At 47.8% G+C, this 57,671-nt stretch carries 51 protein-coding genes (1 of these 51 cut by a window edge); 34 read left to right on the top strand and 17 right to left on the bottom strand.

The window, feature by feature from the left end; genetic code table 11:
- Positions 1-60: 60 nt before the first annotated feature.
- Entirely contained in the window at positions 61-372 is a 312-nt protein-coding gene (locus tag JMX98_RS00750; protein ID WP_201583726.1) for a hypothetical protein, read from the top strand.
- Between the two features lie 200 nt (positions 373-572).
- The gene (locus JMX98_RS00745; RefSeq protein ID WP_192996055.1) at positions 573-884 is read left to right on the top strand and encodes a hypothetical protein; all 312 of its coding nucleotides are present in this window, start codon (positions 573-575) and stop codon (positions 882-884) included.
- A 177-nt stretch (positions 885-1,061) separates the two neighbouring features.
- Here the strand turns inward: JMX98_RS00745 and rpmG are convergent, their stop codons facing one another.
- Positions 1,062-1,217, bottom strand: coding sequence for a 50S ribosomal protein L33 (gene rpmG / locus JMX98_RS00740; RefSeq protein ID WP_075100487.1), 156 nt, complete (start codon positions 1,215-1,217; stop codon positions 1,062-1,064).
- Positions 1,218-1,255: 38 nt separating this feature from the next.
- Positions 1,256-1,492 (bottom strand): 50S ribosomal protein L28, encoded by a 237-nt coding sequence (gene rpmB / locus JMX98_RS00735; protein ID WP_075100488.1) that lies wholly within the window; start codon positions 1,490-1,492, stop codon positions 1,256-1,258.
- Between the two features lie 486 nt (positions 1,493-1,978).
- On the opposite strand from rpmB, the gene JMX98_RS00730 reads away from it, so the two are divergent.
- The gene (locus JMX98_RS00730; protein WP_201583724.1) at positions 1,979-4,030 is read left to right on the top strand and encodes a hypothetical protein; all 2,052 of its coding nucleotides are present in this window, start codon (positions 1,979-1,981) and stop codon (positions 4,028-4,030) included.
- A 197-nt stretch (positions 4,031-4,227) separates the two neighbouring features.
- Positions 4,228-5,157, top strand: coding sequence for a formyltetrahydrofolate deformylase (purU, locus tag JMX98_RS00725; protein WP_227679908.1), 930 nt, complete (start codon positions 4,228-4,230; stop codon positions 5,155-5,157).
- 108 nt (positions 5,158-5,265) lie between these two features.
- Here the strand turns inward: purU and JMX98_RS00720 are convergent, their stop codons facing one another.
- Positions 5,266-6,057 carry an inner membrane protein YpjD gene (locus JMX98_RS00720; protein ID WP_201583722.1) on the bottom strand — a complete coding sequence of 264 codons (792 nt, stop codon included), beginning with the start codon at positions 6,055-6,057 and terminating at the stop codon, positions 5,266-5,268.
- Between the two features lie 397 nt (positions 6,058-6,454).
- Between JMX98_RS00720 and ffh the strand changes: the two genes are divergently transcribed.
- The 7 genes from ffh to JMX98_RS00685 all read left to right on the top strand — a co-directional run bounded on the left by ffh (position 6,455) and on the right by JMX98_RS00685 (position 12,754).
- On the top strand, positions 6,455-7,993 hold the full coding sequence (ffh, locus tag JMX98_RS00715; protein WP_201583708.1) for a signal recognition particle protein: 1,539 nt from the start codon (positions 6,455-6,457) through the stop codon (positions 7,991-7,993).
- A 239-nt stretch (positions 7,994-8,232) separates the two neighbouring features.
- Entirely contained in the window at positions 8,233-8,931 is a 699-nt protein-coding gene (gene tsaB, locus JMX98_RS00710) for a tRNA (adenosine(37)-N6)-threonylcarbamoyltransferase complex dimerization subunit type 1 TsaB (RefSeq protein WP_201584087.1), read from the top strand.
- Between the two features lie 81 nt (positions 8,932-9,012).
- A complete protein-coding gene (locus JMX98_RS00705) occupies positions 9,013-9,855 on the top strand; it encodes an undecaprenyl-diphosphate phosphatase (protein ID WP_201583705.1) in 843 nt (280 codons plus the stop codon).
- 51 nt (positions 9,856-9,906) lie between these two features.
- Positions 9,907-10,800: a class I SAM-dependent methyltransferase gene (locus tag JMX98_RS00700; RefSeq protein WP_201583702.1), complete on the top strand. Its 894-nt coding sequence runs from the start codon at positions 9,907-9,909 to the stop codon at positions 10,798-10,800.
- Positions 10,801-10,877: 77 nt separating this feature from the next.
- Positions 10,878-11,117, top strand: coding sequence for a hypothetical protein (locus JMX98_RS00695; RefSeq protein ID WP_201583699.1), 240 nt, complete (start codon positions 10,878-10,880; stop codon positions 11,115-11,117).
- A gap of 58 nt (positions 11,118-11,175) precedes the next feature.
- Entirely contained in the window at positions 11,176-12,093 is a 918-nt protein-coding gene (gene ubiA, locus JMX98_RS00690) for a 4-hydroxybenzoate octaprenyltransferase (RefSeq protein WP_201583696.1), read from the top strand.
- Complete coding sequence (locus tag JMX98_RS00685) at positions 12,086-12,754, top strand: DUF4112 domain-containing protein (protein WP_201583694.1); 669 nt, start codon at positions 12,086-12,088, stop codon at positions 12,752-12,754. The genes ubiA and JMX98_RS00685 overlap by 8 nt, the downstream gene beginning before the upstream one ends.
- 119 nt (positions 12,755-12,873) lie before the next feature.
- Here the strand turns inward: JMX98_RS00685 and JMX98_RS00680 are convergent, their stop codons facing one another.
- From JMX98_RS00680 to JMX98_RS00670, 3 genes are all read right to left on the bottom strand, one after another.
- The gene (locus tag JMX98_RS00680) at positions 12,874-13,518 is read right to left on the bottom strand and encodes a hypothetical protein (protein WP_201583692.1); all 645 of its coding nucleotides are present in this window, start codon (positions 13,516-13,518) and stop codon (positions 12,874-12,876) included.
- An 82-nt stretch (positions 13,519-13,600) separates the two neighbouring features.
- Entirely contained in the window at positions 13,601-14,035 is a 435-nt protein-coding gene (locus tag JMX98_RS00675) for a secondary thiamine-phosphate synthase enzyme YjbQ (RefSeq protein WP_201583690.1), read from the bottom strand.
- 7 nt (positions 14,036-14,042) lie between these two features.
- The gene (locus JMX98_RS00670; protein ID WP_201583688.1) at positions 14,043-14,675 is read right to left on the bottom strand and encodes a hypothetical protein; all 633 of its coding nucleotides are present in this window, start codon (positions 14,673-14,675) and stop codon (positions 14,043-14,045) included.
- Between the two features lie 149 nt (positions 14,676-14,824).
- Between JMX98_RS00670 and yiaA the strand changes: the two genes are divergently transcribed.
- Complete coding sequence (yiaA, locus tag JMX98_RS00665) at positions 14,825-15,382, top strand: inner membrane protein YiaA (RefSeq protein ID WP_201583686.1); 558 nt, start codon at positions 14,825-14,827, stop codon at positions 15,380-15,382.
- A gap of 81 nt (positions 15,383-15,463) precedes the next feature.
- Here the strand turns inward: yiaA and mnmD are convergent, their stop codons facing one another.
- The 4 genes from mnmD to ispZ all read right to left on the bottom strand — a co-directional run bounded on the left by mnmD (position 15,464) and on the right by ispZ (position 19,126).
- The gene (gene mnmD, locus JMX98_RS00660) at positions 15,464-17,440 is read right to left on the bottom strand and encodes a tRNA (5-methylaminomethyl-2-thiouridine)(34)-methyltransferase MnmD (protein ID WP_227679950.1); all 1,977 of its coding nucleotides are present in this window, start codon (positions 17,438-17,440) and stop codon (positions 15,464-15,466) included.
- Between the two features lie 182 nt (positions 17,441-17,622).
- The gene (locus tag JMX98_RS00655) at positions 17,623-18,060 is read right to left on the bottom strand and encodes a hypothetical protein (RefSeq protein WP_201583680.1); all 438 of its coding nucleotides are present in this window, start codon (positions 18,058-18,060) and stop codon (positions 17,623-17,625) included.
- Complete coding sequence (locus tag JMX98_RS00650; RefSeq protein WP_201583677.1) at positions 18,057-18,383, bottom strand: YciI family protein; 327 nt, start codon at positions 18,381-18,383, stop codon at positions 18,057-18,059. Before JMX98_RS00650 ends, JMX98_RS00655 begins: the two co-directional genes overlap by 4 nt.
- A 191-nt stretch (positions 18,384-18,574) precedes the next feature.
- Positions 18,575-19,126 (bottom strand): septation protein IspZ, encoded by a 552-nt coding sequence (ispZ, locus tag JMX98_RS00645; RefSeq protein WP_105244028.1) that lies wholly within the window; start codon positions 19,124-19,126, stop codon positions 18,575-18,577.
- A 373-nt stretch (positions 19,127-19,499) separates the two neighbouring features.
- Between ispZ and JMX98_RS00640 the strand changes: the two genes are divergently transcribed.
- On the top strand, positions 19,500-20,381 hold the full coding sequence (locus JMX98_RS00640) for a PHP domain-containing protein (RefSeq protein WP_201583674.1): 882 nt from the start codon (positions 19,500-19,502) through the stop codon (positions 20,379-20,381).
- A 286-nt stretch (positions 20,382-20,667) separates the two neighbouring features.
- Positions 20,668-22,131, top strand: a complete 1,464-nt coding sequence (locus tag JMX98_RS00635) for a sensor domain-containing diguanylate cyclase (RefSeq protein WP_201583671.1) — start codon at positions 20,668-20,670, stop codon at positions 22,129-22,131.
- On the opposite strand, the gene truD is transcribed toward JMX98_RS00635, so the two are convergent.
- Positions 22,128-23,321: a tRNA pseudouridine(13) synthase TruD gene (truD, locus tag JMX98_RS00630; RefSeq protein WP_201583668.1), complete on the bottom strand. Its 1,194-nt coding sequence runs from the start codon at positions 23,319-23,321 to the stop codon at positions 22,128-22,130. The genes JMX98_RS00635 and truD overlap by 4 nt on opposite strands.
- A gap of 312 nt (positions 23,322-23,633) precedes the next feature.
- Between truD and JMX98_RS00625 the strand changes: the two genes are divergently transcribed.
- A complete protein-coding gene (locus JMX98_RS00625) occupies positions 23,634-25,235 on the top strand; it encodes an FAD-dependent oxidoreductase (RefSeq protein ID WP_201583665.1) in 1,602 nt (533 codons plus the stop codon).
- A 96-nt stretch (positions 25,236-25,331) separates the two neighbouring features.
- A complete protein-coding gene (locus JMX98_RS00620) occupies positions 25,332-25,973 on the top strand; it encodes a GNAT family N-acetyltransferase (RefSeq protein ID WP_201583662.1) in 642 nt (213 codons plus the stop codon).
- Between the two features lie 351 nt (positions 25,974-26,324).
- Here the strand turns inward: JMX98_RS00620 and gorA are convergent, their stop codons facing one another.
- From gorA to JMX98_RS00605, 3 genes are all read right to left on the bottom strand, one after another.
- Positions 26,325-27,680 carry a glutathione-disulfide reductase gene (gorA, locus tag JMX98_RS00615; RefSeq protein WP_201583660.1) on the bottom strand — a complete coding sequence of 452 codons (1,356 nt, stop codon included), beginning with the start codon at positions 27,678-27,680 and terminating at the stop codon, positions 26,325-26,327.
- 167 nt (positions 27,681-27,847) lie between these two features.
- Positions 27,848-28,300, bottom strand: a complete 453-nt coding sequence (locus JMX98_RS00610) for a threonine/serine exporter family protein (RefSeq protein ID WP_201557381.1) — start codon at positions 28,298-28,300, stop codon at positions 27,848-27,850.
- Positions 28,301-29,089: a threonine/serine ThrE exporter family protein gene (locus JMX98_RS00605; RefSeq protein ID WP_201584084.1), complete on the bottom strand. Its 789-nt coding sequence runs from the start codon at positions 29,087-29,089 to the stop codon at positions 28,301-28,303.
- 325 nt (positions 29,090-29,414) lie between these two features.
- Between JMX98_RS00605 and JMX98_RS00600 the strand changes: the two genes are divergently transcribed.
- A complete protein-coding gene (locus JMX98_RS00600; RefSeq protein WP_201583658.1) occupies positions 29,415-30,269 on the top strand; it encodes a M48 family metallopeptidase in 855 nt (284 codons plus the stop codon).
- A 118-nt stretch (positions 30,270-30,387) separates the two neighbouring features.
- Here the strand turns inward: JMX98_RS00600 and uvrA are convergent, their stop codons facing one another.
- The gene (gene uvrA / locus JMX98_RS00595) at positions 30,388-33,294 is read right to left on the bottom strand and encodes an excinuclease ABC subunit UvrA (RefSeq protein WP_201583649.1); all 2,907 of its coding nucleotides are present in this window, start codon (positions 33,292-33,294) and stop codon (positions 30,388-30,390) included.
- 823 nt (positions 33,295-34,117) lie between these two features.
- On the opposite strand from uvrA, the gene JMX98_RS00590 reads away from it, so the two are divergent.
- From JMX98_RS00590 to JMX98_RS00550, 9 genes are all read left to right on the top strand, one after another.
- On the top strand, positions 34,118-35,482 hold the full coding sequence (locus tag JMX98_RS00590; RefSeq protein WP_201583643.1) for an MFS transporter: 1,365 nt from the start codon (positions 34,118-34,120) through the stop codon (positions 35,480-35,482).
- Between the two features lie 138 nt (positions 35,483-35,620).
- Entirely contained in the window at positions 35,621-36,223 is a 603-nt protein-coding gene (gene ssb / locus JMX98_RS00585) for a single-stranded DNA-binding protein (protein WP_201583641.1), read from the top strand.
- A gap of 477 nt (positions 36,224-36,700) precedes the next feature.
- Positions 36,701-37,024, top strand: coding sequence for an H-NS family nucleoid-associated regulatory protein (locus JMX98_RS00580; RefSeq protein WP_105244013.1), 324 nt, complete (start codon positions 36,701-36,703; stop codon positions 37,022-37,024).
- A gap of 162 nt (positions 37,025-37,186) precedes the next feature.
- A complete protein-coding gene (gene gspN / locus JMX98_RS00575; protein WP_201583639.1) occupies positions 37,187-38,017 on the top strand; it encodes a type II secretion system protein N in 831 nt (276 codons plus the stop codon).
- A gap of 9 nt (positions 38,018-38,026) precedes the next feature.
- On the top strand, positions 38,027-38,920 hold the full coding sequence (locus tag JMX98_RS00570; RefSeq protein WP_227679906.1) for a type II secretion system protein N: 894 nt from the start codon (positions 38,027-38,029) through the stop codon (positions 38,918-38,920).
- Between the two features lie 205 nt (positions 38,921-39,125).
- Positions 39,126-41,369 (top strand): type II secretion system secretin GspD, encoded by a 2,244-nt coding sequence (gspD, locus tag JMX98_RS00565; protein ID WP_201583629.1) that lies wholly within the window; start codon positions 39,126-39,128, stop codon positions 41,367-41,369.
- Between the two features lie 501 nt (positions 41,370-41,870).
- On the top strand, positions 41,871-42,878 hold the full coding sequence (locus JMX98_RS00560) for a TatD family hydrolase (RefSeq protein ID WP_201583621.1): 1,008 nt from the start codon (positions 41,871-41,873) through the stop codon (positions 42,876-42,878).
- A 104-nt stretch (positions 42,879-42,982) separates the two neighbouring features.
- Positions 42,983-43,795 (top strand): ThiF family adenylyltransferase, encoded by an 813-nt coding sequence (locus tag JMX98_RS00555; RefSeq protein WP_227679904.1) that lies wholly within the window; start codon positions 42,983-42,985, stop codon positions 43,793-43,795.
- A gap of 35 nt (positions 43,796-43,830) precedes the next feature.
- A complete protein-coding gene (locus JMX98_RS00550) occupies positions 43,831-45,651 on the top strand; it encodes a GAF domain-containing hybrid sensor histidine kinase/response regulator (RefSeq protein WP_227679902.1) in 1,821 nt (606 codons plus the stop codon).
- 84 nt (positions 45,652-45,735) lie between these two features.
- On the opposite strand, the gene efp is transcribed toward JMX98_RS00550, so the two are convergent.
- Complete coding sequence (gene efp / locus JMX98_RS00545; protein WP_192996005.1) at positions 45,736-46,308, bottom strand: elongation factor P; 573 nt, start codon at positions 46,306-46,308, stop codon at positions 45,736-45,738.
- Between the two features lie 194 nt (positions 46,309-46,502).
- Between efp and epmB the strand changes: the two genes are divergently transcribed.
- From epmB to JMX98_RS00505, 8 genes are all read left to right on the top strand, one after another.
- Complete coding sequence (epmB, locus tag JMX98_RS00540; RefSeq protein WP_201583615.1) at positions 46,503-47,510, top strand: EF-P beta-lysylation protein EpmB; 1,008 nt, start codon at positions 46,503-46,505, stop codon at positions 47,508-47,510.
- 293 nt (positions 47,511-47,803) lie between these two features.
- Positions 47,804-49,597: a hypothetical protein gene (locus JMX98_RS00535; protein WP_201583606.1), complete on the top strand. Its 1,794-nt coding sequence runs from the start codon at positions 47,804-47,806 to the stop codon at positions 49,595-49,597.
- A 293-nt stretch (positions 49,598-49,890) separates the two neighbouring features.
- Positions 49,891-51,975 (top strand): EAL domain-containing protein, encoded by a 2,085-nt coding sequence (locus JMX98_RS00530; protein WP_201583603.1) that lies wholly within the window; start codon positions 49,891-49,893, stop codon positions 51,973-51,975.
- 56 nt (positions 51,976-52,031) lie between these two features.
- On the top strand, positions 52,032-52,490 hold the full coding sequence (locus JMX98_RS00525; protein WP_201583600.1) for a c-type cytochrome: 459 nt from the start codon (positions 52,032-52,034) through the stop codon (positions 52,488-52,490).
- 99 nt (positions 52,491-52,589) lie between these two features.
- Complete coding sequence (locus JMX98_RS00520) at positions 52,590-53,567, top strand: AAA family ATPase (protein ID WP_227679948.1); 978 nt, start codon at positions 52,590-52,592, stop codon at positions 53,565-53,567.
- Positions 53,568-53,651: 84 nt separating this feature from the next.
- A complete protein-coding gene (locus JMX98_RS00515) occupies positions 53,652-54,713 on the top strand; it encodes a hypothetical protein (protein WP_201583595.1) in 1,062 nt (353 codons plus the stop codon).
- Complete coding sequence (locus tag JMX98_RS00510) at positions 54,710-57,043, top strand: transglutaminaseTgpA domain-containing protein (protein ID WP_201583593.1); 2,334 nt, start codon at positions 54,710-54,712, stop codon at positions 57,041-57,043. The genes JMX98_RS00515 and JMX98_RS00510 overlap by 4 nt, the downstream gene beginning before the upstream one ends.
- Positions 57,044-57,111: 68 nt before the next feature.
- Complete coding sequence (locus JMX98_RS00505) at positions 57,112-57,402, top strand: DUF4031 domain-containing protein (RefSeq protein ID WP_201583591.1); 291 nt, start codon at positions 57,112-57,114, stop codon at positions 57,400-57,402.
- A 189-nt stretch (positions 57,403-57,591) separates the two neighbouring features.
- Here JMX98_RS00505 and JMX98_RS00500 read toward each other — a convergent pair whose 3' ends face one another.
- Positions 57,592-57,671, bottom strand: partial view of a LysR family transcriptional regulator gene (locus tag JMX98_RS00500; RefSeq protein ID WP_201583589.1) — the end only. Its footprint extends 835 nt past the window's final position; 80 of the gene's 915 nt are visible here — the last part of the coding sequence; the start codon falls outside the window, past its right edge; its stop codon occupies positions 57,592-57,594.

Raw genomic sequence — 57,671 nt, 5'->3', positions numbered from 1 at the left:
TGACTGCTTACTTTTCATTCATAAATACGTCACGCTGTTTGGGCGTGACTGGACGCTTGCATGTCAAAACCTTCTGATAAAATCTTCGATCTTATTTTTCCCAAAGACTTACCCAACAGTTTGTTTGTCATCCTGATAGTGGCTTGTCTGCTGCTTGGGCTGTCATCCTTACGTCATGGCACCGATTTGCAAAGCTGGCTCAATGTCATCGAAAACTGGCTACTGATGCTGCTGATATTTCCTACGGCGACAGCGACTGTTGCCTTGCCGTTTAAATACCGTGACCCATCGCTTGAGCTCAAGCTCATGTATTATCTGGGTATGTTTGTCGCTTTCTTATTTACCTTAGCAAAACTGCGCTACTGGCGCTGATCGGCGCATGTGCTGGCGCAAATACTTGACACAAAAGCGGACTCTAGAATAGAAGACTTACGTGACAGCCCTTGAATTTCAGGGCCAAAGCGTCCATTGTATGCATAAGACAGTTTTACCCGTATTAATTAGCGTAATCACGTGGCCAGACGCGACGTATTTTGCCAGTACTTCATCACGGGACAATAAGGAACACATGAATGCCATACGACATCGATAATGAGATAGAAGTAGATAACGAGAATAGCGATCAATTCGCAGGATTTGGAAGAGAAACCACGCTTGAGCTGGTAGAGGCCGATGATGGGCGACTGCTACTACGTGATGCTGAGCAAAATGAAGCACCGCTCATGACCATTGATTTTTCTGAAAAACTCAAAGACATTCTCGGCAGTGATACGCAGGCGATAGGTCAGCATATGATTCATGCTGCCATTCAGGTGATCATGCAAAAACAAATGAGCCAGTGGCACGCCCATGTCTATGACAAAGAGCCGGCGCACTATAGCTAGTTGGCTGGTGTACTGCACTAAGCTGGCCGATGTACTATAGACAGATAGTCAGCTGAAAACCTACGGCCAAAGCGCCATGCGAGTGACAGTAGAAAAAAGTAGCAGATAAAACAGATAAAAAAAGGGCTTATCAATCGATAAGCCCTTTTTTGTATTCAAATAATCAGCATTGCCGTATTATTTGATTTTTGCTTCTTTAAAGATCACGTGCTGGCGGACTTTAGGATCATATTTTTTGATCTCCATTTTGCCAGGCATCGTGCGCTTGTTTTTGGTCGTGGTGTAATAATAGCCAGTACCAGCAGTCGATACTAATTTGATTTTATCTCTCATGATAGCTTTCCTTTAGATGGTGGTGATAAGCGCGTGGCTTAAACTTTTTGACCTTGTGCGCGCAAATCTGCTAACACTTTATCAATACCAACTTTGTCGATGATGCGCATACCTTTGGTAGACACACGTAGACGTACAAAACGGTTTTCTGACTCTACCCAAAAACGATGGTTGTGAAGGTTTGGTAGAAAGCGACGACGGGTTTTGTTGTTTGCGTGCGAAACATTATTACCCACCATAGGGCGCTTTCCAGTCACTTGGCAAACTCGAGACATGGCGAACTCCTAATCTATGAGGCATGAGGGATTCTCATACCAGTCTGGGCAAGTTGCGCGTTTTTGCGGCATGGACACAGCAAGCGGCAGCTTTGCACCAAACAAAACTATATGAAGGTTGAGCTGATATGACTGTTACTAAAGGCAAATAACAGACCCACCAATTCAGAAAATTTTAAAGCCGACATTTATACCATAAAACAGATGAATACTCAAATATTTTTATGATTATCGTCGGTCTAAAGGGTAGCTATTATACCCTGAAATGAGCTGTCTATGTTGTTGATTATTTAATAGTAAAACTTCATTTTTTAGTTGTAAGTTATAACAAAAGTCAGTAAAGTTGCTGTTATATATTTAATACAATCTGTTAATACAACCAACCTTACTGTAATTCTATGTATCATTATCAGTCTGTCATGGTTCTAGACAATGATATTTTGCTTATTTGCGCGAATAAATTACTGCCGATGCGGAGTTCCAAATATGTCATATAGTTCACGTCCACTTTCTTCTAAGTTGTTTCAACTGACAGCGCTAACTTTAGCACTTACATTGGCTGGCTGTGGCGGCGGTGATGGTACAGATGTGGTTGCACCAACGCCTGATATTGGTGTTCAACCAGATGGTAGTGGCAACACAGATAATGCGATTCGAGCAGTAAATGTCTCGCCAATCACGTTGACAGACTCCAGCGGTAGTCCGACGCGTATTATAACGTCGACAGGTGCAACAGCTAGCGTGAAGATTACAGATGCAGAAAACAAACCTATTAGTAGTGCATTGGTTACCTTTAATACCGATGCGCCAATGTCCTCTGTTAAGTTCGCTAACACCAATGGCACAGTACTGACCAATGCTAATGGTATTGCTACAATGAAACTGTCAGCTATATCTGCTACGGATACTGGTAGTTATGTACTGACGGCAACAGCTAACTATAATGACACAGAGCGCCAAGGTGCATCGTATTTTTACTCACTACAAGAAGCCAATTTGATATTTGATAAAGTAAAAGTAGACGAAAACACCTTGCCTTATGGTGGTAGTACAGATATTACAGGGCTGGTAAAAGATTCAGCTAACCTAGAGTCACAACGTGGAATAGAGATTGGGTTTGAAGCGTCATGTGGATCAGTGAGTGATACGATGACTAATATCTTAGGCTTTAGAACCACTTATAATGCTGAAACATGTGAAGGGCCACAAACCGTCGTTGCAACCATAAAAGAAAATAATACCAGTATTCGCTTACCAATTACAGTTAACCAGAGCACTAATCTTGGCGCATTAAGTATTAAATGTATTTCAGGAGATACTTCTGAATTTCCAGACTCATCAGCAGATGGATCAGGAAGCGAAGAGTGTAAAAATCCAGTAGTGCTAGGTGCTATTGGAAAAAGCTCTCGACCATCACAGCGTACGATTGAGTTTGTAGTCAGTAAGGGTGACCAAGCCTTTGCCTATGAAAATGTCAAGGTTGAGCTATTGAACGCACCAAACGACTTTAGCTTTGGTAGTATGTCAAATCGCGCTCCAAAAACATACAAAACAGACAGTGCTGGTGTGATTAGAGTTCCTTTATATGCGGGTACTGAAACAACAAAAGTAGAAGGTACTATTAAAGATACTATTAAGGTTCGAGCTACTTTAATTAGTCGTCCAGATGTTACCGCAGAGTTTGGTAAAATATCAGTAGTCAGTGATGATGAATCAACAAGTAGCTTAAAAATAACTCCGGAAAAAAATGTATTAGCAGCTACATCAACTGATGATAAAGGTAAGATAACAGAGTTAGATGGCTCGACTAAGCTTACTGCAACACTGCCATCTGAGCCAGCCAATGATACTACTATACGCTTTATAGCTGAAGGTGGTACGTTATCTAATAATACATGCACAATAGAAAGAGGTAATAAAACTTGCGATGTAACTTTATCGACAAAAGGTGTGTTACCTAATGACCGCCGAGTAACGGTTTTAGCTTACTCAGGAGTAGGCAATGGGACTAGTGGCAAGTATGTATTCTTAGATGAAAACGAAAATGGTAAGCGTGACAATGGTGAGTTTGGTTTAGATGGAAGTGATGAGTATATTTATCAACAAACTATTATTGGTTTTGCTGATACTACGCCAACATTTAGTAAAACAATGGAAGGTGCGGTACTAGCATCTAGTGGTAATGGTACATCACAGTATCAATTCCAAATGTTTGGTACAAATAAGCAAAACAAAAATATTTCTATGCCATCAGGTACGACTATTAGTGTAAATGCTTTAGATGGTACGAATAACGGTAAGCGTTGTAAGGTTGAAGTCGCAAGTAGAGGCAAGGTTGATAATGAACTTACCGTACCTAATGATATTGATTTATATGCTCCCGAAGTACCAAAACCTACAAACCAAACACAGAATGATAGCGATAAAACCTATGTCATTCGTACTCAGCAATGTGCTAAGGGTGATAAGGTGAGCTTAATCGTTACCACACCAGCGCCAAACCGGAAAGTTACTACTAAAGAGCTCGAGTTTAAGTAGTAAATAACACTGCGTATAGAAACCCACTTATAGGCTATATTCCTTAAGTGGGTTTTTGCATTTATAATCTTAATAACCAAATACAAGCAACTCAATCAGCAAAGTTTTGCAAAATCTATTAAAATAGCCGATTTGCTATGCCATTAGAATACTTTTAACTGATGGCAGGCTACGTTTCATTTTTAATTGGGCGCACTATGTCAGACAATACCACGACAGCTACAGCAAGCATAAAGTCGAGCAAAACTTCTCAAAATGTACTATCTACTGATGTTATTGATACCGCGACGCTACTCATTAAGTGCCGCGACCAAGCGGGCATTGTCCAAGCGGTATCTGAATTTATTCATCGCTATGGCGCGAACATCATCACCTTGGATCAGTACTCCACCGCGCATGAGGGCGGGCAGTACTTTATGCGTTTAGAGTTTGCTTTGGCAGGCTTGAGCGAAATTATGGATAACTTTGAGGCCAGTTTTGCGCATACGGTTGCTAAGCGCCACAACATGACGTGGCGGCTACACAACAATGCCATCAAGACCAAGGTCGGTATCTTGGTGTCAAAGTTCGATCATGCATTATTGGACTTATTATGGCGTCATCAGCGCGGCTTGCTCGATTGTGATATTACGTGTGTGGTCAGCAACCATCCTGACCTGCGCCAAGCGGTAGAAAACTTTGGCATCACTTTTCATCATGTACCCGTGACCAAAGACAACAAAGCAGAGGCCGAAGAGCAGATTCATACGCTGATGGCAGGCAATGACTTATTGGTATTGGCGCGTTATATGCAGATATTGTCGTCCGATTTTGTCAAACGCTGGCCGATGCAGGTGATTAATATCCATCACTCATTTTTACCAGCGTTTGTCGGTGCCGATCCGTATCGTCAGGCTTATGACAAAGGTGTCAAATTGATTGGCGCAACAGCGCACTATGTCACCGCTGAGCTCGATCAAGGGCCTATCATTGAGCAAGACGTACATCGCGTCACCCATCGTCAGGGTGTGGCGGAGCTGCGCGCTATTGGCCGTGATATCGAGCGCAATGTCTTGGCACGTGCAGTCAACTGGCATGTACAAAACCGCGTGATTGTAGCGGGTAATAAAACCGTGGTGTTTAATTAAGGTATTTAATTAAATAGTGCTGAAATCACTGTAAGTCAGTAAAAAGGCCGCCAGTCATCTTCTATCATGACTGGCGGCCTTTTTATGTTTGCTGCTTGAAAATACCAACTATAGCAGCATCTCTAATACAAACTTGCTACCAACAAAGCCAATGGCCAGTAGGATAAAAGCATAAATGGTGATGTTGGCCGCACGTTTGCCGCGCCAGCCTGCGCGCCAATGACCGAATAATAAGCCACCAAACAACAACCAAGACAGCAGGCTAAACACGGTCTTGTGGACGATATGCTGCGCCATCAAGTCCTGTACGTAAATAAAGCCAATCCCCAGCGCGATACTCAGCAAGACAAAGCCAACTAAGAGCATATCAAACAATAAGCTCTCCATACTTTGTAGAGATGGCAGCTTATTGACCCAAAATCGGTGGATGGTTTTGTGCTTAAGCTCACGAATTTGTAGGCGTAAAAACAGTGCTTGCACCGCCGCCATCAAGAGCACACAATAGGCCGCCAGCGACAGTAAAATATGGGTCTCAAGCCCGAGGCTGATATCGGTAATGGGCTGATAGGGCGCGCGGCCGATATAGCCGATGGTCATGCCTGCCAGCGCGGTCGGCGCCGCCAAGATGCCGAGACTGACAATCGGACGATACAGGCTAAACAGCACATAAAAACACAAGAAAAATAAGCTGATCAGGCTGATGACGTTAAATAAATTAAAATTTAGGCCATACAACGTCACCACAGATGGATAAAGTAGCGCGGCATGCGCGGCCATCCCAAGCAGCAATAAGCCTAGACTGCGGCCTTTGTAGATAGGTTTATCAGCAATCAGCGCCCAACCGATGTAAACGCTGACCGCTATATAAGTCAGGCTAGCGAGTAAGAATGCAAAGTGCACAGATATAAAACCTCATCTCATACTGAGCGCAACATGACCGCTCAATGTATCACCAAAGTGGTATTATCGGAATGATTAGAATAATCCTCCAATTTATCATAAAATGGGTGGCAATTGAGCACCATCTTACTTATTCTTGATAAATGCTTGGTGGCCGCATTATCCGTAGCAAGAGGGTTTAAACCCCTGCAAAACGACCATAAGTACCGTGTCGTCTTAATGGTATAGTAAGGATTATCTGCTGTTTTTTGTGGCCATCTCATAAGGGCTTGTGCCAAAAGCATCCCTTAATATGTTCAGACACCCTGATATTATTGATAAATCGGTTAACTGGTTTACTAAGCGCTGATTTAACGAACAACTATTTTAACTGTATTATTTTAACTGAGAGTTATTTATGTTTGATACCTTAACAGAACGCTTATCGTCGAGCCTACGTAATATCGTAGGATCTGGACAACTGACTGAAGACAATATCAAAGACACGCTGCGCGAAGTGCGTATGGCATTACTAGAGGCTGACGTGGCGCTACCTGTCACCCGCGACTTTGTCAAACGTGTCAAAGAGCAGGCACTGGGTGCTGAGGTGCTAAAAGAGCTGGCACCGGGCCAAGCCTTTGTCAAAATCGTCCATGACGAGCTGACCGAAATGATGGGCAGTGCCAACCAGCAACTAGAGATGACAGGTAAGCCGCCAGTCGTTTACTTGCTCGCCGGTCTACAAGGCGCGGGTAAAACCACCACTGCCGGTAAACTTGCCAAATACCTACAAGAGCGACAAAAGAAAAAAGTCATGCTGGTCTCAGCCGACGTCTATCGTCCAGCCGCGATTAAGCAGCTTGAGCAAGTCGCTGGGCAAGTGAATGCTAAATTTGTCAATTCAAGTGTCGATGAAAATCCTATCGATATTGCCCGCCGCGCTATCGAAGAAGCCAAAATCCAATACCAAGATATCTTGATCATCGATACCGCGGGTCGTTTGCACATTGACGACACCATGATGGATGAGATCAAGGCATTAACGGCTGCGGTCAATCCATCTGAGACGCTGTTCGTCGTCGATGCGATGACAGGTCAAGATGCCGCCAACACTGCTAAAGCCTTTAATGATGCGTTACCGCTGACAGGCGTTATCCTCACCAAGACCGATGGTGATGCGCGCGGCGGTGCGGCGTTGTCTGTACGTGCCATCACAGGCAAGCCGATTAAGTTTTTGGGTCGCGGCGAAAAGCTGGACGCCTTAGAGCTCTTTCATCCTGAGCGTATCGCCCAGCGTATCCTCGGTATGGGTGATGTACTGAGTCTGGTCGAAGAAGTCGAACAAAAAATCGACCGTGATAAAGCCGAAAAAATGGCGAAAAAGATACAAAAGGGCGGTGACTTCGACCTTGAGGATCTGTTGACACAGTTTCAGCAAATGAAGAGCATGGGCGGCATGGCAGGCTTTTTGGACAAGATGCCAGGTATGGGCGGCTCAGACATACAAAAAGCGGTCGAGGACGCCAAGCCTGAAGAAAAAGTACGTGAAATGGAGGCGTTGATTAACTCTATGACGCCGTTTGAGCGTAAAAACCCAGATAAGATCAACCCAAGCCGCAAGCGCCGTATTGCCGCAGGCTCTGGGCGTGAAATTCAAGACGTCAACCGTTTGCTAAAGCAGCACAAACAAATGGCAAAAATGATGAAAATGATCTCAAAGCCAGAAGGCATCAGTAAAATGATGAAGTCGATGCAAGGCTTGATGGGCGGCGGCGGATCTGGCGGCGGTCCACTGTTTGGCGGTGGTCAGCAAGGCGGCGCTAAAGACGTGAATCCTGCACAGATGGCAAAGCAAATGGGGCTAGATCCAAACAATATGCCGAGCACCGAAGAGATGCAAAAGCAGATGCAAGAGCTACAAAACCAAGCGCCCAAAAAGTTCAAAACGCGCTTTTAAGCCTTAATTGGCAGGCATGGTCGTCAGTATTATAAATACGGCAAGTATAACGACCATCAAAGAGACCTCAAAGCTGTGACGGCTTTGGGGTCTTTTATGTTTGCCAAGCGTGGGTTGGTACTGATAAAGAAAGTATGAAAAACGTAGAAATTCATAAAACTTGCCTATCCTAAATGCTATGATAGGCGCTGATTTATTAGGGCATAAGTTTTGTGCCGAGCGACAAAATTGAGGTTGTGATGTTTTTAGCAATGGATACCGTGTTTGATCAGTGTTCGATCGCCGTTTTAGATGCCAGTGGACAGGTATTGTCCGCTCATACAGAGAGCGGCAAACGTCAGCAAACCCAGCAAATCTTGCCGATGATTGATGCCGCCTTGTTGGAGGCCAATCTAAAGCTTGCGGATATACAAGCATTAATATTTAACCGTGGCCCTGGCGCGTTTAGCGGCATACGTATCAATACCGCCGTGGTGCAAGCGTTGTCTGTGGCGTATGATTTGCCTTGCGTGGGTGTTTCAAGCCTGCAGGCCATTGCCCAGTGCGCGTATCAGCAGTATGGTGTGACAGAGGTTTATAGCGCTCTTGATGCGCGGATGCAGCAAGTATATTTTGGTCACTATAAGATAGAGCAGACCGAAGAGACAGCCGCCATTATGCAGCCAGTGTCGACGGCGAATGAAGACAGCACAGAGCAGCTGCTCGATTATGACAGTCAGACGACGCTGAATTTACCTATCGCTGGTAACGGCTCGGTATTACTCAAACCACAAGAGGAGCAGGTGTGTCATGATGACGTCTGGCCGAATGCCGTGGTGATAGGGCAGATTGGTATCGCCCAATTTATGCATACTGGCGGTACCGATGCGGCACATGCGCTACCAAAGTATCTGCGCAACCAAGCATGGAAAACCCTCAAAGAGCAAGGCAAGGCTTAAGTGCGGCTAGCCGTATAGACGATAACAACACCGCAAACATTATACTCAGTTACCTGTCAATCTGGGTTTAGGAATACCACCGTGGATATCATTTTATTAATTCAAGCTGTCATCATGGGTATCGTTGAAGGTATCACTGAGTTTTTGCCCATCTCTAGTACCGGCTATATGATTTTGTCAGCCGATGTCATGGGGTTTTGGAGCAAAGACAAAGTTGATTTGTTTGTGGTGGTGGTGCAGCTTGGTGCGATTTTGGCGGTCATTTATGACTACTGGGGAAGGCTCTGGCAAGCGTTTATGGGTCTGCTGACTGGCAAGGCCGCTGGCATGAGCAACCCACGGCAGCTGGGGCTGAGTCTGATTGTCGCCACCATTCCGGTGATGCTGGTGGGCTTTACCTTTGCCGATGAGATTAAGACTTATCTGTTTAATCCGATCACAGTCGCCATCATGCTTATCATCGGTGGTCTGCTGATTTTTTATGTCGAAAAACGCCCTAAGGCCGTCATTGCGTGTGAGGCCGAAGACGTCAGTCTAAAGACAGCACTGATGATAGGGTTGTTTCAATGTCTGGCTCTCATTCCAGGAACCTCTCGCTCAGGGGCGACCATCATTGGTGCGCTTTGGCTTGGCGTCTCGCGCAAGGCTTCGGCAGAGTTTTCTTTCTTTTTAGGTATCCCAGTGATTGTTGGTGCAGGCTTGCTTGATTTAGCGAAGCATCATGAGGTACTGGCTAGCAGTGAAGATTGGCTGGTATTAGCGATAGGCACGGTCGTGTCCTTTATCGTCGCGCTGCTTTGTATTCGCTGGCTGGTCGCTTGGGTCAGTCGCCGTGATTTTACGATTTTTGCATGGCTACGGATTATTACAGGAGTCATCGTACTGTTGGCGTCTTGGCTATTTGGCTATCAAATGGCAGGCTAAATGTGCGCGATGATTTGTGGTTATACAGGCAATAAATAGAGAGAAATAGTCATGAGCGCGCCGCGACCAGCAGTTAACCCTCCTAATGTGCAAAGTTACTGTCACCTGTTTTATATCAGCGATAGCCAGCAAGCACAGATTGAGCGCTTGCAAGCCTTGATAGTACAGCACCAGCTGCCCATTGTCTTAAATACTGAGCGATTGCACGATAAGCTCACTCAAAAACGTCGCCAGCAGTTAAGCCAAACTTCCAGCGTACCTATTTTAGTATTGGATAAAAAAGACAAGCTATCGTGGCTGAGCGATGGGCTAAGCGTGGCGCCAGAATGGGACAAATTGCAGCGCCGCGTGGTCAGTGCAGGACGCAAATCTGAGCTATTGCTGCAAGCAGCGAAGGTCACAGCGGACAGCCGCGTTATCGATGCCACGGCGGGTTTTGGTCATGACAGTTTGATATTGGCCAGCACCGGTGCTCAAGTCACCATGCTTGAGCAGCAGCCGTTGATGGCATTGCTATTGTTGGTAGAGCAGCAGCGGATGAGTGCACAGCCCAATTGGCAAAAGCTGATGAGCCGTCTACACATTATCAACACCGATGCGCTCAGCTACTTTGCCACCTTACCAGCTGATATGACAGGTGCGACTAAAGCCGTCGATGTGGTCTATCTAGATCCGATGTTTCCAGAAGACAGCTACCAAGACAGCAAGACCGGCAAAGGCGCAAAAGTCGGCAAGCACATGCAAGCCTTGCACCAGTTGGCAAGCCCGCCGACACTGGACGAAGAGCGCCAACTGCTACAACATGCGCAAGCTATCGTTGGAAATAGTGACAAACAAGGCCGCGTGGTGGTAAAACGGCCGCAGCTTGCACCGTCACTTGCCAATCAACAGCCCAATGAGAGTTGGCATAACGAAGCGGTGCGCTTTGATGGTTACTTTGTGTGATAGACGTTTTGTTATTAGGATGAATGGACTCAGTTAATCCGCTTGAGTGTTTAGAGTTAATGGATATAGGAGCCGGAATGTCAACGTTAGTCATATGGATCATGGGCGCGGGCCTACTGTTATACAACATCGTGCTACGCACACAGATACTGCAACTAAAAGCACGATTACGTGAGCAAACAGGCACACAAGCTTATTTGGCCTGCCTACGTCAGCATGCTGCCAAAGGTGACATCGCGGCTATAAAAGCCCTACGCGAAAAATATCCTGAGCTGTCGCTGATCGAAGCCAATAAATTATGGCAGCAGATCCAGTAAATTTATCCGAGCACACAAGCTGACTACCTAACTTTTTATTGATGATAATTAAAATACCATGACATTTTCAGACAAAATACATGCCTACCTGCAATTGACCCGTTTTGATAAACCAGTCGGTATAGAGCTGCTACTTTGGCCGACGCTGTGGGGCGTGATGCTGGCGGCGATGGGTGAGGCGCAGCAGCAAGGCATGGTGGCCGGCTTGCCCAGCCTAAAAGTATTTGTATTATTTGCGCTCGGGGCGATTTTTATGCGGGCGGCAGGCTGTGCGATTAATGACTTTGCCGATCGTAAGGTCGACGGTCATGTGTCTCGTACCAAAGGCCGACCATTAGCAGATGGCCGCTTGTCTGCCAAAGAAGCCATCGCAGCTTTTGTGATACTTGTCTTACTCAGTGCCAGTTTGCTATTTTTCTTACCCATTGCCGTTTTTTATTGGTCACTTGGTGCTGTCGTATTGGCGTTTATTTACCCCTTTATGAAGCGCTATACCCATTTGCCGCAAGTGTTTTTGGCCGCCGCGTTTGGCTGGGCGATACCGATGGCGTATGTCGCGATACAAGGTGCGCCTGACATCTGGTGTTGGCTGTTGTTTATCGCTTATATGTGCTGGACGGTAGCATACGATACCCAGTATGCCATGGCAGATCGTGAGGACGATTTAAAAATTGGGGTTAAATCCACAGCGATACTCTTTGGCCGCTATGATGTCGTTATCATCTCGCTGCTACAGATGCTATTTTTGCTCATTATGGGTGTGGTGATGTGGCATTATTTTGCACCGACGTCGCTTGGCATCACGCCAGTATTTGGCCTAGCGGTGGTGGCGATGATGTTTGCTAAGCAAAACAGCGCCTGTGCCACTCGCAATGCGCAGGCTTGCTTTCAAGCATTCTTAGCCAATATCTGGGTCGGGCGCTATGTCTTTGCACTTATCGCAATTGCGTGTCTATGGACGACTTTTAATGGATAAACTTAACAAGCTCTCAAAGTCAAAAGCGAGAAAAAGGGTAGAACCCAACGGCCCAAGCGTCGACTATCAAGCCAGATTGGCTGAGCAGGGACTGACGCGCGCGCAGGTCATCGCCACCGAGCGTAAACTGGCCAAATTTGCCAACACCATGGACGCATTGGTGCGGGTGCCATTTACCAAGCAAGGCATGGGCGCTGATGCCGCACTGTCAACCATTCCGCTGGCAGGGGATTTGGCGGGGCTGGCGTTGACCAGCTATGCCTTTATATTAGGTCGTCAGCTAGGCGTGCCGGCACATAAGATGACGCCTGCAGTGAGACTGGCGCTGATCGATATGGTGGTCGGTATCGTCCCTGGTATCGGCACATTGCTGGATATCTTTATACGTCCCAGCCGCAAGACCTTGGGCATCGTCCATGAGCATCTACACGATGAATATGGCATCACCGAAACCATGCATATGGATCGGCCGTTTTTGCATCAATCGTTAGAAGACAAGCAGCGGCAGAGTGCGATTTGGCGTAATCCTATTGTGGCTTGGGTGTATCTGCACATTCCTGATATTATCGGCCTTATCGTCATCGCGATGATCGCGTGGGGGCTGTGGGTGCTTATGAGTTGGTTGGTCGAGGTATTTGGCAAGACAACGGGTTTTGGCTAAAAATAAGCAATAAAAAAGGCGGCACACGTTATGGTCGTGTGCCGCCTTTTTTATTGCTTAAAATATTATTCTTAAGAGGCTTAAGGCATTTGACTTTTAATAAGTTGGCAGTTGATAATTCACTCAGTGACGACTTCAGCGTCAGCACTAATGGCTTCAAAGCTTTTGACTTTATCGTTTTTAATCAGGTCGATACTGCCGCCACCTGCATGACTCACTAATTGGATGCTACCATCGGCTGAGCGATACGTTGGGTTATTGCCTTGGCCTTCTGGGGCGCTGAGCGTCAACTTTGGCTGATTGGGGCGAGTGACAATGGCATTGAGTAGCCCAGAAGCTGATGTTTCAAAAACCACCGATAAGGTGTCGCCTGCTTCACTTTTGTAACGGACATCAGTGATTTGTGCGCCTTTGATGGCCTGTTCTGGATTGGGCGATGTAGCAGTATTACTTGGTGCAGCGACAGTGCCTCCAAGGTCTTGCTCTAGTTCAGTCAAGCTCACATCGTGCTCTGAATTAGCTTCAGTCTGTGATGGGTTCTGAGCATTCTCTATATTGTCATCCGCCGCTTCATTGACATTGATATTTGTCGTTACTGGCGTTGTCTGTGTTGACGTTTCAGATGATGTTTCGGCAGATTCTTCGGGTTCTGGCGTTTCTTGACAGGCAGTCAGCAAAAACACACTCAAAAAAATAGCAGGTGCACTGAGGCAGTAAGTGTTAGCGTTCAAAAAGCTGAGCCGTTTTGGTAAAGAGGTTTTCATAGTCAGGTTTATCCGTTAATAGCGCGCTATATCAATGTGGCAATTTGCAAGGGTCAACCTGCCATCTCATCACTATATAGTATTACGTATTGACTGTAATGACCAGCTTACGCTGTCCGCCATAACCCTTCATGTCTCTGTGCTCACATAAGTAAACTCCTTGCCACATCCCCAAACCCAAGACACCATCTATCAGAGGAATGGTTAAACTGACACCTATCATTATGCTTTTGAGATGCGCTGGTAGATCATCGGAGCCCTCCAAGGTATGACGGTACTCTGGCTGATCGGCTGGGGCGATTTTATTGAGCCAATCCTCTGTGTCCAATCTTACATCTGGGTCAGCATTTTCATTAATGGCGAGACTGGCTGACGTGTGTTGCAAAAACAAATGAACCAGCCCCGCTTTGGCGCTGGACGGTATGAGCTGAGCAATGGCTTTCTCGATGATAGGCGTGATGACATGGATGCCACGCGCGTAGGCAGGTAGCTTAAGGGTGGTTTGATGATAAGTCATGGGAGGCTCACTTGATTTGTAAACTGTCGGCTGCCATGCCACTTTCTTTATAAACGTCATCTAGATATCGGCGGCTGGCGAGTAGTTTGTCAACGACCCCACTTTGGCTTTGGGTGTTGAGCTTCTGCGAAAAATCCAAAATCGAGTTCAGTTGCTCAAGTACTGTGTCATAGCTGGTGTTTTGTTTGTCCGTATCAATAACGAAGGTTTTTGCATACTGCGGATCAAGGCTCAGATAATCAGTAATCAGCTCTGGAATACGGGTTGCAATGAGTTTGTTGAGGGTGAATAGCTGTGACTCAGTGATTTGATCATGATGCGTAGACTCGTACTGTTGTCCAATATCGTCCATAGTGGCTCGAAACGTATGAGGCACTTGCTCATTATAGAGCAGTTTGATAAACGGATGATGCGCGGAAAAATGAATCACATTGAGACGGTGATCTTTTTTGTCATCTATCTTTTCTATTACAGATATCTGCGTTTGATTCTGATCTATATTCGTCGCTGCCGCCGCCAGATACTCTTGATGACGGTGCACCGTATCGATTTGCGCTTGCTTAGATTTTTCTTTTATGACAAAGAAGATAGGCACAATAAGAATGAGGCTAAGCAAAATGAGTAAGGTAAAAAAGGACATGTCAGAACTCTGCCATTAAAAGCGCTATTTATTTGAAAAATAATTTTTAGCTTACAATATAGCATGGTTGTGTTATTTTAAGGCGAAACAAAGGTTGATAAAAAATCTCTTACCAATATAAATCTGCCTATTTTAAACTGAGGACCATAATGAATAATGACACGATTACCAAGAGTCAACTAGCTGCCTATAGACCAACCACTGCTTACGTCGGTACGTCTTGGGCGGTTATGCTGGTTGGTGTGCTTGCATATTTACTAGGGCTTTGGAATGCTCAAAGTATGTTGTTAAATGAAAAGGGTTATTATATTGCAGTACTGGCACTGGGTCTTTATGCAGCCATTAGTTTACAAAAAACGCTGCGTGATCGCAGTGAAGGCATTCCGACAACCAATATGTACTATCTTATCAGCTGGGCGGCGCTTGGACTGTCTATTGCGTTGATCGCACTTGGTCTTATGAATGCAGACAGTCTTAGCCTCAGTGAAAAAGGATTCTATATGATGGCATTTACCATGAGTTTGTTTGCTGCAGTCACCATCCAAAAGAACACCCGTGACGAAGCGCAGATTCGAACGCTGACGGCACCGATGGTCAGTACCCATAACGATGATAGCGCCAAAGTAACTCATCAAGCACCTCGCGAATCTGACAGTGGCAAATCATTGTTTGGGGCTGTTAAGTCTAAAATGGAGAGCGGTGACTAGTAGGGCGGCGAGTAAAGGGATCGCTCTTTTGCAGGTATACATTAACCATCATCTAACTTGTCAGCTTGTATGCAAGGCTCGCTAAGCCAGCGGCGTCTGCAAGCGCGTGCGGTTCGGTGATAGGCGTGCTTGCATCGCTTTTGATAGCGGTGCAAACGAGCCGAGCATCATATCTGCCAAGGTTTCAGCGCATATGGGGGCGAGTGCATAGCCTTTTGCGCCCATTGCACTCATTGTCCAAAGCCGCTTACTATCTACCAACAGCCCAACCATTGGATGATAATCAGGCGTTTGGGTGCGAATGCCTGCACGTCCCCGCCACAGAGTGGTATCTGTTGGAATCACGGCTGCCATCTCAGGAATGGCAGTGACGAGCTTGTCGCGGCTAGTCTGATGCTCTTCATCACGGATATCGGTGCCTGTGTCATTACGCACAAAACTCGCTCCTAACAATAAATGCGTTGCACCTTCTACCACATCGTTTAACTCGTTATCGCCAGCGTACGCGGTAAAGGGGGCACAGTAACCGCTGTATTTAAGTGGTACTTTCGGTAAGTTTGTAAGCTCGGCGGTGGTCGGCGTAAACCAAGAGAGCTGACCGCGTATTTTTCGGCAATCAAAAATGCGCCGATCTAGCTCATGACTCTCAAATGCGGCGCAAATCACCACGTTATCGGCGTCGATAGAGACGATATTATTATCCTGCTCATTACCTTTAATCGTAGCGGTTTGCGCCGTCTCGCTAATATCGTAAACGTCTATTTGCTGAAAGCGGATGAGCGGATGCGTCAGAACGACGTCTTTTAAGGCGTGCGGATTGACCAAGCCAGACTGTGGTAAATATAAGTTTTCTGTTAAGTCTTGCGCGGTTAGTCCGCTGATGTTTTGTGCCTGCGCATGTAGTAGCGTGGTGGCCATCTCATCTGGATAATCTGCAATCTGCTCGGTGCCGATATTGGCTTTTATCAGCAAATCGAGCGCGCCTGTCGGCTCAAGCACTGGCGCTAGCTGCTGCTGCGTAGCCTTGTCATTGAGCGTTCGATATAGCCTGCTACTATAGAGATAGCCGATAGTATGCAGATGCTCGTCGACATGATGGATGGGCGTCATTTTGGGCGCGAGTAGGGCGCGCGGATTGCCTGACGCCCCTGCCAATGGTGCCGTTTTATCCAGCAAGGTCACCTGAACACCGCGATTGGCCAGCGTCCACGCCATCATCAGCCCTGAGATACCAGCACCAATGACGATACTATGGCCATTATCTATAGCTTGGTGGTCAGCCGCTCGATTATCAGTGTGGCCAGATATCTCATCGCTTACTGGCGCTGGCATGATGGCAGTGAGCATCTCACGCTTACGGCCAAAGCCTTTGACTTTTTTGATCTCAAAGCCGCAGCTCTGTAGTGCCCGTTTGACGATACCTGCACAGCTATAAGTGGCCGCGGTTGTGCCAGAGCGGGAGAGACGCTGAATTTGTGCAAAGATATTTTGAGCCCATAAGGTGCTGTTGCACGACGGCGCAAATCCGTCCAGATACCAAGCATCAACAGCAGGCGCTGGCGTTAGGTACGTCCCTGATGCCAATTTTGCCAAGCTATCCGCGGCATCGCCCAACCATATATCTACCGTTAAGTTGTCATCGAAAAAACGCAAACGATGACAGCCTGCGATAAGCGGCGGATAGGCGGCCAAAAATTGCTCAATCAGCTCGGCCAGCTCAGGCGCACGCTGTGCCCATAAGGCTAAAATTTGAGTAAGATCCGTGAGCGGTATCGGGAATTTTTCTGTGGTAATAAAATGCAGCTTCGCTGTGGCTAAGTGCGGATGCATGTCACGCAGCGCACGCCAGAGCTGCCACGTTGCCAATAAATTTAGCCCTGTGCCAAGCCCCAACTCCGCGATGCTAAAGCATTGCATTGGCGCAAGGTTTGCCAAGCGCTCGGCGAGTTGGTTGTGTGCCAAAAACACGTAGCGCGACTCTGCGAGACCGTCGGCATGGGAAAAATACACATCACCAAACTCACCAGATACCGGTACCTGATTGCCCGTGTCATCCATTTTCCAGTCAATCTTAGCAGGGCGTATGGCAGAAGGCTGTGGTGAATGACTGTTTGGCAACTGAGTATCTGACTGTCTATCTGGCTGTTTATCTGGCAAGGAGGCAGATGTACTGCTATTTTTTGGGGCGGTGTTAGACATAAATGGTCACATCAGACAAAGCAAAAAGACGATAAATAAAACTACCAGCGCTCACGGCGGACAAACACAAGCCACGAGATAAAAATACCCACAAGCAAGCTGATCAAAACCGTAAAAGCGCCATATAAAAACAACTGGCCCTTACTCTCATATATCAAGACATTGACTTGGGTTTGTAAGTCATTCACTTGCCGCTGCAATTCGGCATTACGGCTAAGGAGCTGCTGATTGGCATCGGAGAGCGCTTGACTGGACGGCTGCAACTGCGCGGCCAAGGTGTTATTAATATCAAGGCTGGTATTGGCACCCGCTGCAGGCGGTGCGGCTTGCTCTACCAAAGGGGCGGCAGTGCTGGCAGCCGTATCGGTGACGCTCGGCGCTGCATAAGCAGACTGCGCGGCCAGCGCCATGACCAACAACACTCTAGCAAGCGCAGACGTAGAGCCAAGCGTATTTAGCACAGAGGGGTATCGGCTCACGGTTTGGTCACTTGTGCAGCGTCGTTGCCAGATTTTGGCAACGTATGAATAAAAGGTCTGATATCGACATGGCTATAGACGCCATCACGTAGGTAGGGCTCGTCGTTTGCCCACGCCTGCGCCGCCTCGATAGACTCAAAGTCAGCGATGATTAAGCTACCTGACATTGCCTCCAAACCGTGTTCGATAGGGGTAGGGCCTGCGATAATTAGGCGGTTTTCTTGGTCGAGTGCCTGCAGACGGGCGACGTGCTCAGCGCGGGTAAGTTGACGCTGCGCGTGGCTATCGGCTACGTCATGACCGATGATGGCAAATAAGGACATGAGACTTCCTCACAAAATAAACAGTAAATAAAAGGGGTGAATGTTCAACACGCTCTAACCACATGAGCTGATAAAAAATCGCGAGTATCGATACAAATGTGCCAAGATGGCATCATGATGGTCGCGATTGGCATTTAGCTGGCGCTGCAAATTATTATAAAATCATAGAAATCATAATGCGCGCGACTTTGCTATTTTGCCGACTTATCCGTCAATGCTGGATTGAGATGCTTTTTTAAGACTGCAAACTGAGCGACGACAAACACCAACATAATTGGAATCCAGCCATAAGTTTTAAAGTTGATCCAGGCTTCATCTGACATCATAAACGCTGTGATATAATGCAAGATGCCCATAAAGGCAAAAAACAACCCCCACGCGACAGTCAGTTTTTTCCAGCCGCTCATCGTCAGTGAAAAGACATCTTTCATGGCCAGCTGCATCAAGGGTTTATTGAACGCGGCACTGACAATCAGCGTTAAGGCAAAGATGCCGTTGATGATTGGCGACTTCCAGCGTAGATAGACATCATCACGCAGCAATAACGTGCCACCACAGAACAAAATGGTCAATAACAAAACGACCCATTGCTGTTTATCAAATTTGCCTTTTTGCCGAATGAAGTGAATGGCATAAACGAGGATGGTGGCGATCAGTAGCGCACCCGCCGCGGCCAAGATACCACTGTAACGAGCAGCGATAAAAAAGGCAATTAAAGGAATAAAGTCTAATAAGGCTTTCATAGCAAGTGGGATGTCCAACAAAAACGTATGGGGTAGTTTACACGTCTACTGCGGCAAAAAAAAGCAAACAACGCGATAATCATACGATATCACAAGCCTGCGCACCAATAGTCAGTGCGGCTTATCAGTCGTGCTACTGCTATATCGAAAGGGTTGTTGCTGATGCGCGGGCGCGCCGAGTTATTATTGACTTTTTATATAGTTAACTCACTTTAAAATCGATACAGTGCAGCTGGAAAATTTTGCGCAGCATCTGCCAGCATAGACACCGCAAGCAAGGAAAATTTATACCAGTTGCCCGTTCATATGAGCGCATCGATTTTATTTCGAACTGACTATACTTTTATATACTATTAAAGCTAAGGCTTATTTTATGAAATTTGATTTACATTGTCACAGTACCTGCTCTGATGGTACTTATGCACCGACCGAAGTGGTGCAACGTGCCCACGCAGCTGGCGTCAATGTATTGGCACTGACCGATCATGATACGCTGGCAGGGATTGATGAGGCGCGGGCAGCGGCGACGGCCTGCGGTATGCAGCTGATTAATGGGGTTGAGATTAGCTGTGAGCATACGCTCAGCGGCGGCTATGGCAAAAACAAATCAACCAAAAAAATCATCCATGTGCTGGGGCTGGATTTTATTGACCGAGATAAAATGCACGCAACTTTGCAGCAATTACAAGACAGCCGCGCTACTCGCGGTCAGAAAATCACTGAAAAGCTTAGTGAGTTATTAAGTCTCGATTATGAGGAGCTGTGGCAGGCCGTACTGGATAAAGCCGGTGGCAACCCGCAAGGGGTCGGACGCGCTCATATCGGTCAGGTACTGTTTGAGCGCGGCGACGTCAAAACGGTGCAAAAGGCCTTTGACAAATATCTGGCGGATAATAAACCTGCCTATGTGGCGATCGATGCGCTGAGCATGGCTGAGGGTATCGAGCTGATACACGCGTGTGGCGGCAAGGCTGTATTGGCACATCCGACGCGTTATCATCTCTCAGCCACGCGGGTGCGTAAGCTGGTCGAAGAGTTTGCTGGGCTAGGCGGTGATGGTTGTGAGCTGCCTGCCACCAGTGAGCCTATCAGCACCCGCCGCATGGTCGACCGTAGTATTGCCGCCAATAATTTGGTGGCTTCGGTTGGTAGTGACTTTCATGGTAGCAATATGCCGTGGCGGTGCTTGGGCGACGTTCCTGTATTGACACCTGACCAACAAGGCGTCTGGCAGTCGTTTACCACGCTTGGTTAACGGCTCATATACATCTGTCTAGAAGCGTGAGGCCCCCGCTTATTTGGTTACACTTTGAGGTGAGCGTTTGTCTAATAAATAGCCAAAACAGATTGAAACCTCAGAAAAATCTTGCCACACTTAAGTGGTGGCCAGCGTTTGTACGATGGGTAGGAATTATCTCTTACGCACGCAGCTATCTGAGCTTATATTTAATAGATGCTTATTTTATATAGCAGTTGTAGTCGTTGGTTGCTTTCACTCATGTTATGTCTGGTGTATTTACATTTTTTGCGGTAGCCAAATTATGTCTGTATCGGTTCTTCATTTAGGCTACAAGCGACTCTCACGAGCAATCTTTGAATGGCAAGCTGCTGATAGGACTGCTTTGTTGGCAGTGTTTATCTTGATGGAGGTGTTTTTACACTGGCTTTGGTGTGCGTTTGTCTGGTGGTATCAAGATGCCTTAGGCGCTTATGTTTATATTCATCTGTTGTATCTGCTGTGGCTTGGCATTACGGTGATGGGTGTGTTTTTTTGGGGTATTGCACGCCATCTATCGCGTCTTAAACGGCAAACGACTGCCATAAAAAACAAAAACTTAAATAAATGGCAGCTGCTGTTGATAGTGCCTTATACCTTCTATATCGCCACTGTGATCGTCATGGTCGGTTATAGCAGTTTGTTTGCGGGTGTCTCGCTGGTAGGCGGTGCGATGCTTGGGATGATGCTGATCAAACGCCGCTATGCGTGGCGTGTATTTTTGCTACAGATTGCTCTGATTTTATTGGCTATCTTGGCGCCTTACTTCGGTATTCATCTGCCCAACTTGCGTCAACTGACGTTTGTTTATCCATTTTTAGACAGCCAAAACTATCTGACGTATAACGAGCTGATGGCGATCGAAAACACGCTTGCTACCTCGGTGTTTAAGGGGGTGACGTTAGACTGGTCGAGTATCAGCGAGCTACAGCGCTCTTCGACGTTTTTTTGGCGCGCAACCCACGTGCTACTGGCCTTACCCAAAGCAATCTTTATCGTTTATATGTTTCGTACGTTGTTGTTGATATTAGATGACAGCAAAAACGAGATATTAAAGCATGCCAATCAAGACGAGCTAACCCAGCTCAAAAATCGTCGATACGGTTTGACACAGATGAAGCAGGCGCTAAAAGAGCTACAAGATGGGCAGGACTTTAGCGTTATCTTGCTAGATTTGGATTGGTTTAAAGACATCAATGATACCTATGGTCATGAGGTCGGCGATCAGGTGTTGTTTGAAGTGGCGCAGACGCTGACGCAGGCATTGACCGATGCGGCCATCGTGAGCCGCTATGGCGGCGAAGAGTTTTTGATTGTCCTGCCAGCCACGAGTCACGATGGGGCAATGCTCATCGCCGAACAGCTCCGCAAAGACATCAGCAAGCACATCATCAAGGTCGATGATAATGAGGCGTTTAGCGTCACCGCAAGCTTGGGGCTATACACGTTCACTCACGAACAAAGCGTGTGTATGAAACAAGCCCGTACGGAGCAGCTACAGTTAGAGGCGGCGCTGAAACCAGCGCCCGCAGGCAAACCTCGCCACCACAGATCCGCCTTACCGCCAGAGTACCAGACCCTTTTGCCACCTGATATTTGCCAGCGTTTAATCTGTATAGCGGACAAGGCGCTCTATGAAGCAAAAGACCGTGGCCGCGACCAAGTGGTCAGTGCCAATCATATGTTCGACAGCGAAAATAGCCGCCATGTGATGCTGTGGGGTATCTAAGCTGAGCCCAACTGTAAATGCTGGACGATGCTGGCCAATACACTGGTGGCAAAGCTGCCAGTGGTCAAGGTAAAGCTCAGTATCAGCGCTTGCTCATTACTATCGGACGCATCTAACCACTCCCAGCTTAGCGCTTCAATCGGCAAACGCAGTGCTCGGCGCTGGGCTTTGACATCGCGCTGCTCTAAGCCCATGGCCAGCTGTGTCAATAAGGCATTGTTTTTTACAATGTCGCTCTCAAGCTGCGCTGCCATGCCGCTAACCTTATCGTTACCCACGCCCCACAGCACGCCAGTCGGATGAATATCACCACTCATCATCCGTGCGCGTAAGGCATCGTCTATTGCCTCACTGCCAAATATCGAGCCTGAGCCGTCTAAGTTAAATACCTCACCTGCCAGCCCAGTATCCCAGTTGCCTACGCGGACTCTGGCTGCCAATATCTCATTAAATATCAGACTACGAGCCGCAGACAGCTCCATGGTGTTTTGCTCACGTGGCGCGCGTTTGCGTTTACTCTTTTTGGTTTTTGGTTTGCTCGCCGGTATGGGGCGAGCAAATAGCCGTAGGGCTTCTGCGATGTTGTTGCCTTCATAACCAAAACGCTGGGGGCCAAAGTAATTGGGCACGCCTGTTTTGCTGATAGTAGCCAGATGTTGCTCGGTCGCCTGCTGGGCGTCAGTAGCTGCGATATTACTGGCAAACTCGATCTCTCGTAGGGTAATGGTAAATTGATTGGCGCGGTGAGTACCGCGATTGAGCTTTTTGTGGTGCCAATGCTGGGCGATGATGGTGACGGACTCGTTTTCACTGATGTCTACTGGGGCAAACTCAGAGGTGGGCAGTTGCTTTTTGGGGATTCTTAAGCTAAACCACTGCGTCGTTAGCGCTTGGCGATCTTTAAGTCCTGAATAGCCGACATCGCGCAAAGGTATGTCCGCCCATTCAGAGAGTAATTTAGCTAAATAAGCGGTATTAATCCCTGATTTTTTGATATGTAGCCATAAATGCTCGCCTGCGTCTGTGAAGTCTACCTCTAACCGCTCATTGACCACAAAGTCTTCAGGCTTAACTTTATAGAGCGCCTGTTTGATAGGTGGCGTCATAGGCTGAGGTAGATCAGCGCAATTGGTTACTGCCGCAAAGTCGATAGTGGTAAGGTCAAGATGTTGATTCTCTATAGCAGTCATAAAATAGTCATTTGATAGGTGATAAAAGAGTGAGTGAGGATTTTTTATAAGTCAATGAATAAAGTAGCATAAACGCTTAACGCTTCAACTATCGAGTTTTGGATTAACCGTTGAAAAGTTACGATTTGCAACGCGCTAGATATACAAAAAAACATCGCCCGCCAAGTGGTCTTGCTACTATTAAAGATAACGCCATTTTTAATGGTACTTATTTATCTACAATATTAAAAAAGTAGTGCTTCACAATCAGCCTAGTAGAAGCAACTAACGATCAATGCCTAATAATGAAATAGCAAACGTTAAGGATAACTTATGACTGACAATAACAAAATTACTATTAGCGCAGAGGGTATAAAAGATGGCGGTATGAAGTCGTTCAAACAAGACGATGATAGTATCATTTTAATCACCCGCGATGGCGATGAGTTTAGCGCTTTTGATGGTAAATGTCCGCATGCAGGCGCGGACTTAGGTGAAGGACTACGCTGCGGTAATCGCGTGATTTGTCCTTGGCATCACGGCACTTTTCATAGTACTGATGGCTCGCTGATAGAGCCGGTTGCGATGAAAGGCTTGACGCGCTATAGCGTGACTAGGCAAGGCGACCACTTAATCGTTGATACGACTAGCAATATCAACGAGCGAGCAGATAACGATCAGCTCGCTGATACGCATACCATCATCGTCGGTGGCGGCGGTGCAGGCTTTATGACCGCCAATCAGCTACGTCACACTGGTTATGGCGGCAAAATCACCCTAATCAGTGCCGACAATAAAGCGCCTTATAATCGCCCTTTGTTGTCCAAAGCGTTTTTAGCAGGTCAAATGGATGAGGGTAAACTTATTTTAGGTGGCTCAAATTGGGCTGATAGAAACAATATCGACTTGCGTCTGAATCAGCGAGTCAGCGAAATCTTGCCCAATGAGAACGCTATTATTATCGAAAATAACAACGGCGATAATGAAAAACAAAGCGCAGACTTTTTGGTGGTGGCGACCGGCGCCGAGCCGAAGATACCGCCATTTCAAGGTGCTGAGCTAGCGGGCGTCTATACGCTACGTAGTATGGATGATGCTAAGGCGATCAAAGGTGCTACCGATAACAAAAACGTCGTTATCGTCGGTACAGGATTTATCGGCATGGAAGCTGCAGCGGCATTATCGCAAGCAGGCGAGGCCGCCTCAATCACTGTCGTTGGTCGTAGCGCGCGGGTAATGAGCAATATCGTCTCTGAGGCGGTGAGTAATGCGCTCATCAAACTGCATGAAGAAAATGGGGTGCGCTTTGTGTTTGGTACAGGTGTTGAGAGCATCGATGGAGACGGCAGTCACGTCAGCGGTGTCACACTGTCAGACGGCAGTACGCTGACAGCGGACGTGGTGGTTTTGGGTACGGGTGTGGCACCACGTACCGAGATATTAAATGAAGTAAATGACCCCGATGGTGTGCAAGTCGATGAGCATCTACAGCTACGCGACGGCGTCTATGCACTGGGCGATATTGCCAAAGCCACCAATCAGATGGGACGGATGCGTATTGAGCATTGGCGCGTCGCCTTGCAGCATGGCATGGTAACCGCAGGCGCTATCTTGAATGATGATAACGTTAACACGCTAGAGGAACGTATTCTTTTCTTTTGGACGGCGCAATATGGCAAGAGCCTGCGCTATAGTGGTCATGCCGCGACGCCGGATAAAGGCATTTTATTTGGTACGCCTGACGATTTAGATTACATCGAGTACTATTTTGATGACGAAGGAGAGAATACTCGCGCTAGTGCCGCCAGCTCCCTAGGCCGAGACAAAGAGCTGATTGCTTTTAGCGAATTATTACGCCGTGGTCATGCGCCAACCCGCGCTCAAATCAATGCAGGCTTCGATATTATCGAGCAAGCCCATGCGCTATCACCATAGACTAATTAGCGGTTAATAATTATCATAAAGGCTGTCCTAGTATATTAGGTCAGCCCTTTTTATTAGCAATAATGTTTAGCCCGAGAGAGTACCCAAATGACTGATACAGCAAAAAACAAAAAAACTGACAATGACACTGCTGACAAAGCAGCAAAAGTATTTTTACGGCAAGCGGATGCTAATGATCTGAGCGCTTTAGAACAACTCTTAAACCTCTGCTATCGCCAAGATGAAGGCTGGACCAATGAGGCCGATTTGGTGGGCGGTATTCGCACCACGGCAGACGAGCTAGCTGGCGTCATTGCCAATCCTAAGCACTATGTTTTTGTTTATCCACAGACCGATACCGGCGAGCGCGGCGGCAAGGAGATAGGCGAGCTATTGGGCTGCATAGCTGTCGATATGAAGGTCGAGACAGGTTCAGATAAAAAATCTCATAGCGACAAAGCTTATATCGGTATGTTTGCCGTACATCCAAAGCTGCAAGGAGCGGGCATCGGTAACATGATATTGCAGGCCGCCGAAACTTTCGCTGAAAGACATCTAAAAAGTAACAATCAACCCACCCGTCTTACTATGTCCATCTTAAGTCACCGCCCTGAATTATTGGCTTATTATCAGCGCCGCGGTTATCAGCTAAATGGCAATAGTATGCCGTTTCCTGTCGATGGCAATAATGGCGAACCAAAACGTCAAGATTTAGAATTATTAGAATTAGAAAAAGTGGTGAGTGCGTAAACCCTAACCCCAAAAGTGACCAAAAGTCATAAACAGCCCAATGCTGAGCAAGATAAATGCCACAATAATTAAGCGCTTGAACCAATTAAAAGCAGGCAAGCGCGTGGCATTATCATCAGACATGAGAAAAGCGAATAAAAATAGCAAACTTCCTGCCAAGGTCATGATGCCTAAGCCCACGGGTAATATAAAAAGGTACATCTGCCACACAGTCATCTCGCAACGGTCATTATTAAACGCATCATAGCAGTATCAGGATTGTGCTGTCAGTATGTGGTTTTACACTAAAGCAAAAATAGACAATAAAAAAGGCCATTTGTTAAAAATAGCCTTTCTTCTCATTCAGTCTGTCTAACGCATCGTCACAAACTCTTCTGCACCGGTTGGGTGAATAGCAACGGTATTATCAAAGTCTGCTTTGGTCGCGCCCATTCTCACTGCTACGGCAAACCCTTGCAGCATCTCATCGACACCGTAACCGATGCCATGTAGGCCAATGATTTTCTCCTCCTCACCTAAGCACACCAGCTTCATTACGCATTTTTGGCGATGCTGAGTCACCGCGCTATACATCGAGGTAAAGGTCGAGGTGTAGCACTTAATGTTATCTTTGCCATGTAGCGCCACCGCGTCAATCTCAGATAAACCAATAGTACCGATAGCGGGATGAGTAAATATAACCGTCGGTATCAAATCATAAACCAAATGCTCATTGGTCTTGTTGTTAAACAAGCGCTCAGACAGACGCCTACCAGCGGCGATGGCAACTGGTGTCAGATCAATGCTGTTTTCGATAATGTCACCGACCGCGTAAATACCATCGACATTGGTATTTTGGAATTTATCAACTTTGATTTTGCCAAATTCGGTGGTTTCTACGCCCGTTACTTGTAGGTTGATGTTGTCGGTCGAAGGCGCGCGCCCAATCGCCCAAATCAAGCAATCGACCGTATCAAGCGTGCCATCTTTAGTAAATAGCTCTAAGCTGCCATCTTCGTTTTTATTGACTTCGGTAAGGGTGGTGTTGGTATGTAGATGAATACCGTCTTGCTCCATCTCTATCAGCAGCGCCTCGACGATAGTGTGATCAAAAGAGCGCAGCGGCGAATGCTGGCGCACGTAGAGATGTACCTCAGCGCCTAAGCTGTTGAGTACGCCTGCAATTTCGACAGCGATATAACCTGCGCCTGCGATAGCGACGCGTTTGGGCAAATGAGTCAATTTAAAAAAACCATCAGAATCGATACCGTGCTCTGCGCCTGGAATATCAGGGAAAATAGGATGACCGCCCGTCGCAATCAAAATATGGTCAGCAGTGATTTGCTCGCCATTGACCTCAACCGTATTGGTATCGACGAATTTAGCAAAGCCTTTAATCACTTCCACGCCGTTTTTGGCTAAGTTATTGTCATAAGCGCGATGGATATTCTCGATGTACTGCTGACGGCTTTGAATGAGTTTTTGAAAATCGAAATTCTTTAACTCAACCTCGAATCCGTAGTCTGGCGCGTACTTCTCAATCGCCTCGGCGACTTGCGCGCCGTACCACATCACCTTTTTGGGTACGCAGCCCCAATTGACGCAAGTGCCTCCTAATTCATCCGCTTCGATAATCGCGCACTTTTTGCCATAGCTTGCTGCACGGTTAATGGAGGCAATACCGCCGCTACCGCCGCCAATGGAAATATAATCGTAATGCTTTGTCATTGTTATGTCTCTTCATTAAGTTTCGGTACAGTTTTGAACTCTATTGTAATGGGTATGGATAATCCATCTTACAAGTTGTTTATCATAAGGGTGTGCCAGCTAGCATCAGTTTATAAAAGTATTTAAACAAAAATAGCCTAACACATAATAATCTCATTTAAACCTGCCTAGACTATGGCACGCCGTCTATAAAATAATAGCCCAGGAATGGACAAGCCCAGTACCAATCCTGAGGTCACAAACAAGGCTTCGAATAAATACACCATCATTTGGCTAAATAACTCGTCTGAAAAGCCAAAGTAACCAATCTGCACCATACTGACCATCGCCTTATAAGCGGCGATACCTGGCATCATACAGATGACACTTGGGGAGATTAAAGCTTTGGGCGGTAAGGTATATTTTTTAGAAAAATACACCCCCAAAAAGCTGGCGAGCATCGCGCCAAAAAAGCTCGCTATCACCAGATGAACATGCTGATAGACAAGGGCGGTTTTTAGTCCGAATCCCAGAGCGGTCATCAGCAAACACGGCAAGATATAGCGTTTGGGTACGCTGAACATCAGCGTCCAACCAAGGGTAATGATGCAAGACAATACGACCGTCTCAATAAACCACATCTAAAACCCCCAGTGCTGTATGCGTAGTAACACCAGCGCCATCACAATGCCCACGCACGCGGACAAGGTCAGCATATAAGTAAACACCGCCCGCCCAACGCCGATATTGACATAGCCCTTTAAGATATCTGAGAAAGAGTTAATCAAAGGAAAGCTTGGAACTAGCAACAGCACGCTAGAGGCAACGGCAATATCGGCGTTATTGCCAATATCAAAGTAATAGGTCGTCGCCCCAATCAAAGAGGCGATAAAGGCCGTCACGATGACGGTGATAAAGGGATTGAAGTGGTGCTTTGCTAAATAGATACGAGTAAACATCGCCACCATACCCGCGATAAAGGTTACGGCGGTAATCGACCAGCTGCCGCCATTCAAATAAGCAAACGCCGCACAAGAAGCGCCGACAAATATACTGACTAACCACGTCGGATACACGGTTTTATCCAGCTCATCAAACGCAAGGGTTGTGCGGTCAATCAAATCATTATTATTGATAGTGGCTTCGGTTTTATTGACGATTTGCTGGATTTGCACCAATAAGTTGACATTGATACTCTGATTGATCGTATCTCGGGTGGTGGTGATACAGCGCTCATCGCAGATGGTGGTCAGGGTAATGGCGTTAAAGTTCAGCGAGCATTCGACGCTGTTCATCCCTAAAGCAAGCCCCAAGCGTTTGGACAAATCCACCACCACCGCAGACTCTGCGCCATACTGCATAAGAAGCAATCCGCAGCGCACGCATAGCCGAGTGATGCGTTGCTGCTGTACGTAGCTGATAGAAGTCATGGGTAAGCTGGGCATGTTGGCTACTGTCGCTCTTATGAGGGTTATAAGGGATGAGAAGTAGTGATGATGTATCGATATAGCAAGGTAACGATAGCATAACTTGCGCTATTGATTTGCTACTATTATAAGGCGTAAACCATTGCTGCAAGGAAAAAAACCTAACTGAGCGGTTAGGATGAGCGTGCAATCTTAATATAGCCAAAAAATAGACTATTAAATTGATAGACTTTTGTTTTTTACCGTGATAATCTCTTTGTGCAATTTAGACACATTAGTTACATATCGGTTACATTTTAATGGTTATGGCTTTTAAATAGGACGTCTGATGACAACGTTTCAAAAAATAAAAAATGCACTATTGCTGACTACGGTTACTACTTTAGCAGGCTGCACCACGGTCGCTGATATTGCAGGATATGATACTGCTACCATGAATATCGATGCGGCAAAAAGCTACTCGCAAGTGGTTTCTAGCGCTCGTAGTCAAGGCGCGGTAGACAATACCTCTGCCACCGCCGCGCGGGTAAATCGGGTTTTTCATCGTATGAAGCCCTATGCTGTGCGCGCTAACACAACAGGGGTGCCCTTTGATTGGCAGGTCACTGTGATACGCTCGCCTGAATTAAACGCTTGGGCAATGCCTGGTGGTAAAATGGCGTTTTATACCGGTATTGTAGAGAAGCTACAGTTGACAGATGCAGAGATCGCGGCAATCATGGGACACGAAATGACCCATGCGTTAGCTGAGCATAGCAAAAAGGATACTGGGCAAAAAATTCTGACAAGCCTAGCACTTCAGTTAGGGGGTGCTGCGATACAGGCGGAAACAGGGCTGAGTAATGAGGCGCTGGGTTTGATTAGTGACTTTGGTATTGATAAGCCGTTTTCTCGTAGTCAAGAATCACAAGCCGATGCAGGTGGCTTACGTTTGATGGCGCAAGCAGGCTACAATCCAGAAGCTGCCATTGCAGTATGGAAAAAAATGGAAGCGGCAAATGGTCGCAGCAACACCTTAGTCACGTTGATGTCTACGCATCCAAACTCAGGGCAGCGTATCGCCAAAATTAAAGGGCTGCTACCTGACGTGATGCCAGTTTATCAAGCCGCTGTAAAAGCGCCGACCAATACCATGAGTGGCCCCACGACTGGGGTAGTGACTCGGACGATTAAGCGTAAATAAATCAGTACATAACATTAAAAAAGGTAAGTCAAACTGAAATGCCCCCATAAGTTAGTTGTATCCAACTTATGGGGGCAGATCAAAAGAGCAGCCGTTAAATAACGACTAAAAGTAAAACTTAACCCGCCTCAGAAACCACCTGCGTAAGCATCGGCTTTAAAAACTCACCCGTGTGTGAGCCTTCGACCTCTGCGACCTCTTCTGGCGTACCCTCCGCGATGATCATACCACCACCTTTACCGCCTTCAGGGCCAAGATCAATCACCCAATCGGCAGTTTTGATAACATCCAAATTATGCTCGATGACCACGATTGTGTTACCTTTATCGCGTAGCGCATGCAAGATGTTGAGCAGCTTATCAATATCATGGAAATGCAAACCTGTAGTTGGCTCATCCAAGATATAGAGCGTCTGTCCCGTGTCGCGTTTGGCAAGCTCGCGTGCCAGTTTGACTCGCTGCGCTTCACCGCCAGAAAGCGTCGGTGCAGACTGACCGAGGCGAATATAGCCAAGACCGACATCCATGAGCGCTTGCAGACGACGATAAATCGCTGGTATCGCTGAGAAGAACTCAGTGGCGTCTTCTACGGTCATCTCTAACACTTCGGCGATACTTTTGCCTTTATAGTGAATCTCTAGGGTTTCGCGGTTATAGCGTTTGCCTTCACAGGTATCGCATGGCACGTACATATCCGGTAAGAAATGCATCTCGACTTTGATAAGACCATCACCTTGGCACATCTCACAGCGTCCGCCTTTGACGTTGAAGCTAAAGCGACCCGGTTTATAACCACGAGCGCGCGCTTCAGGCGTTTGAGCAAACATCTCACGCACAGGGGTAAACACGCCCGTATATGTCGCTGGGTTTGAGCGCGGTGTACGACCGATTGGGCTTTGATCGATATCGACCATTTTATCCAAATGCTCAAGACCGCTGATGCTGTCATGCTTATCCGCGATAAGGGTAGACGCATTGTTTAACTGAGTCGCTGCAATCGGCATCAAGGTGCGGTTGATCAAGGTTGATTTGCCCGAGCCAGATACGCCAGTGACACAGGTCATCACACCGACTGGCAAGCTCAGATCGACGTCTTTTAAGTTATTGCCTGAGGCGCCTTTGAGCTCGATCGTCATTGGCACCTGCTTTGGTTTGGCTTTACCTTTGGTCTCAACTTCCATAGTCTTGGCTTTATGCCGTAATTTTGGGATTTCGATTTTTTTCTCACCAGACATATATTGTCCGGTCAGCGAGTCTGGGGTCGCCATGATCTCATCGATCGTACCTTGAGCGATGATATGACCGCCATGCACGCCTGCGCCGACACCGATATCGATGACGTGATCGGCTTGACGTATGGCGTCTTCGTCATGCTCAACGACCAGTACCGTATTACCCAAGTCACGCAGCCGCGTTAGAGTCTTTAGTAAGCGGTCGTTGTCACGCTGATGCAGACCGATCGACGGCTCATCGAGCACATACATCACGCCCATGAGGCCGGCACCGATTTGGCTGGCAAGACGGATACGCTGTGCCTCCCCGCCCGATAACGTCTCAGCAGAGCGAGCAAGAGTCAAATAATCTAGCCCGACACTAACGAGGAAATTTAAACGCTCATTAATCTCTTTAAAGATTTTTTCCGCCACTTCGCCTTTATGACCGCCAATCTTTAAGGTCTTATAATAGTCAGTAGCATCACCGATAGATAGCTTGACGATATCGGCGATGGTCTGCTCATCGACACGCACGTTGCGCGAGATTTCATTGAGACGCGCGCCATCACAGACATTACAGGTGGTATCAGCCAAATATTTGGCCAGCTCATCACGCACAAGGTTACTTTGCGTTTTGGCATAACGGCGCTCAAGATAGGGTAGTACGCCTTCAAACGGTACGGTCTTATTGGTCTTGCGACCGCGCTCATCGGTAAAGTTAAAGCTCAGTTTTTCTTTACCAGAGCCATGCATGATGATGTCTTGTTGCACTTTTGGCAGTGCTTGCCACGGCGCATCCATATCGATGTCAAAGTGCTTGCAGACGGTAGAGAGCAGGCCAAAATAATAGGCATGACGCTTATCCCAACCATTGATTGCGCCTTGGTTGAGCGATTTTTCATGATGAGTAATGAGCTTTTCGGCAGCAAAATACTGACGTTTACCGAGTCCATCACAAGTTGGGCAAGCGCCGTATGGGTTGTTAAAACTAAACATCCGCGGCTCAAGCTCAGGCACGGCGCGATCACAGATAGGGCAGGAGTGCTTGGCTGACATCACTTGGTCGTCAGCACTGTCTGCGTTTGGGTTGCCATCCATAAAGTGCAGCGTCACCAGCCCTTGTCCCAAACGTAGCGCAGTCTCCAAGCTCTCAGCGACGCGGTTACCTAAGTTATCACGTACTTTAAAGCGGTCAACCACCACTTCGATGGTGTGCTTTTTCTTCTTATCGAGCGTCGGTAGCTCGTCAGTATCATAGACATCGCCATCGACACGCACACGGACGAAGCCTTGTCCGATCAGCTGCTCAAGTAAGACTGTATGCTCGCCTTTACGTTCACGAATCACCGGCGCCAGTATCATAAGCTTGGTCTCATCGGGGAGTGCCATAACCTGATCGACCATCTCGGTCACCGACTGCGCCACCATAGGTTCGCCATGCTCTGGGCAATAAGGCGTGCCGATACGCGCGTATAATAGACGCAGGTAATCATAAATCTCAGTGATCGTACCGACCGTCGAGCGTGGGTTATGGTTGGTCGATTTTTGCTCAATAGCAATTGCCGGTGACAAGCCTTCGATGCTATCGACTTCTGGTTTTTCCATTTGTGAGAGAAACTGACGCGCATAAGCGGACAGACTCTCGACATAACGACGTTGCCCTTCAGCATACAAGGTGTCGAAGGCCAATGACGATTTACCAGAGCCTGATAAACCTGTGATTACCACGAACTTATCGCGTGGGATGTCCAGATCGATGTTTTTTAGGTTGTGCGTGCGGGCGCCGCGTATTGCAATGTGGTCATTTGCCATCGGTGATAGGTTTCCTATTTGCTAAAGTGATGGATAAAAATACTGATGTATAAGAAGTAGTGAGCGCAACCTGCATTTAACCCAGCCATGTAAAACAGCATCCCAGTCGCGCTATGTTATTTTTAAAGTGTATGAGGGTCAAAATAGTGACACAAAAGATAGCTGGTTTTTATAAACCGCGTTTTTGTAAGCTATGTTTTTACGACAACTATTTACAAACGATTTATAAGCGATGCTTTTATAGACGCTACGCTTTCTTTATTGCTTCGGTTTTTATAATGGCTTTATCAGGCCTCGCTGCGGTTTTTACTCCATTTTTTAGTGCGTGCTTTTTCGCGCGCGTTTTTTATAAGCTGGGTAATCTTTAACCAAATCGTTTAAGGCGGCTAAACCATCTAGGCCATTTTTATCTCACAAGTTTTGTTAGACTCAGCCAATCTAGATCAAATCTGTGTTACGTAACAGGTATCCTTTGTTATGGTTTTGACCAGCACGCTTGTCTTAGTCAGCACTTAACGGCTCAAGCGAATCCGCAACCTTGTTGATAACGTTGTACTTTATTGTCATCATGCGTGCATTATTCAAGGCAAAAAGCCGCTAGAGACGCACTTGGTAACAAAAAACAAAAGTCTCGGCAACCAAACGGCGAATGTCTTATACTAGGGGCCTTAATTTAGAGGGCTTGAATTGTAGGTGAGTGCCCTGATAGATCGACTGTGATATTGATGTATGGCTAATCTATTTTAAAATAAGTATGGTCCTACTGGTCGTCATTTTTAGAGTGAATCGACTATATCAGCAATGATAAACCTGTGAGGCAAGTATGAATAGCGTAGAAAAAAGGGCAATCCTCGGGGTCGGCGGCATCTTTGCCCTGCGTATGATTGGCCTGTTTATGATTGTGCCTGTGTTTTCGGTGTATGGCGACAATTATGCGCATGCTACGCCGTTTTTGATTGGTTTGGCGGTCGGGGTTTATGGGCTGGGTCAGGCGATTTTTCAGATACCGATGAGCCTTGCTGCTGACAAGTTTCCGCGTAAGCCGATTATCTTTTTGGGTCTGATATTGTTTGCTTTGGGCGGTATGATTGCAGCTAACGCCACCGATATTTATGAGGTCATCATCGGTCGAGCGCTGGCAGGAAGCGGTGCGGTATCGGCGGTATTGATGGCGCTACTCGCTGATGTCACACGCGAGGAGATGCGTACCAAAGCAATGGCGACGATGGGCTTGACCATTGCCACCTCTATTATGTTGGCCTTTGCCTTTGGCCCTTTGTTGGTCGGCTCGCTTGGTATGTCAGGCTTGTTTTGGCTGACATCGGGTTTTGCGGTATTGGCAATGATGTTACTGTTTGTGGTGCCGACGCCGCTACGAGTGCTCAAACATAACTTGGACAATAAATCTATCGGTCAGCAGTTGGCCAGCGTGCTAAAAATCGGCGATTTAAACCGTCTGCATATTGGTATCTTTGCCTTACATTTGACCATGACGGCGATATTTGTCCTCTTGCCGCATCAGCTCTCTGAAGTGCTGGGTTTGTCGGTTCGTCAGCAGGGCTTGGTGTATTTGCCGCTATTGTTTATTGGCTTTGCGGTGGCGATACCTTTTATTATTGTCGCAGAAAAAAAGCGCAAAATGCGTCAGGTGTTTTTGGGTGCGATCGGCTTGATGACTGCGGCACTGGCGTTACTGGCGCTGGGTAGCCAAGTTGGTGTCGGTATTATTGTAGGTTTATTGCTCTATTTTATGGGTTTTAACTTACTTGAGGCCACTATTCCATCTTGGATATCCAAGCGCGCCCCAGTCGCGAATAAAGCAACCGCGATGGGGCTTAATTCATCGAGCCAGTTCTTTGGGGCTTTTGTCGGTGGGGCGCTGGGCGGCGTACTCTTGACGCAGCCAAATTTGCTAGCATGGGGCGTACTGGCGCTGATTATGGGCGCGGCGCTATTACTGATATTTCCGATCGCCCAGCCGCCGTATCTATCAAGTACCACCATTACCATTCCTAAAAACATCAATATCCAAGACTGGTCGCGGCAAATGCTGGCGGTAGATGGCGTAGATGAGCTGGTGGTGATGGCAAAAGAGCAGGTGGCCTATCTTAAGCTGGACAAAACCCAGCTCACCGACGACTCGCGACAAGCACTGTCGCATCTGGCACAAAGCCCACTAGATATTTAAATAAAAATTGGTTAAAGTAAAATCAAATCACTGTAAAATCGTATTGTCGATAGCATTAACGATGATGGGGCACATTGGCTTCATTGAATCATCATAGATACGATTCACTAAATTATTCATAAATAAAAGGACGGTACCATGCGCGGAGTTAATAAAGTTATCATCATCGGTAACCTTGGAGCAGACCCTGAGGCACATCAGTTTAATAACGGTGGTAGCGTGACCAATATCTCGGTTGCGACATCAGAGCAGTGGACAGACAAGCAAAGCGGCGAAAAAAGAGAAGCGACCGAATGGCATCGTATCTCACTCTTTAATCGTCTAGGCGAAATTGCAGCGCAGTATCTTCGTAAAGGCAGTAAGGTCTATATCGAGGGCAGTTTGCGCACGCGCAAATACCAAGATCAAAATGGTCAAGATCGCTATATCACCGAGATTCGCGCTGATCAAATGCAGATGCTCGATGGCGCAAGCGGTGGCGGTCAAAGCCAAGGCGGGGGCTATGGTAATCAAGGCGGCCAAAACAGCTTTGGTCAGCAAGGTGGCTACAACCAAGCAGGCGGCGTAGCAGCTCAAGGTATGGCGCAGGGCGGTAACCAAGGGGGTTATAACAATCAAAATGCTTATAACAACCAAAGCAATCCTCAGCAAAACCCATTCAATCAGCCAGCGCAAAATGCCTCTCAGCCTAAGCCAACAGCGATGCCTGATGGTCCAGTCGATGATGATATTCCGTTCTAACTTATACAATAACAAGATGTTGTATTTATAATTCTGTAGCTCATTGATAATAATATCATTGAGCTATTTTTATATCCGTTTTTATTATTGAGTTATTTTTAATAAAAACAAAGTTTGTTTGTTATTAAATATGATTTTTTATAAAATCAAGAAATAATGGGAAGTAATAGCGGATTAAAAATTTACTTAAGTTTACTGTCTGCTGAGTCTATACAAAAATGTATAAAAAACTACTGTTGTGATAAGCGATATTTTTGTTTATATTACTTTTGCTAATAAATTTTATGACCCAAAACCTTTTTTTTGGTTTGAGTATGGCGATATTGAGCTATTTTAAACCAGATGATATTTAATGGGTTTATAATCTTAACGCTGTTATCATATGATTAAGTGATAACTCAGATACTGAGGCAGTTACGTCCTTAATGGTTCATTAGATCATTAAGATTGTTATTTTATTATAGAGTTGGATTTATTATGACTAAAAACAGTGCTATTGATTTGGATAGTTTAGGCGTTGATGAGCTACGTGCCATTACCGAAAACGCTCAGCAACTTATCGCTAAAAAACAGCATCAACGTTTATATGACGCTTATATGCAGTTCGAAAAAATTGCAGAAGACAGCAATACCACCATCGAAGAGATTTTAAAAGCCGGTGAGACGCTGGAGAAAAAACGCAGTATTAAATACCGCAATACTGACAACAGCGAAGAGACGTGGACGGGCCGTGGCCGCAAGCCTACCTGGTTGGTAGAGGCGTTGGCCGCAGGTCGCAAACTTGAAGACTTTGCTGTTTAATTAGCACAGCCAGCGTCTGGTTGCTGAGCCAAGCATCAGATAAAAGCCAGTATCTTTTTTGCCAGTCTTTTGGTAAAAAGATACTGGCTTTTTTTCTGTCATCTGTATGCCATTGTTTGTTATGATAATGACGTTTTTGTCTTATATAAGAGTTATCACACTGTGCCCCAAGTATCTGCGTCGTCTCGTAAGCGTCCCCGTAAGCTGTGGTGGCTCGTTGGGCTGGTGCTCTTTGCGCTATTTGCGGTACTGCAGATGCCTGCCGCATGGGTGCTCAACAAGTATGCGCCAGATACGCCTTATGTGCAGCACGTATCGGGCAATCTCTGGCAAGGGTCTGCTATTTGGCAGATGCCTGTGGCAGCAAGCTCGCTTACGGGGACAGCCGACTGGTCATGGCAGCCTTGGCAGTTGCTGCTCGGTAAGCTCGGTGCCAAGGTTGAGATCCAATCAGAGCAAACCCGCCTGCATGGGCAAGTAAAAATAGGCTGGCACTCGTGGCAGGTAGATAATATGAGTGGCAAAATTGCCCCGTCCACCCTTGCCAGTATCATCGATTGGCAACTGCCCAATACACCAATTCAGGTCAATAATGTCTCGCTCAAACGCCAGACAGCTAGCGGTACCGCCGCCGATGAATCAGCGACCAGCGCCAAGGCGGCAGGCTTTAGCCAAGCAGATGGTCAGCTTACGTGGGTGGGCGGCGAGGTTGGCTATCCAAGTGGCGGTAAGGTATTTTATATCACCATGTCTGCGCTGCGTGCTGAGCTGAGCGCTGAGCAAAAAAACAACAAAGACCTTTTGCATATCAATCTACTAAACCAACAAGATAAGCGCTTGGGTGACTTATATATCGATGGCGATAATATGCTAGATGTCAGTTTGACCCAACGTCTGCTAGAAAACATGCCCGACTATAAAGGACAAGCGCCGCAAGATACGCCAGTCGTCAGTGTGCGTCAGCCTTTATTGGCTGGTTTGGGGGCGCAGTAAATGCTGAATATGAGCGCAAATCTCAAGCCTGTACTCAATATCCTAAATCGTTTTTCGGGTTGGTTGCTGTTTTTGACCATGGTATGGCTGTGCTGGACAGCGGCGCGGCTATTTTGGCTCTTGCTGGCGGCACCGCTCGCACCAGCCTTGCCCTTAGCGCCATTACAAAGCAGCACGGCTTCAGGCAATGACAACGCAGGTTTGTTTGCGATCTTCTCTGACCCCGAGCCGAGTGCAGCGCCTGTGCAGCCGCCACCAAACGTCGAGTTAAAAGGGGTGCTGCTCGCTATACCAGAGAGCCAGTCGTCGGCATTACTCGATGTCAATGGTGAGGTAAAAAACTATCGTATCGGTGATACGCTGACAGGTAGCGACTATGCATTGGTGGCCGTCGATTGGAATGCTGTCGTCATCGCTGATGCCTTTGACAAGCAAACTGTGATTAGAATGGTTGAGGCGATGCCGCTGGATCAAAGCGATAACATAGCAGGTGCGGTGAGCAACCAGCGTTTGCCAGATCATACGATGTTGCCCACCGCGCCGCCGCCAGCTGATATCGACAATGAGGCGGCCATGACAGGCAACGACGCTCGTGACAGTAGTCCGCAATCAGCCATCGCTGAGGCGGTCACCGAGCTGCAAGAAAACCCCGCCAGCTATCTAAGTAGAATGGGGGTGATGGCGTCAGGAGAGAGTTATCAAGTGACGGCGGCGATGCCAGCGCAACTGCGTAATCGCTTGGGTCTTGAGCCAGGGGACAAGGTCATCACGGTCAATGGGCAAAGTGTGGGCAATAATCCTGCCCAAGACGCGGGCATATTGCAGCAAGTCCAGCAAACTGGCGAGGCGCAGATACAAGTGCAGCGCGGCGAGCAAGTGATCACCATTCGTCAGCAGTTTTGATGCCATTTAACAGGTTGCAGCAAGGTTGCGACTTTGGATTTATCGCATTTATAGTAAGCCCATCACCAGATGGATTAAGCGTTCGCTCAGTTGTATCGTTGTGTTTGAGTCTTCACGTTCACATAGTGGTTTTAAATGCTGGCTAGGTAGGTTTTGACCTAAAGCCAGTACATATTTAGCAATATCACTACAGGTAATTATCAATATGGTCAGTTCTCACAAATTTTCAGTCACGCCTTTGCAGCGTATTATGCAGCGTCTGATGCGTATGTGTCGTCCTTTATGTCTGGCGATACCGCTATGGGCTGCCAGTACAGGGCTTGCGAGTGCTGAGAGCTGGAAGGTCAACTTACAAGACGCTGATATCAAGGCGTTTATCAATGAAGTGGCGACCATCACCAATCAAAACTTCGTCCTCGACCCGCGTATCAATGGCAATGTAACGGTGATTTCAAACAAAGCCTTATCACGTGATGAGATTTACCAGCTGTTTTTGAGTGTGATGCAGGTCAATGGCATTGCCGCGATTGATTCTGGTACGACGGTCAAGCTGGTGCCTGATAATGTCGCCAAGCAATCTGGCGTCGCCGTCGATTTGCGCGGAGATAGTGTCGGTGAGTCCTTGGCCACACGCGTGATTTATCTGACCAATACTCAGGCTGCAGAAGTATTGGGCGTCATTCGGCCCCTGATGCCGCAGTCTGCCCATGCTGCTGCGGTACCTGGTGTCAATGCGCTGGTGTTGTCTGATCGCGCCGATAGCCTCAATCAGCTGACGGCGCTCATCCGCGATTTGGACAGCAATGTCAATGATAGCTTGCGCGTGATACCGTTACGCCATGTCGATTCTGAGCGCATGATGGAGCTGATCAGCGCATTGGTCTCTAGTGCAGGCAGCGGGCAAGCACAAGGCGGTAGTAATCAGCTGAAGGTGATTGCTGATAGTGCCAGCGATAGGCTATTGGTCAAGGGTAGTCCTGAGATGATCGCCAAAGTACAAGAGATGGTAAATCAACTAGATACCACGCCTAGCAGGCGCCTTAGCGGCTTACGGGTCTTTCGTCTAAAGTATGCCAGTGCCAGTCATATTGCAGAGATGCTACGCGGACTGCTGGCCAATCAGTCGATCAATAGTGCAGGGGCGACCTCTACTTTGGAATCTGCCTCCCTAAACGACGCCAGTAGTGCCGGGGCAGGACTGAGCAGTGCTGCCAGCGATACCAGTACGAATAGTACGGCTGCATCGGCGTTGTCTTCTGCAGGCGCTGGTGCTGGCAGCGCCAGTGCAAATGGTCGACCCTTTAGTATCATCGCTGATGAAACCCAAAACGCCGTTATCGTCAACGCCGCCCCTGAGCTGATGTTTGAGATCGAAGATGCCGTCAACCAGCTAGACAGTCGCCGCGCGCAAGTGTTGATTCAGGCAGCGATCGTCGAAGTCTCAGGCGATGATGCCACCCAGCTTGGCGTACAGTGGGCGCTGGGCAATGCCAATAGCGGCTACGGTGTGGTCAACTTCAATAACGTAGGCGCTAGCGCTACCTCGCTTGCCGCCGCTGCTTTAGCAGGTGGGTCGAGTATCAGCGCCGCCGCCGGCTCGATAGCAGGCGCGTTGGTCGGTATCGGTGATAGCAGCAAAGACAGCCAAGGCAACACTCAGTTTTATGGCGCAATCTTACAAGCGCTTGACTCGACGACCAGTGCCAATCTGCTGTCGATGCCTTCTATCTTGACGTTGGACAACGAAAAAGCCAGTATCTTGGTCGGGCAAAACGTACCCTTTGTCACAGGTTCTTATACGACCAGTGGTAACTCCTCGACCAATCCTTTTCAGACCATTGATCGTCAGGACATCGGTATCAATCTCAATGTCATTCCGCATATCGGTGACAATGGCACGGTACGCTTAGAGGTCTCACAAGAGGTTTCATCGGTGGTGCCTGGCAGTACTGGCAACGCGAGCGGACTGATTACCAATAAAAGCCTGATTAATACCACGATTTTGGCAGACGATCAGCAGACCATCGCCTTAGGTGGCCTGATGCGTGACAATACCACCACCCGCCAACAAAAAGTCCCAGGGTTAGGCAATGTCCCTGTGATTGGTCGGTTGTTTCGCTCAGACAACGACAGCACCCAAAAAAGCAATCTAATCATATTTTTGCAGCCCACCATCTTACGTGATGGCGGTGCGGTCGCGAGTGTCACTGAGCGTAAATACAATCAGATGCGCGTGTTACAGCTGGTCATTGATAAAAACGGCACAATCAAACAGTTGCCCTTGAGCGGTACAGAAGGCTGGAATGGCAATGTCAGCGCCGACTATGAGCTGATGCCGCTTAATCCTCTCGTACCCAAGCGCGATCAGACTCCAACTGCTGCGCCGCAAGGCTTTACAAAAGTGGACAGCCCAAGTAGCGGTATCACCACCTATCCGTTAAAGCGCTAATGGCTGATGGTGGCTGGTTTTTAATTCACCAATTTTTTAATTCACTATCATCAATCCGGCATAAAGCCAAAGCGCTTACGAGGCCGGATCATGATGTAATCACGCACATGACATCGTACATTAGCTTGCGCATTCATAACACAGATACACATAGCACACTTGATATCGCCATATAATAATGGGTAATAAGTGATTGTTGGTACCAATTGCCAAAAAAACTAAACAAGTATCAAGAGTAGCTATCATGTCAGAGCATCAAAATGACCAAGCATAAAGACAACAGGCATAAAGACCATAAACAGCCAACAAAAAAGTGGCTGGCCTTGGGGCTAACCGCGGCGGCTTTGTTACTGATCCCTCGGCGTAGTAGCCGGCAGTCTGCCACGAGCTGCCATGAGAGCTGCGCAGACCACTTATGACACGGCCGAGTCAAGCGGCGATACAAAAAACTAAGGTAAAGACAGCTGCCAGAGACCCAATACGTGCCGTAGAGTGACGATTATGACCGCTAGCGACTCATCAACCCCTAACTATAACCATGAGAGGATATCTACTATCTACCCGCTCATCGATACGCACACACACTTTGATGCGCCTGTATTTGACCATGACCGCACAGCCCTTGCGCAACAAGCCTATGAGCGAGGGGTGCATCATTTGGTACTGGTGGGGTATTTGGCGCGTCATTTCGAGCGTATGTATGAGACCAAGCACTCACTCACGGCGACTGATGCATTGCAAGACAAAGATTGGGACAATCGTGACTGCCCGCCGATGCCTGTCACGCATATTGCGTTAGGTTTGCATCCTTTTTATATTGAGCAGCATACTGACCAGCACTTGGCGGATATGGCTCAAATGTTGGGGCAAAAGCGTCCTATCGCCATTGGTGAGATTGGACTAGATACGTTTACAGATGCCATGAAAGTCCCTGCCGTGTTTGCCAAGCAGCAGCAGTTTTTTTGCGCACAGTTGGACATGGCAGTGGCGCATCAGTTGCCTGTGATGCTGCATATCCGTAAGGCACATGCAGAGGCACTGGCTATTTTAAAAGCACACGACTACGACGCGCAGCAGCTCGGTGGTATCGCCCATAGTTTTAGCGGCGGCGAGCAAGAAGCCAAGGCTTTTGTCAAACTTGGTTTTAAGCTGGGAGTGACGGGGCAAGTCACCAATCCCAATGCCAAAAAATTGCGCCGCGCGATTAATGCGGCGGTAAACGCGCATGGCATCAGCTGCTTGGTGTTAGAGACGGATTGCCCTGATATGACGCCCATCATGTGTCAGACGGCAGGTGACAGCGCATCGGCATTAGGCCAGTCTCCAGATGATGAGTGGGGCGCGCCGTCTACTGCGGGATGTGCTCATAATAGGAACGTACCGGCCAACTTGCCATGGGTGCTGGCGAGTCTCAGTGAGCTGCTTGAGATACCCATCGACGAGCTTGCCAAACAATTATGGCAAAACAGCAATAATGCTTTACAAACGCGTTGGCCTTATCCCGTATAATGGGGGTAGAAAATCAAGCATCATGTAGACAAGTCATTTCAATTTAAAAGAGCGTTGAATCTGTGATAAGTGATACAAAAAGTTTTGAGCAAATAAATAAAACAATGAGCAACGCACCTTTGGCGATGCAAGCCGAAGATGGGCAGTATGAGCGCCGCTTTCAGGGCACCAAGACGCTTTATGGCGCAGCAGCGGTAGAGACCTTTGCCGCCGCTCACGTCTATGTCATCGGGGTGGGCGGTGTCGGCTCTTGGGCGGCAGAGGCGCTGGCTCGAACCGCGGTCGGCACCATTACCTTGATAGATTTGGACGTGTTGGTCGCCTCCAATGTCAACCGTCAATTACCGGCACTAGACAGCACCTTTGGTCAAAGTAAAATTGCAGCGATGGCCACACGCCTGCAGGAGATCAACCCAAAAATCACCGTAAACTTGGTCGATGATTTTTTGACAGTAGAGAATGTCGCAGCGTTATTGCCCAGTCGCGATACGGCCAAAACAGCCGCCCAGCAGGGCAAACCGATGGTGGTGCTCGACTGTGTGGACGATATGAATGCCAAACTGGCCATCGCGTTGCACTGCCGTTTTAACAAATTAAAACTGGTCTGTGCTGGGGGCGCTGGTGGTAAGATAGACCCAAGCCAAATTCGAGTGAGTGACTTGCGTGAGAGCTATCAAGACCCGCTACTGGCCAAGCTACGCAACAAGCTCCGGCACGAAAAAGGCATCAACCGCGAGCTAAAAGACAAGTTTGGTATCAAATGTGTCTACTCTACAGAGCCGCCACGAGTAGATAAGAGCTGTCAAACAGGAGGCTTGCATTGTGGTGGTTATGGCTCAGCCGTCGTCGTCACCTCAGTGGTGGCCATGGTCATGGTGAGCGAAGCGTTACAATTATTGATAAAGCAGACCGCGTAATGCCAACCGTCTGAGATTATTAAATGGAGTCCATCTTGTCTACAACCAACTTGCCAACGCTCAGCTATCCGATCGCAGTCGATGAAGCTGCGCGCATCAACAAGCTAAGAAAGTATCAAGTGCTCAATGACAATGATGAGCCTGCATTTAAGCGTTTGGTAGAGCTTGCCAAGTCTTTTTTTGGCATGCCGATTGTCACCATCACCTTTATGGACGAGGAGACGCAATATCTCAAGTCTGCCCATGGCTTAGGTGAGGTATGCCGAACCTCACGTGAAGTGGCAATCTGTAATTATACGGTGCTCTCCAATGACGTTTTTGTGGTGGCGGACTTATCAAAGGACAGCCGCTTTAGCCAAAACCCTTTGATTACCGAGTCACCGCATTTACGGTTTTATGCAGGGGCGCCTATTATCTTACACGAGGATCATAAAAGCTTTCGCTTGGGCTCTTTGTGCCTGATGGATACCAAACCGCACGACGACTTTGATGAGTCGCAAGCGAAAGTACTGGCGCAATTTGCCCTGATCGCAGCAGATGCGTTACAGCTACAGGACAAGCAGCGCGATGCCAAGCATGCCAATGAGATGAAGTCGGATTTTTTGGCCAATATGAGCCACGAGATACGGACACCGATGAATGGCATCATCGGTATGGTGGAGATGCTAAGCGAGACGGAGCTTAGTGACGAGCAACAAGAATACGTGGACAATATCAAGGTGTCCAATGAGCATTTGATGGCGATTATCAATGGGATTTTGGACTTATCAAAAGTTGAATCTGGCAAAATGACCCTTGACTCCATTCCGCTCAACCTCTCCACGTTATGCAACGAGGTGGTGAGCCTCTTTGCGATAAAGGCACGTCAGCGCGGGCTGATATTAGATTATCACTATACTGAATCGCTATCGCCTTATGTACAAGGCGATCCGATACGGCTCAAACAAATCATCGCCAATCTGGTCAATAATGCCATCAAGTTTACCCGTGAAGGGGGGCGGGTGAGTATCGCGGTCAAGCACGTGCCCAACTGCTACTGTGTCGACGATACCGACCACACTCATGACAGTCATCATCACTCAGGTGAGGCGATCCGCGTACCAGCCAACCTCTCGAGTAATCACCCTGCCGATGATACGGCGGTGTCTGCTGACTATATGACCGTATGTATCGAGGTGACAGACACAGGAGTGGGCATCAAGCCTGAGTCGTTAGAGGCGATATTTGATGCCTATGATCAAGCGGATAAGTCGACGCACCGGCTTTATGGCGGTACAGGGCTTGGGCTATCTGTCTGTAAGTCGTTGGTAGACTTGATGGGCGGTGAAATCAATGTCGACAGCGAAGTGGGCGTTGGCACGACGTTTAGTGTCCTGCTACCGCTGCCCACCATTGATGCTGCCAAATATGAAACTTGGCAGAACGCTAATGAGCTCATCACAGATGAGCCAAGTCATGAGCGGGCAGGTCATATCTTGCTGGTCGAAGACGATGCGGTAAACGCCATTATTGCCAAAAAAACCTTGACCAACAGTGGGCATGTCGTCACCCACGTCACGGATGGACAGCAAGCGCTTGAGATATTTGCCGTATCGCCTGATCGCTATGATTTGATTTTGATGGATCATCATATGCCGATTTTGGACGGGGTACAGGCCACCATCAAGCTACACGAGCTCTATGATCCGCAGTCTTTGCCGCCGATTATCGCTTTGACGGCCAATGCGATGGACGGCGAGCGTGAAAAATATCTCAAGGTTGGGATGCAGGATTATTGCACCAAACCCTTTAAACAAGAGCAGCTCAATGCGCTGGTGCAGTATTGGCTGATTCAGCAGTCATCCAATCAAGAATAGCGGGGCAATAAAAAAGCTTAACCTTTATGATAAAGGTTAAGCTTTTTTTGTACTCAGTAACAATCAGTAAATAGTAAGCGTCGACTAGTTGACACGGGTCTGGTAGTCACCAGTACGGGTATCCACACGGACCACTTCGCCCTGCTGGACAAATAATGGTACACGTACAACCGCGCCAGTCTCTAGCGTGGCAGGTTTGCCGCCGCCGCCTGAGGTATCGCCGCGTACGCCAGGATCGGTCTCTGTGATTTGCAACTCAACAAAGTTTGGTGGCGTGACGGATAAGGGTACGCCATTAAATAAAGTAATGACACAAAGCTCATTACTGTTGTCCTTTAGCCATTTTGGCGCATCACCAACGGCCGCTTTGTCGGCTTGTAGCTGCTCGAAGGTTTCTGGATGCATAAAGTGCCAAAACTCACCGTCGTTGTATAGATAGTTCATTTCAGTGTCTAGTACGTCAGCGGCTTCCAAGCTGTCGCCTGATTTAAACGTTTGCTCAAGTACTTTGCCACTACGAAGGTTACGCAGTTTGACGCGGTTAAAGGCTTGACCTTTACCCGGTTTGACAAATTCGTTTTCAAGAATGGCACAAGGATTGCCATCTAGCATGACTTTTAGACCTGCTTTAAATTCATTGGTAGAAAAACTTGCCACAAGAGACTCCTAAGGGTTTGTAAGTAGGGGGTATCACTATGCTATGTGCTGGTGGTTGCAGGGCTTATTGCGCCAAACCTCATACCATCACTTGTGTCTGTCGCACTTAGCAAAATAGGCTAGGCGGGATACTTTGATAGGGCAGACACTAAGGGCGTATAATAGCGGCTTTTGGGCACAGGTAATAGGCTGTCATGATAAACCATTTAATCACACAAAAAAACTGGCAAACGCAATTATCCGAAGCCATTACATCCGTGGATGAATTGCTTAGCATCCTAAAGCTTGAGACGCTACGCACAGAGGTCTATGTGCCGAAACACTTTGCGCTACGTGTGCCGCGTGCTTTTGTTGCAAAAATGAAAGTCGGCGACCCCGAGGATCCGCTGCTCAAACAAGTTTTGCCCGATCAGCAAGAGCAAATAAAAGTCACAGGCTACGTGGCGGACCCACTAGAGGAAAACGACCAAAACCCTATCAAAGGCCTGCTGCACAAATACCAATCAAGAGTGCTGCTGACCATCACGGGGGCTTGTGCGATTCATTGCCGCTACTGCTTTCGTCAGCACTTTGATTATAGTGCCAATATGCCCACCGCCGATGCCAAAGCACATATCATTGACTATATCACAGCGCACCCTGAAATCAATGAGGTTATCTTAAGTGGCGGTGATCCCCTAAATGTGACCAACAGGCGACTGTTTGCATGGCTGGACACGCTTGAGGCCATCCCGCAGCTGACCACCGTTCGTCTGCATACGCGCTTACCACTTGTGATTCCTGCGCGTTTGGATGCGCCGCTATTAGATAGGCTGGCCAAAGGTCGCTGTCAGATTGTGATGGTTATCCACTGCAATCATGCCAATGAGATTGACACGCTGACGGCGGAGCATCTACAGCGTGCAAGAGCCGCTGGCATTACATTACTCAACCAAGCGGTGTTGTTAAAAGGCATCAATGATAGCGTGGCGATACAGACGCAGCTCAGTCAGCGCCTGTTTGCCGCAGGTGTGCTGCCGTATTATTTACACGTTTTGGATAAAGTGGCAGGCGCGGCTCATTTTGATAGTGATGAGTACAGCGCTGTGAGGCTATACTGGTCGCTGCTGGCGGCTTTGCCAGGGTATCTGGTACCCAAACTGGTCAGAGAATTACCGAATAAACCCTTTAAAGTGCCGGTTAACATTTACCATGATGTTTGATATGCAAAATATGCTATATTAAAAATTAGTAAACAAAGAATGACTAATAAAGAGTGGGCGAGCTGCTGACTACCAAACAAGCAATATCAATAGTGACGCTTGGTAAAGGATTTATCCAGCGTGCGGGTAAGGATGGTATTAAAGTATAGCCATGCGAAGTAAAATCGATACGCTGTTATTAACGTGCAACTGGCATCAGCTTTTCTTGCTTGCCTGTCTGACAAAACGGCTTCGCGGCCAAACTATTCGATATCACGAAAAGTTATTAGGATTAAAAGTTATTAGGAATCTGGATGATCACCCTATCGACGTTTCAAGAGTATTTGTCTGCTACAAAACTGCAGTCAACGACAGCAAGGCGTTCTGTTGATAATGAAGCGCGCTATTTGCAGACACTATTGACCGGTCTGCCGTCACAGACACATGAGGCGCAAGCTGAGCGGCTAGAAGAGATTTTGAAGGGCTTGCAGGCAGCGGATATGGAGGAGGAGCAGCGCCTTAAGCTCACCGCTTGTGTCATCGAGGCCGCCGAGCAATTGATTGTGGCGCTGCGCCAACACTATATTTATGAGACGGCTGCCTTTAGTGAGGCGCAGATGGCGTACGTGGCTCAAGTTCGGTCGTTATATTATTTGGTTATCATGATCTATGATGGTGTCATACAGCGTGAGATGACAAGCTCCATCCATCCCGATAAATCTGCTACAAAAAACGGTTGGCAGCATTATTTCAACCATGAAAAGCGCGCATCAGCCGTGCTCGCCCTTGCTATCTATCAGTCACTATTGATGTATCAAAAGCTCTTAGGCGAGGCGGCGCTCTGCTACCAAAAGCCGTCATCGTACTTATGGTCTAAGATCAATCAGCTGTATTACCTTGCTCATCAGCAGCGCCTAACGTTGATGAGTCTGAGCGCCCATACGCTCACTCAGCGCGCAGACAGTATTCACCGTCTGTACTGTCAGCTATGTTTGCACAGCTTATTGAACGTACGTGCCATGCGTCGTCCTAATATCTTGTTGGTGCAGCGCTTGTTGCCTGAGTGGGCCGAGCATCTGCTCGCCACCATAGAGCCTGAGAGCGAAACCCGAGTGTTTGTCAATTTAAAAGACAGTGAGCCGCCCACTTACTTGACGGCTCATTCATGCATCAATCCTTATGAGGATCGGTATGAGTGCTTATTTATAGAGCTGACACCGATGATTACCTATCTGCAGGCACGCAGGCAGGCATTGATAAAAGAAGGCCGAGAAGCGGTGGCGTGCGCGCTGCTCAATAAAGTAATCATGACGCTCACGTATCGCTATCTGCAACCTCAGCTGACGTTGCCAACCAAGTATAGCTCAAAGCAAGACGCTGTGGTGATTGGCGGATTTAACGACATGCATTACCGAGTCAGTCAGGGCTGCAGCTTCACCAAATTGATTGTAGCAAACGAGCTGCCAGAGGCACACCGGCCTCATTATGATACCCATCAGTTGCCCACCAACACTCATACGCGGTTGAACGCTGAGACATTTGATGGCGATGATAGCTTATCGTTGTTTCGCATCTTGCGACTGCGCACTGAGCCTGCGAGCATGCCAGCAGATCGTCAACCACCGACGCGGACTGGGCAGCTCGATTCGAGTCCTCTACCTATAGATGCAGATATCCAACATGACACCAGTCATAAAACCCGTGATGAGCGCGTGGCCGTGCCGGTGCCATTACAGATCATGAGGCTTTTTTTGTTATGTCGTGCTGAGACTGCGACCACCCTTGATTGCTCGATAGGGCTGACTCGCTGGGTCAATGCCGATGGCGCTACGCCAGAGATTGAGTGGCAGGTACTCGGACACAATCCAGCGGCTTGCGGTCTACGTGTCGATAGTGATGACACGCGTGACCGGCACTTTGTGCCAGCTTTTATCATGGGGAAAGACGAGCAGCTCCAAACCGAGGCAAGCCTCATTGTCCCAACTGCCCATTTTCAGGTCGATGATCGGGTCATCATGCGTATCAATCAGCAGCAGACGCCGTTACGTTTGGGGCGACGCTTATTAATGACTGATGAGTTTAGCCAATATGAAGTGCTACGCTTATAGTTTGACTACCAGCACTATTGTTTGATTTGAGGCAAGCTTTATCAGGCCTGTAGTAGACACGAGAAAGTCTGTGTTTTTGCATTTGAATCATGGATAAGTGCCAAAACATACTGCGCGAACTCCCGCTAATGAAACTCGCCTGCAGGGGGTACAGTTATTGTCTATAATGGCACAAATTGTTACTCTATTGATGCGATACCCAATCTGCTGACCAAGCACTGAATAAGCAAGCTCAGGTATCAAACATCACTGATAAAATACGATCGTATGATCATAAGATTAAAAGGCCATTTATGCGCACTCAGTCTATCCTAAACCTGTTAGTCATCAATGATGATCAGCTCTATGCTGAGCGGCTTGTGCAGTTATTGAGCGCTTATTATGACAGTGTGAATTTGGGGTTTTTGGACGATAAAGAAGAGCTGCTAAGGCTGTTGCGTCAGCCATGGGATGTATTGGTGTTTGGCAGTGCTTATGACATGAACTTCACCGAAGTGGTGGGCATCGTGCAAGAGCAAAGTATTGATTTGCCGATGATTTGTCTGTTTCATGATGAGGCGGCAGCCACCGCACAAAATGACGACGGCTTGCCAGCTATTGTCAGCGGTACAATGGTCAAGGCGCTCAAAGCCGAGCAAGAGATGGCAGTGGTGATGGCTATTTGCTTGCAACATGACAACTTGCGCAGCCGCCGTGAGCTAAAGACGCTACGCCATGTCATCTCTGAGGCGGAGCAACGCGCGAACGTATTGATTAAAAACTCCAAAAGCGCGGTCGCCTATATCGATCAAGGCATCCATATATTTGCCAACGACCCCTATCTGCAGCTTTTTGGCTTTAAAACCATGAACGATGCCATCGGCGTGCCAGTCGTTGATTTGATTTCAGGCGGGGATAGTGTCAAAGGCTTTAAACAGTTTTTGCGGCAGTTTGAGAAAGGCAATCGACAAGAGGTGGAGTTTGAGTTTGAAAGCAAACGTACCGATGGTAGCACCTTTGAGGCCAAACTACAGCTTGCCTCAGCCACCCTAGACGGTGAGCCTGTCACCCAAGTTATCATTCAGCAAAACACCAATAACAGCGCTGAGGTGGCCAAGCGCTTAGCGGAGGCTGAGCGTAAAGATAAACTGACTGGTATCGACAACCGCCATGGTTTTGAAAAACAAATGGCGCTGGTGTACGAGCAGGCACGACAAGGGCTACTGACAGCAGGGCTTTTGTATATTCAGCTCGATAATGTGGGTAAAATAAAAAGCAGTTTGGGCCTACAAGGGGTCGATGCGACGGTCAAGCAAGTCGCCTATATGTTAGATGAGCTGATAGAAGACGGGCATGTGAGCCGCTTTAGTGATACGGTGTTTACGGTGCTTGTCGAAGACAAAAGCGCCAGCGAGCTAAAAGATTTGGCACAGCACATTGTCACACGCATTAGTGAGATGTTTATCGAAGTTGATAAGCGTACCACCAGTACCACCGTCAGTATTGGTATCGTGAAGATAGAGAAAAATGCTGCAGAGCCTAATGTACTGCTCGAGCGTGCTATCGATGCCATCAATCAAATCATGATAGAGACTTCCAATCATGGCGGGACGTACCATTTGTATGACCCAAGTGAGCATGCCAATAGTGATGATCATGCACTGGCTGAGTCTTTGGTCGATGCCATTACCAACAATCGTTTTGAGCTGTCATTTCAGCCCATATATGACATCAGCAAAGACCGTAGCGACTTTTTTGAGGTGTATCTGCGCTTACCGCTGGCAGATGCTGACAATACCGTACTCACCCCTGATCAGTTCATGGCTGTCGCCAAGACGCATAATTTATTAGAAAAAATCGACCGCTGGGTACTAATCAATGCCTGCAAAAAAATAAACGAAGTCCGTAAGACCCATCCTGAGGCCAGACTGTTGGTGCAGCTCACCGGGGCGTCGCTGGTCGACAAAAAACTGCCAAATGTGGCCAGTCAGTTGATCAAGGCGGTCGGCGGTGCCGCTGGAGTCTTGACACTGCAGTTTAATGAAAAAGACATCTTGGACTATCTGACCGTTGCCAAAACCCAGTTTTCGGCATTGACACAAGTCAGCTGTCAGTTATGTATCAATAACTTTGGCTCATCTGCTAAGTCTATCGAAATCGCCAGCTTTGTACAGCCAGATATGGTGCGTTTAGCGCGAAGCTATATCCAAGACATCAATTCTGCAGATAATCTCAACACGGTTAAGTCTTTGATTGTGCGTACCTCTGAGGTCCATGCTGACGTGCTCATGCCATATATCGAGGATGCCGCAACGATGTCGGTGGCGTGGAGTGTGGGCGCACGCTATTTGCAAGGATACTATCTAGAAGCGCCCAGCGAGACCATAAAAGTCTCATAACGCCATGCCTCATCCTGTTTTTATCTGTTATGCCTTTTAACTGAAGATTGTCAAACATGTTTATGATTCGTCAGTATCGTTTGTGCGGCCTTGTTGCCGCTGTTTTATTGCTCAGTGCGTGCAGAGAGCAAGTGCCTGCTGATCACCGTGATCCCGTGACATTGCCGCTATATACTGAGGGCGATGCCGACAACGGTGCGATCATTTATCAAGATGCCTGCGGTCAGTGCCACCAGCTAAATGCAGGGCTAAACAAAAAAGGCCCGCAGCTGATGAATATCTACGGCGCGCCTGCCGCCGCCCTCGAGGATTATACTTATAGTGAAGGACTAAAGGCGTCAGGCTGGGTATGGGATGCACAGACACTAGACTCTTATATCGCCGATGCGCAAAAGAGTATGCCAGACTCAAAAATGCTCTCAGACCCGATGCCGGATGCAAAAGAGCGAGCAGATGTGATTGCTTATCTGTCAACCCTAAGGGCGCCGCCGCCTGCGACCGATGATGGCAATTGATCGCAGACTTATTATGTTTATTCATCAAAAATGAGCCAATAACTGACTATGAGCCATGCAGCGATCGACCCCGCTTCTAGCACCACCTCTCAGCCAACCATGCAGCTGGCAGATACGGCGGCCTTGAGTGCCGCTGACTATCAGCACAATCAGCAAAAAATAGCTCAGCTGCTTGGGCAACTAAACCACATCGTTTTAGATAAGCCGCAGGCGATTAAGTTGGCGCTCAGTGGCATACTGGCGGGTGGTCATTTATTGCTACAGGACTTGCCTGGTATGGGCAAGACGACATTGGCACAAGGGCTAGCCCAGCTGCTTGGCCTGAGCTTTAATCGTGTGCAGTTTACCAATGACATGCTGCCCGCTGATATTTTGGGCATGAGTATCTTTGAGCAAAAAAACCAGCGCTTTGAATTTCGGCCCGGGCCGATCTTTACGCAGTTGTTACTTGCGGATGAGATCAACCGCTCTAGCCCCAAAACCCAAAGCGCGTTGCTAGAGGCCATGGAGGAGCGGCAAGTGACGCAAGATGGGCAAACCTATGCGCTGCCGCAGCCGTTTTTTGTCATTGCCACCCAAAACCCATTACAGCAAGCAGGCGTCTATCCACTGCCTGAGTCGCAGCTCGACAGGTTTTTGCTGTGTATCTCGCTTGGCTATCCATCGCCTGCCGCTGAGCGTGAGCTTTTGCAAGGTCAAGATCGCCGCGAGCTACTAAAAGAGCTGCCCGCGGTACTTGATACCGAGGCGGTATTATTGGCGCAGCAGGGTGTCAAGCACGTGTATGTGGCTGATGTGGTCTTGGACTATCTACAGCGGCTGGTCGCAAAGACACGCGCCAGCTCGGAGTATCATGGCCTTTCACCACGTGGTGTGCTGTCGCTACAGCGAGCAGCGCAGGCTTATGCGTATATATCGGGGCATATGGAGGTGACACCAGAGGACATCCAAGCGGTGTTTGCTGCCGTCACCGATCATCGCCTTGGTCAGCGTTTTGTGCCCGCGCATGTGACTGGTGGACAAGCGATGCAGACCATCGCCCAACGTATTTTGGCTGAGGTGGCTGTTATTGTTTGACCGTCTGTTTACTCATAATAGACTCACTTCTAAAGCTGCTCGTTTATTAGCGATAAGACGATTAATTTTGAGGATAGGGTCGTTATGAGTCTGTTGCCAAATGCCTTTACTGTACCAGCGGACTCTGCATTACGCCGCTGGTTTGCCGCGCGTGCACCCAAAAGCGATAGCGCCACCCTCACGCTGCGTAATGTCTATATTTTTTTTAGTCGTGAAGGCCTGCTGTTTGCTGTTTTGTTAATCATTACTTTTATCGCTGGCATCAATTATGGCAACAACTTGGTGCTGGGTTTGTGCTTTTATTTGGTTAGCGTCTGGCTTATCAGCTTTCATGTGACCTTTGCCCATATCTCAGGTCTCAAGGTGCAATTGATAGATGTTACTATGGCAGAGGCAGGTGCGCCTGTTTGGGTGACCTTAAAGCTGATTAGTGAGAGCCGCCAACCAAGACGGCAGCTATTATTTGGCTTTGAGCAGGTAGAGAGCAAAGGGCCACGCAAAAAGACTAAAAAGACCGATAAAAAAACCGACGCCCGAGCAAACGCTGGCGCTGAGCCTCAAACCTCCCTACTGGTGACACGGCTACAAGGCGAACAAACGATTCGCCTGCCAGTACAAACGCATAGCCGCGGCCAGCTGGTGCTCCCCAGACTCACCATCAAAACCGTCTACCCGCTCGGCATTATGCGCGCATGGTCTTATGTGTATTTTGCCCGTCGCGCTTGGGTGTACCCCAAACCTGAGGCTTTTGATTGGCAAGCACAGTATGCGCTAGCCAATGAAAAAGATCTGCCAACAGGTGGGCAATATCAGCAAGGTCAAGATGATTTTGAGCGGCTCGACAACTATATTGAAGGTGAGTCGCTGGCCCGTGTGTCGTGGGGGCATGTGGCACGCGGTCAAGGCATGTTTACCAAGCATTTTGCCGATCCGGTCGGTCATGAGCAAACGTTGGATTATGCCGATATGCCAGCCGCGCATCATGAACAAAAACTGGCACAGCTGGCTTATGGCGTACAGACCTTGGGTGAGCTGGGCGTACCCTTTACGATGCAACTACCGCAAGATAAATCTGCCGGCGCGGCGATGGGGGCAGGTGACAGCTTTGTACAAGCGTGCTTGCTAAGGTTGGCAAAAGCGCCATGAATCATTCTACACAGCCTTTATTAAAAAAAACGATAGCGTCATCGAGTCGCTTTGATAAAGCAGACGCTATAAAAACTGCCAGCTTTAAGCAGCTGGCCTTGGGTCATCATCGCAGTGCACAGATAGTACACGGCGAAAAGCCAAGCGGATATGCCAAACTTTTTGCTTTGCCTGCCTATTATTGGGTGTTGATCGCCCAAGTGGTCATTATCTTACCGCATGCAGCCCATCTGCCATTATGGCTAATGGGGTTTGCGGTGGTCAGTATTATTGCTCAGCTGCCGCGTGTGAAAGCGCGATTTAGAAAAATAGCACATCTAAAACGCGTCTATCAGGGCATGCAGATGCTCGGGTTTTTGTTAGGGCTGGCAGGGCTATGGCTGACTTATCACACCGCTTTCGGCCTCGATATGGGTGTGGCGTTTTTGGTGCTATGCTTGATTAGCAAGCTGTGGGAGCTCTATAAGCGCCGTGATGCCTATGTGGTATTAAATTTATCGCTATTTGTCCTCGCCGCGCTATTTTTGATGGATCAGGGCTTGGTCACGACGTTTGAGGTAATCGTGGGGGCGGTTACGGTGCTGCTGGCCTTTATTGCGCTAAATGACGACGGCAATGCTCGTGGTGATGGTCGCTTGCGTACTTTAGGTGTACTGGGTATTGGCGCATTGCCGTTATTGGTCGTGCTGTTTTTGTTTTTCCCGCGCCTGCCTCCGCTATGGTCAGTGCAGCTCTCAGGTCAGCAGGCGACCACGGGTGTCTCTGATAGTATGTCACCCGGTGATTTTGCCAATTTAGGACAATCGACCGAGCTTGCATTTCGGGTAGAGTTTGTAGATAACCGTCCCCCGCAGCAGCAGCTCTATTGGCGCGGCTTGGTCTTTAGTGAGTTTGATGGGGTCACGTGGCGTCCTAGCCCTCAGCAACAAGAGTGGCGGCCTGCACCGCAAACGCCTGCTTGGATTGAGAATGCCTTTGCAACTATCCCTGATGAAGCGAAAGTTGCGCCGACCAACTATGAGATTATCCTAGAGCCAACGCAGCAAAGCTGGCTGTTTGGGCTTGATTATCCGTTTACGCAGCGCCAAGACGTCAAAATCACCTCAGACTTTACTTTATTAAAAGATCAGCCGGTGACTCAGCAGCTGCGCTACGAGGTATTGCAGTTTGCACCGATGCGTATCGACCCTGTTCTCTCTGATGAGTCGCGCCGTCTCAATCTTACACTGCCAGCTGACGGCAACCTGCAAGCGCGAACTTTGGCGCAGCAGTTATTCGCTCAGTCAGATTCAGACCCTGTGCGCTATATGCAGGCGCTGGAGCGCTGGATTAACCAAACGGACTTTCGTTATACACTGTCTCCGCCACAACTGAATAATAACCGTATCGATGAGTTTTTATTTGAGACCAAAGCGGGGTTTTGTGAGCATTATGCTTCCAGCTTCACCTTTATGATGCGCGCCGCTGGCATTCCAGCACGCGTCGTGGCAGGCTATCAAGGCGGCGAGCCCAGCCGTGGCGGCAATGTCTGGGAAGTGCGGCAAAAGGATGCGCACGCTTGGACGGAGGTTTGGCTTGACGGTCAAGGCTGGCTACGTGTCGATCCGACGGCCTTTGTCGCGCCTGAGCGTGTCGAGCAGGGTATGGAGGCACTGACGCAGTCGCAAGGCGCGGCGATGTTTGGCGACGGTGCTGGGGCACAAATCAGCTATCAGCAGTATCAGCTGCTACAAACCTTACGCCGCCTCTCCGATCAAGCCAGCTATTATTGGCAAAAAGATGTCGTTGGTTACGATCAGGACAAGCAAGCCGACTCGCTACTCAAATGGTTTAATATCCGCTCAATCATGCAGCAGATTATATGGCTGACGGTCAGTGCTATCATGGTGATGGCTATAGTCATCTTAATCATTTGGCAACGTCGCCGTAAGCGTTGGCATCCAGCAGACCTACCACTTGCACAGTTATCAAAACGTATTGGTAAAAGTGATAAAGAGTTGGCTCGTCAAGAGAGTGAAGGGCAGCTGGCTTGGCTTGAGCGCTTGGCAATAGCGGTTGATGACCGAGCAAATGATTCAAATACTGATATCGACGCTGATACCACTGTCTATACCACTGCCGATACCAATGCTAAAAGTAGTAATAAGAGCAGTAAAGTGAGTAAGCTAACAGATAGCGGGCATTCAGAGATTGTACAAGCAAAAATCTTGCAAATGAGGCAGAACTATCGGCAGCTGCGTTATGGACGTCTAAGCAGCCTTGAAACCAATGATAGCGAGTACCAAACTATCCTAAAGCAGCTTAAGAAAGATGCACGTGAATTGTTCTAATGGCTGTTTTGTGAAAGTGTTGTTTAGCACATGATAAAATAGCTATTGATAATAAAGGAGGCGACTCTATGGCGATATATGTCGATTTTATGCAGATAGAATCTAGAGGCTATAAATGGTGCCACATGCTGGCAGATAGCCTGCAAGAGCTCCATGAGTTTGCCGCCTTGATTGAGATAGATACGCGGTTGTTTCACCGAGACGCCAGCTATCCGCACTATGATGTGACAGTACAAATGCGCAAAACGGCGATTGAATATGGCGCTATACCTGCCAATCGAAAAAAGATTATTGAATGTGCAAAGAAGCTAAAAATAGAATTACATGAGCAAATCGCACGCGCTGAGGACTGCGAATAAGCGCATTCTTTCAAAGCAGAAAAAAGGTGGGTCATGCGTTCGCAGCCTACCTTTTTATACTGAAATCACTATATAAGTACTCTTTGTATATCAAAGCGCGATGCTTTATAGCATTGTGCGTAATAAACCATGCATAGTAAAGGCGCGCGTGACAACTAGATCTTATCAGCGATGATGTAAGAGCGCCAACTATGCCAGACGCGCTGCCAGATAATCCACCAGCAAGCGAATCTTTGGCGATAAATGACGATTGTGCGGATAAATCGCCC

The organism is Psychrobacter sp. HII-4 (assembly GCF_904846595.1).
Lineage (GTDB): Bacteria > Pseudomonadota > Gammaproteobacteria > Pseudomonadales > Moraxellaceae > Psychrobacter > Psychrobacter celer.
Note: the sequence above shows the minus strand (reverse complement) of the source record. Positions and strands in the feature narration are given on the sequence as shown.

Excerpts from the sequence above, each read along its gene's own strand:
- JMX98_RS00530 (WP_201583603.1), top strand. The coding sequence starts at position 49,891 with ATGCGCACTCAGTCTATCCTAAACCTGTTAGTCATCAATGATGATCAG.
- JMX98_RS00675 (WP_201583690.1), bottom strand. The coding sequence starts at position 14,035 with ATGACTTATCATCAAACCACCCTTAAGCTACCTGCCTACGCGCGTGGC.
- JMX98_RS00680 (WP_201583692.1), bottom strand. The coding sequence starts at position 13,518 with ATGAAAACCTCTTTACCAAAACGGCTCAGCTTTTTGAACGCTAACACT.
- JMX98_RS00610 (WP_201557381.1), bottom strand. The coding sequence starts at position 28,300 with ATGTGGTTTATTGAGACGGTCGTATTGTCTTGCATCATTACCCTTGGT.
- epmB (WP_201583615.1), top strand. The coding sequence starts at position 46,503 with ATGATAAACCATTTAATCACACAAAAAAACTGGCAAACGCAATTATCC.
- JMX98_RS00685 (WP_201583694.1), top strand. The coding sequence starts at position 12,086 with ATGGATAAACTTAACAAGCTCTCAAAGTCAAAAGCGAGAAAAAGGGTA.
- ubiA (WP_201583696.1), top strand. The coding sequence starts at position 11,176 with ATGACATTTTCAGACAAAATACATGCCTACCTGCAATTGACCCGTTTT.
- JMX98_RS00700 (WP_201583702.1), top strand. The coding sequence starts at position 9,907 with ATGAGCGCGCCGCGACCAGCAGTTAACCCTCCTAATGTGCAAAGTTAC.
- ispZ (WP_105244028.1), bottom strand. The coding sequence starts at position 19,126 with ATGAAAGCCTTATTAGACTTTATTCCTTTAATTGCCTTTTTTATCGCT.
- JMX98_RS00590 (WP_201583643.1), top strand. The coding sequence starts at position 34,118 with ATGAATAGCGTAGAAAAAAGGGCAATCCTCGGGGTCGGCGGCATCTTT.
- JMX98_RS00650 (WP_201583677.1), bottom strand. The coding sequence starts at position 18,383 with ATGTCCTTATTTGCCATCATCGGTCATGACGTAGCCGATAGCCACGCG.
- truD (WP_201583668.1), bottom strand. The coding sequence starts at position 23,321 with ATGACTGCTATAGAGAATCAACATCTTGACCTTACCACTATCGACTTT.
- gspD (WP_201583629.1), top strand. The coding sequence starts at position 39,126 with ATGGTCAGTTCTCACAAATTTTCAGTCACGCCTTTGCAGCGTATTATG.
- purU (WP_227679908.1), top strand. The coding sequence starts at position 4,228 with ATGTCAGACAATACCACGACAGCTACAGCAAGCATAAAGTCGAGCAAA.
- JMX98_RS00600 (WP_201583658.1), top strand. The coding sequence starts at position 29,415 with ATGACAACGTTTCAAAAAATAAAAAATGCACTATTGCTGACTACGGTT.
- ssb (WP_201583641.1), top strand. The coding sequence starts at position 35,621 with ATGCGCGGAGTTAATAAAGTTATCATCATCGGTAACCTTGGAGCAGAC.
- rpmB (WP_075100488.1), bottom strand. The coding sequence starts at position 1,492 with ATGTCTCGAGTTTGCCAAGTGACTGGAAAGCGCCCTATGGTGGGTAAT.
- JMX98_RS00635 (WP_201583671.1), top strand. The coding sequence starts at position 20,668 with ATGTCTGTATCGGTTCTTCATTTAGGCTACAAGCGACTCTCACGAGCA.
- JMX98_RS00620 (WP_201583662.1), top strand. The coding sequence starts at position 25,332 with ATGACTGATACAGCAAAAAACAAAAAAACTGACAATGACACTGCTGAC.
- JMX98_RS00625 (WP_201583665.1), top strand. The coding sequence starts at position 23,634 with ATGACTGACAATAACAAAATTACTATTAGCGCAGAGGGTATAAAAGAT.
- JMX98_RS00510 (WP_201583593.1), top strand. The coding sequence starts at position 54,710 with ATGAATCATTCTACACAGCCTTTATTAAAAAAAACGATAGCGTCATCG.
- mnmD (WP_227679950.1), bottom strand. The coding sequence starts at position 17,440 with ATGGATGACACGGGCAATCAGGTACCGGTATCTGGTGAGTTTGGTGAT.
- uvrA (WP_201583649.1), bottom strand. The coding sequence starts at position 33,294 with ATGGCAAATGACCACATTGCAATACGCGGCGCCCGCACGCACAACCTA.
- ffh (WP_201583708.1), top strand. The coding sequence starts at position 6,455 with ATGTTTGATACCTTAACAGAACGCTTATCGTCGAGCCTACGTAATATC.
- JMX98_RS00695 (WP_201583699.1), top strand. The coding sequence starts at position 10,878 with ATGTCAACGTTAGTCATATGGATCATGGGCGCGGGCCTACTGTTATAC.
- rpmG (WP_075100487.1), bottom strand. The coding sequence starts at position 1,217 with ATGAGAGATAAAATCAAATTAGTATCGACTGCTGGTACTGGCTATTAT.
- JMX98_RS00535 (WP_201583606.1), top strand. The coding sequence starts at position 47,804 with ATGATCACCCTATCGACGTTTCAAGAGTATTTGTCTGCTACAAAACTG.
- JMX98_RS00640 (WP_201583674.1), top strand. The coding sequence starts at position 19,500 with ATGAAATTTGATTTACATTGTCACAGTACCTGCTCTGATGGTACTTAT.
- yiaA (WP_201583686.1), top strand. The coding sequence starts at position 14,825 with ATGAATAATGACACGATTACCAAGAGTCAACTAGCTGCCTATAGACCA.
- JMX98_RS00580 (WP_105244013.1), top strand. The coding sequence starts at position 36,701 with ATGACTAAAAACAGTGCTATTGATTTGGATAGTTTAGGCGTTGATGAG.
- JMX98_RS00505 (WP_201583591.1), top strand. The coding sequence starts at position 57,112 with ATGGCGATATATGTCGATTTTATGCAGATAGAATCTAGAGGCTATAAA.
- JMX98_RS00515 (WP_201583595.1), top strand. The coding sequence starts at position 53,652 with ATGAGTCTGTTGCCAAATGCCTTTACTGTACCAGCGGACTCTGCATTA.
- tsaB (WP_201584087.1), top strand. The coding sequence starts at position 8,233 with ATGTTTTTAGCAATGGATACCGTGTTTGATCAGTGTTCGATCGCCGTT.
- JMX98_RS00750 (WP_201583726.1), top strand. The coding sequence starts at position 61 with ATGTCAAAACCTTCTGATAAAATCTTCGATCTTATTTTTCCCAAAGAC.
- JMX98_RS00560 (WP_201583621.1), top strand. The coding sequence starts at position 41,871 with ATGACCGCTAGCGACTCATCAACCCCTAACTATAACCATGAGAGGATA.
- JMX98_RS00555 (WP_227679904.1), top strand. The coding sequence starts at position 42,983 with ATGAGCAACGCACCTTTGGCGATGCAAGCCGAAGATGGGCAGTATGAG.
- JMX98_RS00730 (WP_201583724.1), top strand. The coding sequence starts at position 1,979 with ATGTCATATAGTTCACGTCCACTTTCTTCTAAGTTGTTTCAACTGACA.
- JMX98_RS00605 (WP_201584084.1), bottom strand. The coding sequence starts at position 29,089 with ATGACTTCTATCAGCTACGTACAGCAGCAACGCATCACTCGGCTATGC.
- JMX98_RS00525 (WP_201583600.1), top strand. The coding sequence starts at position 52,032 with ATGTTTATGATTCGTCAGTATCGTTTGTGCGGCCTTGTTGCCGCTGTT.
- gorA (WP_201583660.1), bottom strand. The coding sequence starts at position 27,680 with ATGACAAAGCATTACGATTATATTTCCATTGGCGGCGGTAGCGGCGGT.
- JMX98_RS00570 (WP_227679906.1), top strand. The coding sequence starts at position 38,027 with ATGAGCGCAAATCTCAAGCCTGTACTCAATATCCTAAATCGTTTTTCG.
- JMX98_RS00520 (WP_227679948.1), top strand. The coding sequence starts at position 52,590 with ATGCAGCTGGCAGATACGGCGGCCTTGAGTGCCGCTGACTATCAGCAC.
- JMX98_RS00670 (WP_201583688.1), bottom strand. The coding sequence starts at position 14,675 with ATGTCCTTTTTTACCTTACTCATTTTGCTTAGCCTCATTCTTATTGTG.
- JMX98_RS00745 (WP_192996055.1), top strand. The coding sequence starts at position 573 with ATGCCATACGACATCGATAATGAGATAGAAGTAGATAACGAGAATAGC.